The sequence below is a fragment of the Plantibacter sp. H53 genome (assembly GCF_001650455.1).
Taxonomy (GTDB): Bacteria; Actinomycetota; Actinomycetes; order Actinomycetales; family Microbacteriaceae; genus Plantibacter; species Plantibacter flavus_A.
The window spans coordinates 56,734-111,820 of the sequence record NZ_LWCT01000007.1 but is presented as its reverse complement, the minus strand read 5'-3'; the positions used below and the strand labels follow the sequence as shown (position 1 = coordinate 111,820).

The following is a 55,087-nucleotide window of genomic DNA, read 5'->3' as shown; positions in this document are numbered from 1 at the left end:
CGACGGCCGGAGGTCGTCGAACTCCGAGAGCAGGACCGACAGCGGCGGGCGGTCCGGGGTCACGGGGACGATTCCCGGCAGGGCGAGCTCGGGCACGTCGTCGAGTCGACCGACGTAGTTCTCGACCATCCAGTCGATCGACTCGGTCGGGAACCGCATGAAGTCCGGGAGGACCGCCATCTCGGCCAGGACGTCCGACGGCAAGGCGGGCACGACCGCGTGCAGGAACGGGTAGGCCAGCAGCACGGCGTCCGCACGACGATCGCTGCGGAGTGACGCGGCGAGCGCGAGGGCCGCTCCGGCGCTGGCCCCACCGATGGCCGTCCGCGAACCGGGAACGGTCGACCGCTCGTCGTCGAGCTGCTCCCAGACCGCGAGCACGTCGTCGAGCGGCACCGGGTATCGCGTCGTGCCGTCCGCCAGGCGGTAGTCGACGGAGACGACCTCGGCAGCCGATCGCGCCGCCAGTTCGGCGCTCACGACGTGCGCCTCCGGCCAGTCGAGCGTCCCCGCCGCGAAGCCGCCGCCGTGCACCCAGAGGAGCGCGACGCCACTGGGATCGGCCGGGACGTAGCGTCGGATCGGGACCGCACCGTGCGGACCGTCGACGACCTCGTCGGTGATCACCACATCAATCGGCGGGCTCCACGGCCCGTCGTCGCCGTACGCGATGAGTCGTTCTTGGAACGCCTCGTCGAGCGCTCCGCCGGCGGCGGCGCGATCGGCGTTGGAGAACCCGTCGAAGAGGCTCAGGCGGTCGCGGTAGTACGGATCGAGTGACATGCGCCGAGCCTACCCAGCCGACTCGGTCGACTCGGTCGGCTCAGACCGCGACGCCGCCGACGCGCTGGAGGTAGACGTCGATGGCGTCCCGGCTCTCCTGGATGCAGCCGAGCTTCGCATCCAGTCGCTCGCGATGCTCGAGCAACCGCTCCAGCACCTCCGCCGAGGGCGTCACCTGGTAGATCGTGTCGTCGTCCTCGAAGCAGGGCAGGACCTGGAGGATGAGCGCGGTCGGCATGCCGACGGCGATCAGCTCGCGGATGCGCTGCACCTTCGCGACGAGGTGGTCCCCGTACTCGCGGTACCCGTTCGGGCAGCGGGTCGGGCGCAGCAACCCCTGTTCCTCGTAGTACCGGAGCAGCCGCGGTGTGCTCCCGGTGGCCGCCGCCAGTTCGCCGATGCGCATGCAAGACCCCTTCGACCGAGTTGTGTCCTCTTGGAGCAGCCGTCGGTGCCGGGCGGATATTCCCGGGGCATCCTCGCCGGCTTGACCCTGCCACCAGTGGCAGGCCGGGAGACTCACCGACATGACCACCGACAGCGTGCGCACGACACGATCCACGACCCCTCCTGCCACCCGAACCCGCTCTCCCCTGCCGACCGCGCTGCTCCTCGCCGCCGTCGGATTCGTGACACTCCTCACCGAGGTGCTCCCGGCCGGGGTCCTCCCCGCGATGGCCGCCGACCTGGGCGTGTCGGAGTCGATCGCGGGCCAGAGCGTCGCCGTCTTCGCACTCGGCTGTATCGTCGCCGCGATCCCGATCAGCCGTGCGCTCGCGAGACTCGACCGCCGGACGGTCGTGCTGCTCGCCCTGGTCGTCTCGGCGCTCGCGAACGCCGGCACAGCTGTCGCGCCCGACCTGCTCACGCATCTCGCGACCCGGTTCGTCGCGGGGCTCGTGGCCGGCGTCGTCTGGGCGATGCTCCCGGGGTACACGCGCGGGTTCACCACCCCGGAGCGGTTCGGCTCCACACTCGGCATCGTGCTGTCCGGTGCCACGCTCGGCTTCGCGCTCGGCGTCCCGGCCGGCGCGGTCCTCGGTGAGGGGTTCGGTTGGCGCACGGTGTTCGGGATCGTCGCCGCCGCCACCGCGCTCCTCGGCGTCATCGCGGTCGTCGTCGCTCCCCGCGTGCCAGGCAGCGCCCCCGGGCGTTCGACACGCATGGGTGCGGCGCTCCGCATCCCCGCGGTCGTCACGATCGTCGTGGCCCTCGCCGTCTGCATCATCGGCCAGAACATCGCGTACACCTACCTCGCACCGGTCCTGTCCGCCCGCGGCACGCCCGTGCCGCTCGGGGTGCTCCTCGCCACCTTCGGTGTGGCGTCGGTCGTCGGGACCCTCGGCGCCGGACGGCTGGCGAACCTGCGCCTCGGGACGACCATCCTCACGGCCGCCCTCCTCGGGACCGTCGGCCTCGCCGTTGTGGCCTGGGATCCCCCGGTCGTCGTCCTCCTCATCGCAGCGGCAGGCTGGGGGCTCGCCTTCGGCGCCTACTCCGTGCTCTTCCAGGTGGCGATCGCGCGGGTCGCCGGGAACGCCGCGGACGCGGCCCAGTCGGCGCTCGTCACGGTGTGGAACTGCTCGATCGCCACCGGCGGGGCGGTCGGTGGGATCATCCTCGGAACCTGGGGTGCGTCCCTGCTCCTCCCGGCTGCGGCCGCGCTGACCATCGTCGCCATCCCCCTCTGCGCCGTGATCGCACGCGCCGTCCGCCGCGGGTGAACGACGGAGGACCCGGCACGCCGCAGCCGGGTCCTCCTAGACTCGACAGGATGCCCGTTCCGTTCCTGCACTCGCCGAACATCCTGTTCGACACGGTCGTGGACCGCACGGAACGGCTGTCCCCCGGCTTCGTCCGCCTCACCCTCGCCGGTGCCTCGCTCGTCGACTTCGCCCCGTACGAGCGGGACCAGCGGATCAAGATCCTGCTGCCGGGAGACGACGGTGCGTACCCGGACGGACTCCACGGCGGCCTGCCGGAGCACGCGTGGCGGCGCGCCTGGCGAGCGCTCCCACCGGCGGACCGCCCGGTGATGCGCAGCTACACCGCCCACCGCGTCAGGCCGGCGCAGCAGGAGGTCGACCTCGACGTGTTCATCCACGAGCCGGCCGGTCCGGCGAGTCGTTGGGCGCTCGGGGCGCGGCCGGGCGACCGGTTGCTCGTCTCGGGGCCGGACGTCCGTCGCGGCGACCCGACGCACGGTGTCCAGTGGGCGCCCGGTACCGCGACGACCGTGCTCATCGCCGCCGACGAGACGGCCTTCCCCGCCGTCCACGGGATCCTGCGCTCCCTCGACGAGGACGTCCGCGCCCACGTCCTCCTCGAGCTCGGCGATTCCGCCGACACCGCCCTGCTCGGGCCACTGCTCGAGCGTCACACGGTCGAGGTCCATGAACGGGCCGGGCGGCCTGGCGGTGACGCGCTCGTCGCCGGCATCGAGCAGTGGCTCCAACTGCACGGGTCGTCGGCGGCGACACTGGGCACGGACTTCGCCGCCTGGCTGGTGACCGAGAGCACCCGGATCCCTCTCCTGCGCGCTGCGACGACCGACCACGGGATCGATCCCGAGCGCGTGCACGGGCAGGGCTACTGGAACGCTCGCCCCAGAACCACGCCCGAATGAAGGTTATGCTTGCCTTACTTGGTCGCGTCCGTCGCGGCCCGTTCGAAAGGTGATCCGTGCCCCTCCCCCTCGCCCATCGTCGACGTCTCGTCGCCGTCGCCGCCCTCTCCATCGCCGCCCTCGGCCTCTCCGCCTGCAGCAGCTCGAGCGCCTCGACCCCCTCGGACACCGCGACGAGCGCGACCCACGTCATGGAGCACGCCCACGGCGAGACCAGCATCCCCGACGCACCCAAGCGGGTCGTCGTCCTCGAACCGGTGCAGCTCGACACGACCGTCGCGCTCGGCATCACCCCGGTGGGCGCAGCGGTGCTGAACGAGACCGCCGGCGTCCCCGCCTACCTCGGCGAGCAGGCCGCCGACATCCCCACCGTCGGGACCGTGGCGGAGCCGAACGTGCAGCTGATCGCCGCTGCGAAGCCTGACCTCATCATCGGCACCGAGTCGCGGCACTCCGCCCTGTACGACCAGTTGTCTGAGATCGCACCGACCGTGTTCATGGCGACGCAGACCGACCCCTGGCGCGACAACGTGCAGTTCGTCGCCGAGGCACTCGGTGACCCGGACGGCGCGGACGAACTCCTCGACGCCTACGACGCACGCTGCGCGGAGATCGCGAAGGAGCACGACACCGCCGGCAAGACGGCACAGCTGATCCGCCCGCGCGACGGCGTCCTCACGCTCTACGGCCCCACCTCCTTCGCCGGCAGCACCCTCGATTGCGCCGGGTTCACGACGCCCGAACACGCCTGGGAGGACATCTCCCTCGACCTCTCCCCCGAGCGCGTACTCGAGGCGAAGGCCGACCAGGTCTTCGTGACGAGCGTCGACCCCGACGACACCTCGACACTGCCGGCCTCCCTCACCGCGAACTCGGACGCCTTCCCCGAGCTGCACCTCGTCGACCAGTCCTTCTGGATCACCGGCGTCGGCCCCCTCGGCGGCATGGCCGTCCTCGACGACCTCGACCGGCTGCTCTCCGACGGGTCGTGACGAACCCGACCGCGATCCTGACCGCCCGCGACACCTCGGTGAGGAGGCGGGCGCCGCAGCGACACCGCCTGCTCGCAGTACTGCTCGCGGGCGTCGCGGCGCTCGCGGTCGCCGTCCTCCTGTCGCTGTTCGTCGGCGCGAACCCGATCGCACCGGATGACGTCCGTGCCGCGCTCCTCGGCACGGGCTCGGACGAGGCGGACTTCGTCGTGTGGGATCAGCGGGTGCCACGCACGGTCGCGGCGCTGGCCGTCGGCGCGGCCCTGGGCGTCGCTGGCGCGCTCATGCAGGCGTTCACCCGGAACCCGCTCGCCGACCCCGGCATCCTCGGGGTCAACGCCGGGGCAGGCTTCGCGGTCGCCGTCGGCCTGGCGTTCCTCGGCGTCCGGACGCCGGGCGACATCGCCTGGCTCGCGTGCGGCGGGGCGCTCGTCGTCACCCTCGTCGTGTACGCGATCGGTTCGGGCGGGCGCGAGCAGTCCTCCACCGCCCGCCTCACCGTCACGGGTGTCGCCTTCGGCGCCGTGCTCGCCGGACTGACGACGGGGATCGCGATCACGCACCCCGACGCGTTCGACCGGATGCGCGGCTGGAACGCCGGCAGCCTGCTCGAACGCGACCTCGGTGTCGTCGTGCCGGTCCTCCCCTTCCTCGCCGTGGGGCTCGTCCTGGCCGCGGCGAGCGCGCGGAGCCTCAACGCGATCGCCCTCGGCCCGGACGTCGCCAGAGCACAGGGCGTCAGCGTCACGCGCAGTCGCATCCTGGTGCTCGCCGCGGTGACGCTGCTCGCCGGCGGCGCCACCGCGATCGCCGGGCCGATCGCCTTCGTCGGCCTCGTCGTGCCCCACCTCGTGCGCTGGTCGGTCGGCAGTGATCAGCGACGCATCCTCGGGGGTTCGGTCCTCGTCGGCTGCGTCCTCGTGCTGTGCTCCGACGTCGTCGGACGGATCGCGGTGCTCCCGGGCGAGATGCCCGTCGGGCTCGTGACCGCGTTCGTCGGGGCGCCCGTCCTCATCGCGCTCGCCCGACGCAGAACGGCCTCGGGCCTGTGAGCACGACACGGGAACGGGAGACCGCACGTCCGATCACCGGGCGCCGACCGGCACGACGGACCCGTATCGTCTGCGCCACCGCACTCCTGGCGATCGTCGTCGCGGCGATCGCCGGTCTCGCGCTCGGCGACTACCCGCTGACCACCGAGGAGGTGATCAGCGTCCTCACCGGACGCGTCGACGGCCTGGCCCGCACGGTCGTGCTGGACTGGCGCCTGCCCCGGGTCCTCGCGGCGATCGGCTTCGGTGCAGCGCTCGGTGTCTCGGGAGCGATCTTCCAGACCCTCACCCGGAATCCACTCGCGAGCCCCGACATCATCGGCCTCGCGAACGGTTCGTTCACCGGGATGCTCGTCGCGCTCCTCCTCCTCGGCGGTAGCTGGCCGGCGTTGATGGCCGGGTCGTTGCTCGGCGGTCTGGCTGCCGCGGTCGCGATCTTCCTGCTGGCCCTCCGCCAGGGCTTGCCGGGGTTCCGGTTCATCGTCGTGGGCATCGGCGTCTCGGCCATGCTCGCCGCGTTCAACAGCTGGCTGCTCCTCCGGGCCGACCTCGACGTCGCGCTCTTCGCGGCGGCCTGGGGCGCGGGGACGCTCAACACCGCGACCGCGACCGTCGTCTGGCCGACACTCGCGTGCCTCGTGGTGCTCTTCGCGGTCCTGCCGTTGGCCGCCCGTCCGCTCCGCCAGCTCGAACTCGGTGACGATGTGGCTGCCGCGACCGGGGTGCGCCTCACCCGCGAACGCGCCATCCTCATCGGCCTCGCGGTCGCGCTGGTGAGCGCGGTGACCGCCGTCGCCGGCCCGATCGCCTTCATCGCCCTGGCCGCTCCGCAGATCGCACGCCGACTGACCCGCTCGCCGGGGATCCCGCTGGCCGCGACGGGGCTCGTCGGCGGCGTCCTGCTCCTCGCGTCCGACCTCGTGGCCCAGCATCTGATCCCGCTGACGGTCCCGGTCGGCGTCGTCACCGTGGTCGTCGGCGGGCTGTACCTCACGCAGTTGCTGCTCCGCGAGCGGCGGCACTGAAGGTCGGGTCCGAACCACTCAGCGGGCGTCGTCGAGCTCCAGCAGTTCGCCGACCGTGCAGTCGAGCGCCCGGCAGATCGCCGTCAGGGTCGAGAACCGGATCGCCTTCGCGCGGTCGTTCTTCAGCACCGAGAGGTTCACCACACTCACCCCGACGAGCTCGCTGAGCCGGGCGAGGGTGAGCCCACGGTCGGCGAGCAACCGGTCGAGGTTGCAGTGCACACCGGTCGCGACGTCCTCCTCGGGCGTCGGCACCATCAGACGAGTCCCTCGGTGTCGGCGCGCAGGCGCTCACCGGCGCGGAAGGCGATCGCGAGGCCACCGACCGCCATGGCGACGAAGAACGGGATCCAGGTGAGCGGATAGGGGGTCCCTTCGACGGCGCCGTCGGTCGCGACAGCGAGCGCCCCGTTCGAGGCCATCGTGCCGAACCAGGTGTCCGCGATCCACCCGCAGAGGATGGCGATCGAGGCGATCGAGAGCAGCCGTGCGTTCCCGGGTGCGAAGGCATCGCCACGCAGCAGACGGCGGAAGAAGCGGAACGCGCAGACGATGACCACGAGGTTCGCGATCGCCGGCAGGATCGCGGCGAGCAGCACACACACGAAGGTCGCCACCGGGAGGTCGGCGACGACGACCGAGCCCTGGTCGATCGTGAAGGCGCCGGTTCCTGCCGCACCCGGCAGGACCGTGTCGACGGCGTCGAAGAACACGGGCACCCGGGTCCCGTCGGTGCCGAAGACGTCGAGCAGCCGGAGGACGAGCATGACGACGACGGCCCCCGCCGCGACGACGGCGGCACCGAGCACGGACACGAGGTCGTTGCGGGTGGAGCGCTGGGTCTTCGCAGCCTGCCAGGCCGCGTGGTCGAAGCCGGACGGCGTCGGGCGATCGGTGGACTCGGTCATGATCATCACATCCATATCGATTGTCGTTGGTATCGATAAACGATATGCCGAGATCGATCAGAACGCAAGAGCGGGCGGAGCGCAGGTCCACCCGGCCGGATCACCCTGCTGATGCCTCGTCGAGCGCGTCGAGCTCCCGCAGCGCCGCCTCGGCGCGCCCGAGTCGATCGGCCTCCGGCTCCTCCCACCATTTCGGGCCGCGTTCACCGAGCCCGTGCTTGGCGAGGCCGACCCGGCGGCGGGCAGCAGCGACCGCGTCGTCATCGCCTGCCCGCTTCGCGACGCCGACGCCGGAGCGCCCGCGGCCGAGGTGGGACTGGAGGGACGCGACGAGTTCCGACGGCAGACTCGGATCCGTCCGGCGCCAGCGTCTACCGTTCACGACGAACCAGTGGTCGTCCTCCTCCGGCCCGTCGTCCGATCGTGGCGTCACGGGTGCCTCCTGGAGACGACACAGGGCCCGGCCCACCGCGAACGCGGACGAGACCGGACCCTCGAGGTCATGATGGCGCGATCAGCCGTTCTTGACGGCGTCGAGCACGCCCGCCCAGCCGAAGGCGGAGATGGCGTCGGCGAAGGTCGAGTCACCGCGCCCCTCGCCGATCTGCTTGCCCGAGGCGTCGCGGACGACGACCGTGTGGTCCTTCTCGGCCTCGGTGCCGTTGCCCTCCTCGATGAAGTCGATGTGGATCTCGCTGTCACCGAGGGTGCCGGTGACCGTGGTCGTGGCGTCCTGCTCGGTGGTCTTCGTCGTGAGGAACGGACCGCCGCCAAGTGCCGCGAGCGCCTCGTTGATCTGGTTCGTGAGCGATGAGGTGTTCATGTGTCTCTCCCTACGGTGATGAAGAGTCCAGGCTAGTGAGCGGACCCGGGAACGGCGGGAGCATGGCGCTCGTGCACGAGATGTGCGATGGGGCGACCGGAGACGGCGACAGGACACGTCGGCCGGACTCGCCACAGGAGCAGAAGATCCGCCTCACGTCAACGGTCGGCGCCATCCAGGTGCGGTCGGAGCCACGAGTCGTAGGCTGCGAGCCACGCAGACCGGCACCCCGACACCGACGGGCCGGTCGACGAGACGAAGGAGACCCCATGGCCGGAGACACCGACCCCTACACGACCCTCAACAAGCTGCTCGCGGACTTCCGCTTCGCGATGCTCACCACGGTGGACCTCGACGGCAAGCTCGTCGCCCACCCGCTCACCGTCCAGGAGCGCGAGTTCGACGGCGACCTGTGGTTCATCGTCGGCAAGGACGCCTCCGCCGTGCAGCAGCTCGACGTCAACCCGAACGCCGGCGTCACGCTGAGCTCGGACAGTTCGTGGGTGTCGCTCGCCGGCACCGCCGAACTCGTCGAGGACCACGCCAAGCTGGAAGAGTTGTGGAACAGCGTCGTCGAGGCATGGTTCCCGGACGGCCCCTCCGACCCGCGCGTCGGTCTGCTCAAGTTCTCGGCCGACAGCGCCGAGTACTGGGACAGCCCCGGCGGCAAGATCGCGACCGCCGTCGCGTTCGTGAAGTCCAAGGTCACCGGCGAGACCTACGACGGCGGCGACAACGCGAAGCTCGACCTGTAACGAGCGGTCGCCTGAACACCTTCAGGCACGTTCGTCCGCCAGGACACCGCCGAGGATGCGGGCCGCTTCATCGAAGCGGCCCGCGTCCTCGCCGGAGTAGTTGACTCTCACGTAGGGCCCCGCGGGTTCCGCAGGGAACCACTCGGTGCCGTCCGAGACAATGAGCCCACGGCTCTCGCATGCGCGGACCACGCGCGGCACATCGGTGCCCTCCGGGAGCCGCAGCCACAGGTTCAGTCCACCGAGCGGCAGCCGCTCGAGGTGCGCCGTCGGGGCGTGCTCGCGCAGACTCGCGACGAGCAGGTCCCGTCGGGCACGGAGGAGCGGTCGCAGACCGCGGAGGTGCGACCGCCACCCGGGCTGGGTGACGACGTCGAGGGCGGCGGCCTGCAGGACCCCGCTGATGTACATCGACTCGGCGGCCAGGTCGGCCAGGATCCGGTCGTGGGCCGGGCCCCGGGCGATGACGGCGGCGACGCGCAACGCGGGCGAGACGCTCTTGGTCAGCGACCGCAGGTAGATGACGTGGCCGTCGTCATCGAGCGCGGCGAGCGGCCGGGCATCGACGTCGATCGCGAGATCGTGGGCCCAGTCGTCCTCGACGAGGAACGCGCCGTGTCGCCGGACGATCTCGATGATCGCGACCCCCGTCTCCGGCGACCAACGACCTCCGGTCGGATTCGCGAAGGTCGGCTGTGCGTAGAACGCCCGCGCACCGGTGTCCTGGAACGCGCGCTCCACGACGTCCGGGTCCGGTCCGTCGGGACCGGTCGGCACCGGGACCAGCGTCACGCCCGCCTGCTCGGCCGCGAGGATCGCGCCCCAGTAGCTCGGCGACTCGATGAGCATCGGCTGCCCAGGGCCGACGAGTGCCCGGAAGATCGAGCTGAGTCCACTCTGACTGCCGGAGATCACGATGACGTCCCGGCCGGTCGGCGGCGCGACCCCGGGCGGTGCGGCTGCCGCGAGGTCGGCTGCGAACCACGCCTGGAGCTCCGGCGAGCCGGCCGCCGGCGATCGGGTCATCGCCACGTCGGTGCGGGCGGCGCGCGCGAGCGCGGCGCGGACCAGCCGTTCAGGCAACAGTTCTCGGGCGGGGTATCCGGAGTGCATCGCGATCGCGGCGGGTGCGACCGACCGTTGCGCCGAGGACAGCGCGCCAGAGCGCCACGGGAGCGCGCCGAGCGCAGCGGTCTGCCAGCCGTAGTCCACCGACCGCGCCGGACGAGCCGCCCGCACGAAGGTGCCGACGCCCGGCCGACTCTCGATGAGCCCTCGCCCGGCGAGCTGGCGCATCGCGTTCTGGACGGTGACGGGGCTCGCTGCGAACTCGGCGGTCAACGCCCGGTTGGAGGGCACGCGTGCACCCGGAGGAGCCGCTGCGATCCAAGCGGTCATGGCGGCGACGATCCGCCCGGTGCTATCGTTGTCCATGAGTCTACAGAGTAGCGTTATCGCGACACCGACGCGAGTGTTATCCCGCAGCGGGCTCGGCTGGGGCGCCCTCGGCGTCCTGGCGTTCTCCCTCACGGTCCCCGTCACGAAGGTCGCCCTCGTCGGCCTCTCGCCGCTCTTCATCGGTTCCGGGCGCGCGGTCGTCGCAGCCCTGCTCGCCGCGATCACCCTCGCCACCATGCGAGCGCGGCGACCGACCGGTGTGCAGTGGGCGCGCGTCGCGATCGTCGCCGGCGGCGTCGTCGTCGGGTTCCCGCTCCTGACCTCCTTCGCGCTGACCACCGCTCCCGCCGGTCACAGCGCCGTGGTGATCGGCCTCCTCCCGGCGGCGACGGCGGTCGCCGCCGTCCTCCGGGGCGGCGAGCGCCCGACGCGTCGCTTCTGGATCTTCGCCGGCTCGGGCGCGGTCGCGGCGATGGTCTTCGCCTCGGTGCAGCACGGCGGCCTGGCCCCGATGGCCTGGTCGGACCTCCTCCTGCTCGGCGCCGTCGTCGCAGCCGCGATCGGCTACGCGGAGGGCGGACTGCTCGCACGGGAGCTGGGCTCCTGGCAGACCATCTCCTGGGCGCTCGTCGTGGCATCACCGCTCATGGTCGCCCTCACGGCACTCGCGGTCGTCCAGCAGCCGCCGACCGCAGCCATCGGCAGCTGGCTGGCGTTCGGCTACCTCGGCGTCGTGAGCATGTTCCTCGGCTTCTTCGCCTGGTATCGCGGACTCGCGATCGGCCCGATCGCCCGGGTCAGCCAGATCCAACTCGTCCAGCCGGTGCTGAGCATCGTCTGGGCGGCCCTCATCCTCCGCGAGCGACTCGACTGGGCCACCGTGCTCGGCGGGCTCGTGGTCATCCTGTGCGCCGGCCTCGCCGTCCGCACCCGTCTCGACCGGAAGTGACCCCACCATGCGCCACACCCCCACCTACCTGATGACCGACGTTGACGAGGTCAAGCGCCTCATCCGCAACCACCCGTGGGCGACGTTCGTCTCGCCTGCGAGCACCGGTCTCGTCGCCTCCCACTACCCGGCGATCCTCGAGGAGGACCGGGACGAGCTGTCGATCGTCAGCCACTTCGGCCGACCGGACGAGCGCTCGCACGAGCTCGGCGAGCACGAGATCCTCGTCATCATCCAGGGACCGCACGACTACGTCTCGCCGAGCTGGTACCCGGAGGGCCAGCTGATCCCGACCTGGAACCACGTCACCGCGCACCTGTACGGCACGCCCGAGGTCCTGAGCGAGGACGAGAACTACGAGATGCTCTCGCGACTCACCGACCACTTCGAGGACCATCGACCGGACGGCCGCCACCTGTCCCAGGACGAGGCCGGCACCCGGCGGGCCGCGAAGGGCACGGTCGGCCTGCGCATGCGTGTCAGGCGGTTCGACGCCCGCGCGAAGCTCAGTCAGAACAAGGCGCCCGAGGCGGTCGACGACATCACCGCGCACCTTGCGGAGCGGAATCCGGCACTGGCCGAGGAGATGCGCCGTCAACAGGATCGGCCGCCGGCGGGGCACTGACCCGACGGGCACCGATGCGACCGCGGGCGTCGCTCACGAGCACGAGGGCGACGCCCGCCGCACTGAGCAGGAACCCGCCGGCCGTCAGGAGCGTGAACGGCTCCCGGAACAGGAGCGCACCCACGACGGCGGTCGTCGGCGCGACGAGGAACAGGAGCGCGTTGAGGACCGTGACCCCGATGCGACGCAGCAGCCACCAGTAGAGCCCGTAGGCCGAGAGCGTCGGGACGAGCGCGAGGAAGAGCGTCGTCAGCCAGAAGGTCGCGCCGCCTGGCGGCACCGCCTCACCCGTCGCGAGGGCGAGCACCGCGAGGAGCACCATGGTCGCCGTCGCGTGGACGGTCAGCGCGAGGAGGACCGGGGATCGGTGCGGCGAGCGCCGTTCGAGGATCGTCGCGGTGATGAGGCTGGCCATGGCGAGTGCGGGCAGGGCGTAGGCGATCGGCGGCGCGTCCGAGGCGCCGAACTGGGACTGCACGATGAGGAACACTCCGACCGCGCCGATCCCGAGTCCCAGCCACTGGGCACCCGGCACCCGCACGTGCAGCAGCGGTCCGGCGAGCGCCGCGATGACGAGCGGCTGGACGGCGTCGATGAGCGCGGTCGTCCCGGTCGAGATGCCCACGGCGACCGAGGCGTAGACGAACACGACGTAGCCGAACTGCGCGAACAGGCCGATGACGAGCTGCGAGCGCAGCTGAGCCCGGGTGGCGTTCCGCCACTGCCCGCTCAGCACCAGCACGATCGCGAGCCCCACGGCGAGCGGGACGAACCGCCAGAGGAGCACGGTGAGCACCGGCACGTCCTCGGTTCCGATCTTCGCGACGATGAACCCGGAGCTCCACGCGAGGACGAACCCGATCGCCGCGAGGGGGACGATGACGGCACGAATCATCCGCGCCACAGGTATACCGATCTGTCTACTCATCCCCGCAGTATACAGACTGGTATAGTTTTCGCATGACGGTCGACACTCCAGAGCTCGCACCCCTCACGCCGGGCGCCCGACGCGTGCTCGATGCCGCCTCCGTGCTCTTCTACGAGAACGGCATCCACGCGGTCGGCGTCGACACCATCGCGGAGGCGGCCGGGGTCACGAAGAAGACGCTCTACGACCGTTTCGGCAGCAAGGAGGCCCTCGTGCTCTCCTACCTGCAGCATCGCGACGCGCGCTGGCGTATCTGGGTCGACGAGTTCCTCGCCCGGCATCCGGAACCCGGGATCGACCGGGTCCTCGCGATCTTCGACGCGGCGATCGGCTGGTCGGACGACAACAGCCCCAAGGGGTGCAGTGCCGTCAACGCACGCGCGGAGATCCCCGACCACGCGACGAGCGGCCTCGTGCTCCCCGAGGTCACCCGGCAGAAACAGTGGCTGCTCGAACGCTTCGCCGAGCTCATCACCGAAGCCGGCCTGTCGGACGCCGGAGCGCGCGCCCGCGAACTCATGTTGCTCTACGAGGGCGCGATCGTGACGGTCGGGATGCGCACCTTCCGCGAACCGTTCGAGACCGCCCGCGCGATCGCCGGTCGACTCCTGGCCGCCTGACCGGAGCCGGGCGCGGCCTGTCGGCGACCACTCGACATCGCGTAGGGTCTCGGGATGGACTTCACCGACGACGCCACCGCCACCGACCGCATCGCCATCGTCACCGGGGTCGGGCGCCGCCGCTCGATCGGCGCGGGACTCGCCACCGGTCTCGCCGCGGACGGCTGGAACCTCGTCCTCAACGCCTGGCGACCCTACGACGACCGCGTGGGCTACGAGCGGACCCCCGACGACCCCGAGTCGATCGCCGACGAGTGCCGTGCGCTCGGTGTGACCGTCGAGCTCGTGCTCGGTGACCTCGCAGACCCGGCGTTCCCGGCCGAACTCGTCGAGCGCGCGGCGCAGCTGGGTCCCGTGTCGGGGCTCGTCATGTCGCACTGCGAGTCGGTCGACAGCTCGATCCTCACGACGGACCTCGACAGCTGGGACCGCCACTTCGCCGTGAACGCGCGGGCGACGTGGCTCCTCATCAAAGCCTTCGCCGAACAGCTCCCGGTGCAGGAGACGCCGCCCCGGGTGGCCGGTCGCATCGTCGCGCTCACGAGCGACCACACCGTGCACAACCTGCCCTACGGGGCCAGCAAGGGTGCGCTCGACCGCATCGTGACGGCCGCGGCGGTGGAGCTGGGCGACCGCGGGGTGCGGGCGAACGTCATCAACCCGGGTCCGATCGACACGGGCTGGATGACCGACGACATCCGCCGCTGGGGAGCCGAGGCGACGCCCGCCGGCCGACTCGGCACGCCGTCCGACACCGCCGACCTCGTGCGCTTCCTGTTGTCGCCTGCAGGCTCCTGGATCAACGGCCAGGTGCTCTCGAGCAACGGCGGATTCAACGTCGGTTAGGAACGCGTCCACCCGTCGACCTGCGCGCGGACACCGGCGATGTCGGCCGGCATGACGCGACAACAGCCGCCGACGACCGTCGCCCCGGCCTCCAGCCAGGCCTCCACCTCGCCGACCCCGGCGGCTCCACGCCAACAGCGGGCGTCGGCGTCCCAGCGCTCGCCCGAGTTCGGGTAGACCACCACCGCCTTGTCCGTCACGGACCGCGCAGCGGCGATGGCCGGGAGGACCTCGTCCGGGTGCGAGCAGTTGACACCCACCGCCTGGAACTCGTCGATCCCGTCGACCAGTCGGAAGCCCTCCGCCATCGGCTCGCCCGAGCGGAGACGACCACCCTCCACCGTGAACGACAACCACGCAGGCACTCCCGAACCCCGCACGAGCTCAGCGAGCGCCGTCGCCTCGTCGAGCGTCGGAATGGTCTCGAGGGCGAGGAGGTCGGGGGCCGCGTCGACCAGTACGGCCAGACGCCGCTCGTGCCACCGCCGGAGCTCGGTCCGGCTGAGACCAGAGGAACCCTCGTACTCCGAGCCGTCGCCGAGCGTCGCGCCGTACGGACCGACCGACGCGGCGACGAGGAGCGGGCCGTCGGGGTCCGATTCGGCCCGCGTGTCGCGCGCCCCACGCGCCAGCTCGACGCTCGACCGCAGGAGCCGTTCGGTCTCCGGAACCGAGATGCCGATCCGATCGAACGCCTCGAAGCCGACCTGGTACGACGCCGTGATCGCGATCTGCGCACCCGCGGCGAAGAACTCCTGATGAGCATCCTGAATCGCCCCAGGATCGTGCGCGAGCAGCGCGGCGCTCCAGAGCACGGTGGACACGTCTCGGCCGCGCGCTTCGAGCAGCGTCCCGAGACCGCCGTCGACCGTCCAGATGCCGCGCCTCAGGTCCATACGTCCCATTGTGCTCGCGTCGCAACCCGATGAGGCGCCACTGGACACCTGGTATCGTCTATACCCGTCCAGAGCCGAGAGGACGCGTTCTCCCCGAGAACGACCCGCCACCCGACGTGCAGCTCCCCCGAGCTCCGTGCCAGTGCAGCATGGCGATCCTCCGGCATTTCTCGGGCACTGAGCGACTACGCGAGTGCCGAACGATTCAACACGACTGTCAGGAAACGAGTACTGCTTGTGAACTCCAGCGACAACGCGGCATCATCGTCCCCCGCATCCCCCTCCCCCAGAACCGGCCGGAAGCCGGCCCGCAAGACCAGGCGCCTCCGCGTCGACGACGTCCTCGTCGTCAAGACGTCCAAGGTCCGCACCGCCATCTCGGGCACCGTCGTCGGCAACTTCATGGAGTGGTTCGACTTCGGTATCTACGGCTACCTCGCGGTCACGATGACCGTCGTCTTCACCGAGGGCCTCCCTCCTGAGGCCGGCATCCTCGTCACCCTGTTCGGTTTCGCCGTGTCGTTCCTCGTGCGTCCGCTCGGCGGGCTCGTGCTCGGACCGCTCGGCGACAAGATCGGCCGGAAGAAGATCCTCTTCCTCACGATGTCGATGATGGCCGCGGCGACCGCCCTCATCGGCGTGCTGCCGACCGCCGCCCAGATCGGGCTGTGGGCGATCGCCCCGCTGTACCTCCTCAAGATGATCCAGGGCTTCTCGACCGGCGGCGAGTACGCCGGCGCGTCCACCTATGTCGCCGAGTTCTCGCCCGACCGCCGACGCGGGTTCTGGGCGTCCTGGCTCGATGTCGGGTCCTACGTCGGTTTCGCGGCAGGCGCCGGGACCGTCGCCCTCACCACGCTGATCGCGGAGGGCCTCGCCGGCCCCGACGCCATGACCGAGTTCGGGTGGCGCATCCCGTTCCTCATCGCTCTGCCGCTCGGTGCGGTGGCGGTGTGGTTCCGCCTCAAGATCCCCGAGACCCCGGCCTACGAGGTCGCCGAGACCGCCGGCGGCATCGAGGCGGAGCACGAGGACCCCATGGCCCGCCAGGGGATCTTCGGGATCTTCCGTCACTTCTGGCGCCAGATCCTCATCGCGATGGCGATCGTCGCCGCGACGAACACCGCCGGCTACGCGCTCACGAGCTACATGCCGACCTACCTCGAGAAGGACGTCGGGGTCTCCAACCTGACGGCCGCGGTCGCGACCATCCCGGTCCTGCTGATCATGTCCGCCTGCCTGCCGCTCGTCGGCCGGATGTCCGACAAGCTCGGCCGCAAGCCCGTCTACCTCATGGCCGTCGGTGCGACCCTCGCCCTCATGGTGCCGGCGTTCGCGGTCATGCAGATCGGTGAGATCTGGGCCATCTTCATCGCCCTGTTCATGGTCGCCGCCCCGGTCGCCCTGTGGGCGGGACCGTCTGCGGCCTCGCTGCCGGCGTTCTTCCCGACGGCGTCCCGCTTCGGCGCGATGGCGATCGCCTACAACCTGTCGGTCTCGCTCTTCGGTGGCACGACGCCGCTGTTCAGCGAGTTCCTCATCCAGGTCACCGGGAACACCTTCATGCCCGCGTTCTACATCATGTTCTTCGCGGCGGTGGCGGGCGTCGGCGTGCTCACGATGCGGGAGACGGCTCGTCGTCCGCTCATCGGCTCGGTGCCGACGGTCGAGACGAAGGCCGAGGCGGTGGAACTCGTCAAGGGGCAGGATGACAACCCGCTCATCGACACCCACACGATGCCGCTCGACATCCTGCCGCCCGCGTCGACCACCGGCGCCGCGGCGGACGGCCGGGACGGACGCGTCACGACGCCCGCCGGCTAGCGGGTTCTTCGACGCGTTCGTCGAGGACGACGCGTTCGGTGATCACGATCGGGGCGGGTGCGCGGTGCGCATCCGCCCCGTCGCGTCCGACCCGTTCGAGCAGCGCGGCCTGCCAGCCACCGCTCGCGACCGGCTTCGCCGGGGCGGACGGCACGGTCGGGTCCACCTGCACCTCCGACGTCGTCGAGTGCTCGAGCTGCGCTACCGGCCCCCGCTCCTCGCCGAGCGCCTCCTGGATGATCCGCCGGGGATCGAACTGTCGAGGGTCGAGGCGTTTCCACTCGGTCGGGTCGAACTCCGGTCCGAGCTCCTCGGCTGCTCGCGCCTTGGTCGAGGCGACGAGGTCGCGGACGGTGCGGACGAGCACTCCGAGTCGCTTGGCGTACACCGGCAATTGTTTCGGACCGATGAGCACGGCCGCGAGGATGCCGATGACGATCAGCTTGTCCATGGTGAGTCCGAACACGATGCGCTCCGATGATCAGGGGGCAGGGGTGTCGGCGCGGGGGTCGGTGTCGGCCGACACCTCGTCCTTCAGGATGCGTGCCGACTGCCCGACGCTGCGCGCGAGGCTCGGGAGCTTCGCGGCGCCGAAGAACAGCAGGATGACGGCGAGGACGATGAGGGCGTGCCAGCCGGTGAGGTTCTGGAGGAATCCCATGAGGAGTCCTTTCGGGTCGATGCGGGTCGGGACGGGAGGGTGTGGTGGCGCCGCGGTCAGCGTCCGCTCGGCGGCGTTCCTCCGCCGCCGCCAGCCCCGCCACCGCCGGACGGGGCAGCACCGGCGGTCGGCGTGGTCGTGGTGTCCACCCGGACGGTGAGCGCCACCTGATACCCGGAGGTCGCGTCACCCGTCACCGTCGCGAGTTGCAGGGCACCGCCGTCGTCGCCGAAGACGTTGTCGTCGTCGAGACTCACCTGGGCGAGGTTCGCGCTCGAACCGTCGTAGCCCGACAGGGCGTAGACGGTGTCGCACGCCGCCTGCGGGAGGGCGACCTGCGAGGTCGCGATGGCGTTCGCGGAGTCGGAGATGTCCGCGACCGTGGGGTACACCTCGAAGTGGATGTGCGGCCACCGGCCCGAATAGCAGGCCGGGAAGATCGAGGTGTACGAGACGGTCCCCGAGCTGTCGGCGACCTGGACGCCGCGGAGGTAGGTCTCGTCCTCGATCCCGTCGGAGTACATCGAGTAGCCGCCCGACGCGTCGCAGTGCCAGACGTACACGGCGACGTCGGCGAACGGGGCGTCACCGTTCGCCATGTCGAGGATGGTGAGCGAGAGGGCCATGGGGACTCCGCTCGCGGTGGTGCCCGACCCGATGCTCGACCGGATGTCGCTGCGGACGATGCCGGACTCCTCGAGCACGTCGGCTCCGTTGGAGCCGTCGCCCGGGTAGGGGCCTGCGGTCTCGTCGGGGATCTCGCCCGATGGGAGGCCGCCGGTCGCGGTCGCGGTGCCCGTGTCGGTACTCGCGGCGCCGGAGCTCGTGCTGCTGCTGCCGGACGCCCCGGTGGAGCAGGCGGCGAGCGCGACGGCCCCGACCCCGGCACCCACGAGGCTCAGCACCGTGCGCCGGCTGACGAGGGTTCCGAGGTCGAACGCGACGCCCTGGTCGACGACCTCCTCGTCGGCCCGGTCGAGCAGACGGCCCTCGTAGGCCGGGCCGTCCGGGGTGGTCTCGGGTGCTGGGATCCTGCTCATGGTGCGCCTCGCCTTCGTCTGCGATCGGTGGTCTCGATCGGTCGTGAGACGAGCATCGGCGTGGCGGCTATGGGCTTCCTATGAGCCGTCCATACGTCGTCGATGGGTCTGCTGGGCGGTTGCCGAGTCCGCATCGTCCCACCAGGCGAGGACCCGGGAACCGATGAGCGTGAGCCACTTCGACGGCTCACCCTCCGGCACGTCGGTGTCGAACCAGACGCGTCCGGGGAGGACCCGTCCCTGCAGCCAGATCCCGTCCGACCGCCGTGCCGCGCGGACGAGCTCGACGGCGTCGGCGAGGCGCGGATCCGGGGGTGTGCCGCCGGCGAGAGACGCGTCCCGGAAATGGTCGAGGGCGGCGAGGGCGCTGTAGCGGTGGCGGTTCGGGTAGACGAAGTGGTCCACGAACGGGCCGACCCGCTCACCCGTCGTGGCCCGGTTGAGGAGTCGTCGCGTCAAGAGGTACTCCTCGCCACCTTGCCGGGCCTCACGAACACTCGAGTCCCCCGTGTACGACTCATACGCCAGGAGACCCCGCACCGCGTTGAGGGTCGAGTGGAAGGAGGACCGCACCGAGTCGCCCTCCTCCGCCTCGCAGTTCCAGCCGCCGTCGGCGAGGCGATGCGTGGAGAACCAGGCGGCGAGCAGGGTGACGTCGACGTCGAGCCAGGCGCCGTTGGCGAGCGTGAAGGAGTTGATGCAGACGTCGACCTCACCGCCCCAGTACGGCAGATCGTCGTACTCCCAGCGACTGTTGGCGGTCAGGCGCTCGGCAGTGTCGGTCAGGGCCCCGGCATCGACACCCCATTCGCGGAGGTCCTTGAGCGCCCAGGTGGTCCCGACCCAGGGCTGCCCGGGCTCCTCCTGCTCGGCACTGCCGAAGAACCCGGCCGGGAAGTAGGCGCCGCCCGCCCACTGTCCGTCAGGGTCCTGATGCGCGAGCAGCTCGGCACCGAACCCGGTCGTCGCCACGGTGCTCCGCGTCGCCTCCCAGACCTCGGGTGGCGCTCCCGCCAGGTCTCGTTCGACCTGCCACCGGATGGCCGGGTCGGCGTCGAGCAACCAGTCGAGCAGCTTCGGATCGATCGCCATGCGGGAACGCTACTCCCCGGTGGCGCGCTCCGACAGGGCGGATCAGCGCGGGGTGGCCTTGAGCCCGTTGGGCGGCCCGTCGCGGTCGGACGCGGTGCGCGGCACGTCGTACCGCACGAGGGCGTCGGCGCGTTCCAGGCTCGGTTGCACGCTCATCAACACCCGTTTGAGCGGATCGATGTCCCAGGCGATGACGAAGTACGCGTCGGCACCACCCCGATCACGGCGCCGTTCGATGACCGCCTTCGGGATCACCGGGTCGTTCCGCATCACGAGCCACGTGTCGTGGTCGAGCCGGATCGGACGCGGGCGGGTCATGGATCGAACATACGTTCGAATGTTGCGTGAAGCAAGTCGACAGTGGAGTTGCTTAACTTTGCTTAACCGCTTGACCATCTTCACGGTACCTCGCTACGGTAACTGCGTAACCGATTAACCACTCACTGCAGAGGACGTCATGAACCAACGAGGGTTCCACCAGCCGAACGGCGCATGGGTCGGAGACGTCATCCCCTGGCAGGAGGACGGTGTCTTCCACCTCTTCTACCTGCACGAATCGCGTCGCGTTCCCAAGATCGGCATGCCGTGGCATCGCGTGACCACCCGGAACCTCGTCGACTTCGACGAGCTCGGTGAGGCACTGCCGTCGGGCGGACCGTCCGCGCCGGACTTCAACGTCTACACGGGCAGCGTCATCCTGGACCCCGATGGGATCCACCACGTCTTCTACACGGGACAGCACCCGGAGCGCCGCGGTGCCGACGGTCTGGCGCTGCAACTCGTCATGCACGCCGTCAGCACCGACGGCATGCGCACCTGGGAGCGCCGGGAGGCCGACACCTTCGGCGCCACCGCAGGGTACGAGACCGCCGACTGGCGGGATCCCTTCGTCTTCTGGGACGAGGACGCGGCCGTCTGGCGGATGCTCATCACCGCCCGACACGCACACGGCCCGGAACGGCGTCGCGGCGTCATCGCCCAGTGCACCTCCACCGACCTCTCGACCTGGGAACCCGTCGAGCCGTTCTGGGACCCGCGCCGCTACATCGCCCACGAGTGCCCCGAGGTCTTCCAGTGGGGCGACTGGTGGTACCTCGTGTCCTCCGAGTTCAGCGAGTCGTTCACAACGCGCTACCGGATGTCGCGCACCCTGCACGGCCCCTGGCTCGTCCCCGAGCACGACACGCTCGACGGACGCGCCTACTACGCGGCGAAGTCCGCCTCCCGCGACGGACGCCGGTTCTTCTTCGGCTGGATCGCCTCGCGTGAGGGAGCCCACGACGCGGGCGCCTGGCAGTGGGCCGGCACCATGTCGGTCCTCGAAGCGGAGCAGCGTGCGGACGGCACCCTGGCCTTCCATCCGCCCACCGAACTCCGCGACACCTTCGCGCCCGCCGACGAGCCGACGGACACCGTCGTCACCTCGGGCACGGTCCTGAGCGCCCCCGACGGGTACGCCGACGCCCTGTCGGCCGTGGACGCACCGAGTTCCTTCCGGCTGGTCGCCCGGTTCGACATCGCCCCCGGCACGACCGAGTGCGGTGTCCTTCTCCGCGCGAGCGATGACGGCGACGAGGGCTACGTCCTGCGCCTGGAGCCGAAGCGCGACCGCCTCGTGTTCGACCGCTGGCCCCGCTCCAGCACCGGCACGGAGCAGTGGCAGATCTCGGGTGACGTCCCGTTCGTCGTCGAACTCGAACGCCCCTGCCACCTCGCCCCCGGCTTGCACGAGCTCGAGGTGATCGTCGACGGCGACCTCTGCGTCGCGACCGTCGACGACGCGGTCGTCCTCAGCACGCGCCTCTATGACCGACCGGCCGGTCGCGTCGGCGTCTTCGTCGGCGAGGGGACCGTCACCGTCGAGGCGTGCACGCTCCTCGAGCGCGACGGCGGCGGCTCCGACGACGACCCCACCTCACACCGACTGCTCACCAGCACCACGTCCTGATCCCGACACCACGCTCCGCCGCCTGCACCACCACCCGCACACCCGCACCCACCTGTGATCGATCAACGGAGATTCCGACCATGCCAACCACCGCACGCCCCCGCACCATGCGCCCCACCCGCAGCACCGCCTTCGTGGCCCTCGTCGCCGCTGCAGCACTCGCCCTCTCCGGTTGCGCCGGCGGATCGAGCGCCACGGACCCGACCGACGTCGACCCGAAGGGCGACATCGTCCCCCGCGAGATCTCGTGGCTGCTCTCCCGCCCGGCCGACGGCGGGGTGATCACCGCGATGGAGCAGATCGCCGACGAGTACGCGAAGGACCACCCCGGCTTCTCGCTGAACCTCATCACGACCCCCGACCGCCCGTCCTACGTCCAGAAGTACGAGACCCTGGCGGCCGCGAACAAGCTCCCCGAGCTCTTCGACACCGACGCGACCCCGTTCGCGCAGAAGCTCGCGAAACAGGGCCGCATGGTCGACGTCGACCTGCTCCTCGAGGACCTCGGTCTCGCCGACTCCTACCGCGAGGCTGCGCTCAACTACCAACGGTTCGACGACGGCTCGCTCTACATGGTGCCGTTCGAGTTCCAGCTGGAGTTCTTCTGGTACAACCGCTCCCTGCTCGAGGACGCCGGTGTCACCGTCCCGGCCACGCTCGACGACTTCCCCGCCATGTGCAAGGCGCTCCGCGCCAAGGGCGTCACCCCGATCGCGCTCGACGGCCAGGACCAGTGGCCGCTCGAACGCTACATGGCCTACTACCCGTTCCGGATGGCGGGTCCCGAGTACATCCAGGACCTGAAGGCCGGGAAGGCCTCCTTCTCCGACCCGGCCGGGAAGGCCGCGGCCGAGTGGCTGTACGACCTCGGGCAGGCCGGCTGCTTCCAGGAGGGCTTCTCCTCGACCGGTTACGCGGACGCGCAGGCGCTCTTCACCTCGGGCAAGGCCGCGGTCTACAACATCGGCACGTGGGAGCTCTCGAACCTCGCGACGGATGCGCTCGACCCCGGCGTCCGTGACGCGGTCGGCACCTTCACGCTGCCGACCATCGACGGCGCCGTCACCGCCGACAACGAGTACGTCACCCCGTCCGGCATCGGCATGGCGGTGAACGCGAAGACGTACGACCCGCTCGTCCGCGACTTCCTCGCGTTCGCCCTCGAGCGCTACCCGGAGCTCTACGCGGCGACTGGCGCGCTGTCGCCGACGACCTCCGCGCAGACCACCGTCCCCGCGAACGCGACCGAGCTGTACGCCAGCTCCGTGGCGCAGGCCGACGGCGTCGGACCGGCGATCGCGATGCCCTGGGACACCCAGCTCGACCCGGCCACGAACACCCGACTCCAGCAGGAGCTGACCCTGCTCGTGCAGGGTGACATCACGCCGGACGAGTTCATCGCGACGATGGACGCGGCCCTCACGGAGAACGTCGATGACTGAGCTCACCCAGACCGCGGTGGGCGCGGCACCGGCCCGCCCACCACGGCGGCGGAAGCCGATGTCCACCTCGATGCTGCCCCGCCGGTCGACCTTGTCGGTGCTCGTGTTCCTCGTGCCGCCGCTCCTCCTCTACGGTGTGGCGGTGCTCCTGCCGATCGTGCAGTCGCTGTTCCTCAGCCTCTTCTCATGGGACGGCATCACGGACATGGCGTTCGTCGGACTCGACAACTACGTCAAGATGCTCACGCGGGACGACGTCTTCTGGACCTCCTTCGGCAACGCCCTCGGCTACCTCGCGATCTGCCTGGTGCTCCAGCTCGGCGGCGCGCTCCTCGTCGCCGGGCTGCTCACCGCCCTCCCCCGGGCCCGCGAGCTCGTCAAGACGCTCTACCTCCTGCCCGCCGTCATCTCGACGGTCGCGATCGCCATCCTGTTCCAGCGGCTGTACGCCCTCGAACCGGTCGGGCTGATCAACCAGCTGCTCGCGTGGGTCGGACTCGGCGACCTCCAGACGGCCTGGCTGTCGAACGTGCAGACCGTCCTCGCCGCGGTGTCGATCCCGGAGGGCTGGCGGTTCACCGGCCTGTACATGCTCATCATCTACGCCGCCCTCATGGCCGTGCCCCGCGACCTCGAGGAGGCCGCCCGGCTGGACGGCGCCTCCTGGTGGCAGATCTTCTGGCGGATCCGCTTCCCGTACATCCGGCCGGTGTGGATCACGACGACGGTCATGGCGACCACCTTCGCCCTCCGCGGCTTCGACATCCCGTACCTGCTGACGAACGGCGGGCCCGGTCAGTCGTCCGAGCTGCTGACCACCTACATGTACAAGACGGCGTTCGTCCACACGGATTACGGCTACGCCAGCGCGATCTCCATGTTCATCGTCCTCGAGTGTCTCGTCGCCGTCGGCCTCATCTTCCTGCTGCTCCGACGGAAGGACAAGTCATGACCGCCACCCTCCCCGCCCGGCCGACCGAACACGTCGCGCCCCCGGCGGCGTCGACACCGAAGCGGAAGCCCCGGCACACCCCGCGCGTGCGGGTGCAGCGGACGATCCTCACCGTGACCGTCGTCGCGATCGTGCTCGTCCAGGTCTACCCGCTCGTCTGGTTGCTGGTCACGAGCTTCCGGACGGCGGCCGACTTCGCCGGTGGCAACCCCTTCGCGCTGCCGTCCGAGTGGACGCTCGACAACTACGCAAGGGCGTTCTCGACCGGCAACCTCGGGCTCAACATCGTCAACAGCCTGATCGTCACCCTCGGGTCGAGTGCCCTGATCGTCATCGCCGGCATGATGGCGGCGTACGCGCTCCAGGTCCTCGGGTTCCGGTTCAGCGGGCTCGTCCGCGGTCTGTTCCTCCTCGGCATCATCGTGCCCGTGCAGATCGCGCTCGTCCCCCTGTTCATCGACTACTCGCAGGTCGGCCTGCTCGACACCCACCTGTCGATGATCATCCCGCTGGCGGCGTTCGCCCTGCCGATGGCCGTGTACCTGTTCTCGTCGTTCTACGAGTACATCCCGAAGGAGATGTACGAGGCCGCGTCGCTCGACGGGGCGGGTCCGTACCGGATCTTCGGACAGATCACGTTCCCGCTCTCGGTCAACACGATCATCACCGTCGTGCTCGTCAACAGCATCTTCATCTGGAACGACTTCATCTTCGCGAACACCTTCGTGCTCTCCGACGGATTGAAGACCATCCCGCTCGGCCTGCAGAACTACATCGGGGCGATGGGGAACACTGATTGGACGGCGACGTTCGCCGCCGTCTGCGTCACGGTCACACCGCTGCTGTTGGTGTTCCTCGTGTTGAACAAAGCGATGATCAGCGGCCTCGAGAGCGGAGCGACCAAGGGATGAGCAGCACCGACCAGCCGAAGCCCGGCTCAGACCACCCGAAGAACACCTCGGGCATCACGATGCGCGACGTCGCGAAGGCCGCCGGTGTCTCCGTGGCGACCGTCTCGCACGTCGTCAACGACAAGCCGGGGTCGCGGATCGGCGAGGACGCCAAACGTCGGGTGCACGAGGCGGTGGCGGAGCTCGGCTACCGGCCGAACGCCCTCGCGAAGACGCTGTCCCAGGGGCACTCCCGGTTCATCGGCCTCGTCGCCGACGCGATCGCGACCACCCCGTTCGCCGGCCAGATCATCCACGGCGCCCAGGACGAGGCGTGGCGCCACGGCTACGTCCTGCTCGTCGCCAACACCGACGGCAACACGGCCGCCGAGGAGGAGGCGATCGCGATGATGCTCGAGCACCAGGTCCGCGGGATCCTCTACTCCACCTGGTTCCACCACGAGATCACCGTGCCCGAGGCACTCCTCCAGACCGACACCGTGCTCGTGTACTGCTACGCCGCCGGAAGCGGGCTCCCGGCCGTCGTGCCCGACGAGGAGCAGGGCGGGCGGACCGCGACCGAGGCGCTGCTCGCGGCCGGCCACCGACGGATCGCGTTCGTCAACACGACGACCCCCTCACCGGCGCAGACCGGCCGGCTCGCCGGATACCGCTCGGCGCTGCAGGCGGCGCAAGTGGCGTTCGACGACGCCCTCGTGATCCCGGCATCACCGGAGCAGGAGGGTGGGTACGCGGCGACCGCCGAGGTCGTCGACTCAGGCGCCACCGCGGTCTTCTGCCACAACGACCGCGTGGCGATGGGACTCTACGACGGGCTGCGCGAGCGCGGACTGCGGATCCCCGACGACATGGCGGTCATGGGGTTCGACAACCAGGACGTCATCGCCGCCCACCTCCGGCCGCCGCTGTCGACGGTCGCCCTCCCCCACTACGAGCTCGGAGCGGCCGGCGTCCGTCGGCTGCTCGGTCTCGACGCCGCGCTGCCCGCCGGGCCGCAGCTCATCGCCTGCCCGGCCGTCCCGCGGCACTCCGTCTGAGGGCGCGACCGTGCACGACGAGCAGCACGCCTTTCCACGGCCCGGCTTCCACCTGACGCCACAGCGGAACTGGATGAACGACCCGAACGGCTTGGTCTTCCATCGCGGGCGGTGGCACGCGTTCTTCCAGTACAACCCGGAGGGTGGCGACTGGGGCAACATGAGCTGGGGTCACGCCTCGAGCGTCGACCTGCAGCACTGGGACGAGCATCCGGTAGCCCTGCGGTACACCGCCGAGGAGCAGGTGTACTCGGGATCCGTGGTCGCCGCGGGTCCCGACGGGCGCCTCACGGCGTACTACACGAGCGTGTCCACCGACGGTCGGCAGGCGCAGTCCCGGGCGACCAGTGACGACGACGGGCTCACCTGGCAGCGCGACCCGGAGAACCCGATCCTCGACCGCGGCTCGCACGCCTTCCGCGACCCGAAGATCATCCGGTACGAGGACGCCACGGGTTTCCGCTGGATCATGCTCACGGTGGAGGCCGTGGAGCGTCAGGTCCTCGTGTACTCCTCCACCGACCTCCGCACCTGGGAGCACCTCAGCACCTTCGGTCCCGTCGGTCCCACCGGCGTCGTGTGGGAGTGCCCCGACCTCATCCCGCTCGCGGTCGACGGACGCCCGGACGAGGTCCGGTGGGTCCTGCTCCTCAGCACCAACCCGATCGGCGACGTGCAGGACCCGGACGGGTCGTCGATGAGCTATCTCGTCGGCGACTTCGACGGCTCGGTGTTCACGCCTGAGCGGGCCGAGCTGCAGCGGCTCGACCACGGTCGGGACTTCTACGCGGCGGTCGGGTTCGACCTCGCTCCGGACGGTGAAGCGGTGATCCTCGGTTGGATGGGCAACTGGCGCTACGCCGCCGACCTCCCCGCCTCGCCGTGGCGGGGCGCGATGTCGCTCCCGAGACGCCTGTCCTTGACCACGGTCGACGGCGAGCAGCGACTCGTGCAGGAGCCACCGGCCTTCGTCAGGGAACGACTGGCCGCGATCGACCCGACGACCGTCGCCGTGTCCTCGGACGCCGTCGACCTGATGCTCGAGGGTGACGGCGTGGTCGAGTTGCGCTGGGATCCGTCGGTCACGGGTGAGTTGCGGCTCCGGCTGACGGCCGACACCGACGGTGCGGTCCTCATCGTCCACGACCCGGCGACGGCGTCACTCTCCGTCACCCGGTCGGGCGGTGCCATGGACACGGTGCACCCCGACTTCGCCTCCACGGGCACCGTCCCGCTCGCCGGCGACCGGCCGGCGCTGCTGCTCCTCAGCCTCGACGGCCCGCTGCTCGAGCTGTTCGTCGACGGCGGTCTCGCCACCGTCTCCGACCTCGTCATCCTCGGGAGCGGACGACCGACGCTGACCCTCGCGAGCGAACGCGCCAGTCCCGTCTCGGTGGCCGTCGCCGTCCTCGACCGGGCGACCGCCACCGACCAGGTGCACGCGCTCGCCTGAGCAGTCCTCCACCGCACGATCCAGCACCATCCCGCCACGGGTGCCTTCGGCGCGCCCGCGGCACCGACGAAAGGAACAGCAATGACGCACGACCTCTCCCGCCGGACCGTCCTCCAGGGCGCCGGCCTCGGGGCGCTCGCCCTGTTCGCGAGTACCGGCACGCCCCTCGCCGCCCAGGCGGCGACCACCGCCCAGGCGCAGGCCTCCCTCAGATCGGTGTTCCACATGACGCCGCCGTCGGGGTGGCTCTGCGACCCGCAACGACCGGTGTTCACGAACGGCGCGTACCAGCTGTACTACCTGCACTCCGGCCAGAACAACGGTCCGGGCGGTTGGGATCACGCGACGACGACCGACGGCGTCGCCTTCACCCACCACGGGACCGTCATGCCGCTGCAGCCGGACTTCCCGGTGTGGTCGGGTTCCGCCGTCGTCGACACCGCGAACACCGCCGGTTTCGGTGCGGGTGCGGTCATCGCCCTCGCGACGCAGCCCACCGACGGCGTCCGGAAGTACCAGGAGCAGTACCTGTACTGGTCGACGGACGGCGGCTTCACGTTCACGATGCTCCCCGACCCGGTGATCGTGAACACCGACGGACGTGCAGCCCAGACCCCGGCGGAGATCGAGAACGCCGAGTGGTTCCGGGACCCGAAGGTCCATTGGGACGCGGCCAGGAACGAATGGGTGTGCGTCATCGGCCGGGCGCGCTACGCGGCCTTCTACACCTCGCCCGACCTCACGACGTGGCAGTTGCAGCACAACTTCGACTTCCCGAACCACGACCTCGGTGGCATCGAGTGCCCGGACCTGTTCCAGATGCGAGCGGGCGACGGCAGCTGGCACTGGGTCTTGGGCGCCAGCATGGACGCCTACTCGATCGGCCTGCCGATGACCTACGCCTACTGGACGGGCACGTGGGACGGGACGCGGTTCACCGCCGACGACCTCACCCCGCAGTGGCTGGACTGGGGCTGGGATTGGTATGCCGCCGTCACCTGGCCGAAGGCGGAGTCGCCCGACGACCGCCGGCTCGCGATCGCGTGGATGAACAACTGGAAGTACGCGGCCCGCGACGTCCCCACCGACGCCTCGGACGGCTACAACGGCCAGAACTCCGTCGTCCGGGAGCTGCGACTCGAGGCGCAGTCCGGTGGTCGGTACAGCCTGCTCAGTTCACCCGTGGACGCTTTGGCCGGGTATGCGACCTCCACCGTCTCCCTCCCGGACCAGACGGTCACCGGGAGCGCCGTCCTGCCCTGGAGCGGCCGGGCGTACGAGATCGAACTCGACCTCACCTGGGACACCGCGAACAGTGTCGGTCTCTCCGTCGGTCGTTCGGCGGACGGCTCCCGCCACACCAACATCGGGAAGGCCGGGGGCGAGCTCTACGTCGACCGCGCACCGTCCGACCTGGCCGGCTTCTCGCTGCAGCCGTACACCCGGGCCGCGGCACCGATCGACGCGGCTGCACGCTCGGTCCATCTGCGGGTCTTCGTCGACACGCAGAGCGTCGAGGTCTTCGTCAACGCCGGTCACACCGTCGTCTCGCAGCAGGTGCACTTCGCCGAGGGCGACACGGGGATCTCGCTCTACACCGATGGCGGGCCACTGATCGCCTCGGCGATCACGATCCGCGAGTTCGGCACGGCGATCTGAGGCGAGCGCGCGCATCCATACGTCAGGATGGACGGATGGATCTGCAGAACCTGGTCGAACACGGACATTGGACGACGGCCCCTGCGGCGGTGACGACGGAGCCGGACGGTTCCCTGCACGTCACCGCCGTCGAGAGCAGTGACGCCTGGCGGCACACCTCGTACGGTTTCGTCCACGACACGGAGCACGCGCTGATCGCGCCGATGCAGCGACGGGCGGCAATCGAGGTGTCGTTCGTCCTCGACGGCTCCGAGCAGTTCGATCAAGCCGGCGTGTTCCTCCGCGCCTCCGAGTCGACGTGGATCAAGGCCGGGGTCGAGGTGTCCGACGGGGTCGCCCAGCTCGGTGCGGTCGTGACGCACGGGACCTCCGACTGGTCGGTGGCGCCGGTCCCCGACTGGCTCGGACGAACGGTCACCGTGCGCGCGAGCCGCGACGGTGACGCCGTGATCGTACGCGCACGGGTGGACGACGAGGACTGGCGACTGGTCCGCGTCGCCCACCTCGACCCGGAGACCGACGTCGAGGCGGGGCTGTTCTGTGCAGCCCCGACGCGCGCCGGCCTCACGGTCCGGTTCACCGCGGTGCGTCTCGGTCAGCCGGACGACGCGCTCCACGGCTGACCGTCTGTGCGGTCGCGGCATTGCGCTCCGCGAGCTGCGCGAACGCGGCGACGAGCTCGGGCGGCTCGACGACGTCGATGTCGGTGTCGAAGCGGTTCAGGGAGGCGGCGAGCGCCACCCACGACCATGCGCCGGCGGTGTAGCGCGTGCGGTCCGGGCCGAGGGGCTCGGCGATGCCGTCGCCGACGAACGGTCGGACCGCCTCGAACGGCAGGTGGAGCACGACGGTGCCGACACAGGGCCAGGCGTCGGTCTGCTCGGATCCCTTGAACCTCGCCGCCACGAACGCCTGCACGTCTCCACCCGGCACCTCACGCGGACGGAACCGCGGTCCGGTCGGCGTCCTCGGCACGATGCGGTCGGCGCGGAAGATCCGCCAGTCGTCGCGGTCGAGGTCCCAGGCCACGAGGTACCAGTGCCCCTGGGAGGTGACCAGGTGGTGCGGCTCGACGCGCCGAGGCGGTTCCGGGTCGTCGTCGGATCGCCCGAACCGGAGCACCTCCCGCGCGCGGATGGCCGCGGACAGCGCGAGGAGGATCGGCACGGCCACCTGCGGGGTCGGTCCGTCGCCTGAGCGGGGCACCGAGGTGACCTCGAGGGCGTCGAGTCGATGCCGCAGCCGTGACGGCAGGACCTGTCTCACGGTCGTCAGTGCTCGGAGCGCCGGCTCCTCGAACCCGGATCCCGCGACGGCTGCGGTCTGGAGGGCGATGGTGAGCGCGACGATCTGCTCGTCGTCGAAGAGCAGTGGCGGGAGTTCGCTCCCGGCGTCGAGGTGGTACCCGCCGTCCGGCCCCATCGTGGCCTCGATGCGATACCCCATCTCGCGGAGCCGGTCGACGTCGCGGCGGATCGTGCGGTGACTGACGTCCAGCCGGTCGGCGAGCAGGGCACCCGGCCAGTCGCGCCGTGCCTGCAGGAGCGAGAGCAACTGCAGGAGTCTGGAGGTCGGTGAGGCCATGGTGCGAGCGTAGTCCGAGTGCAGGACATGATCTGTCCTAGACGCCTGAGACAGTGGTGCTCGACCGGGAGGAGCCCGGCACGACTCGAGGAGCACACATGAGCATCACGACCACGACCCACCTCAACTTCCAGGGCGACGCCCGCGCTGCGCTGGAGTTCTACCAGTCCGTCTTCGGCGGGCGGACGACGATCGCGAGCTACAGCGACGTCGGGATGCCGAAGGACGCTCCGGGCGCCGACCTGGTCGTCTTCGGTCAGGTCGAATCCGAGGACGGCTTCCGGGTGATGGCGTACGACAGCCCCGGAGCTCCGGCGGCGTCCCTGATCGGCACCGGAACGACCCGCCGCGAGCACGGGACGACGGTCACCGAGCAGCCCTGCTTCGTCGCGGTGCGTGGCGAGACGCTCGCGGAGGTCGAGGTGTTCTGGAACCGACTCGTCGTGGGAGGTTCGGTCGTCGAAGAGCTCGCCGCGTCCGCCTGGAGCCCCGGCTTCGGCATGGTGACCGACCGGTTCGGCGTCACGTGGGTGCTTGACGTGGCAGCGGCCGATTGAGGCGTCCACGTCCGTCCTGCGAGACAGGGAACGGGCCGGTGCGGACGATCGTGTCCACACCGGCCCGTTCCGGTCGTCGGGTTGCGACTCAGCGCACGGTGTCGAACCGCTGACCCTCGGGCTTCGAGGGCAGGAGGAAGAGGACGAGCAGGATGATGCCGCCGACCGATGGGATGAGCGAGAAGAAGTAGAACGGGCCGGGGAAGTTGGCGTCGTGGAGACGGCGCCAAGCGAGGGCCAGGTTCGGGACGATGGTCGCCAACCAGATGAGGCCGAGGAGGACGACACCCGTCAGGATCAGCGGAGCAGCCCCGGGGATCTCGAGGATGCCGGGCTGGGTGTAGTAGGTCCGAGAGCCGGTGCTGCTGTCGAACACGACGGCCTCGCGCTGCGCGGCAGCGGACGTCGCGCCGATCAGGACGCCGGTGAAGAACAGGATGTTCGGGATGAGCGTGACGAGGAAGACGAACAGCGTGACCCACCAGTACTCGCTCCGAGAAGCACGGCCGGTGAAGGTCGCGTACTTGCGGAGGTAGCGCTTGACCGCCTGCGGGAACGTCGCTCCGTAGAGCGGGAGCGTCAGGTCATCCGGGGAGGCGGCGCCGTGGATCGGAGCGGGCGCGTACGGCTGCTTGTACGTCGGCGTCGCGGGGTAGTCAGGGGTGGCGTTGGAACTCATGGTGTCTTTCGATCGAGGTACTCGGTAATGAGACCCTGGCATAACACATGTGCACCTCAGAACAACTTGCGCGACCGACCGATTTCGGGCATGCTCCGCGGCATTTCGGTGATCCTGATCCAGTCCCCGAGTACCCGCTCCGGCCTCACGTCCCTGAGCCTGTCGAAGGGCACACGAGGACCCTTCCACATCCGACCCGACTCGACATCTGGAATGTCAGTGGTCCATGGTGGACTCGTCCCATGACCGAGACCACGCTCAGCGCGATCCGCGCAAGCGACGAATACGCCGCGCGTCTCGCGGAGTTCTCGGACGAGTGGGCGGACCTCCACCGCCAGCAGGCCGTCCTGGACGCACGGAAAGCGCGCCTCCTCGCCCGCTCAGCTGCCTACGCGGACGCCTTCGCCGACGCCACCGTCCCGGCGATCTTCCCGCCGGCCGAGCGCCAGGCCTTGTCCCGCCGCTCTACCTGTGCAGCCCTCGCGATGGCGACCCGGATGCCGGAGCGGACGATCCAGCGTGCGACGAACGACGCCGAACGACTTATCAACGAAGCACCGGCGGTGCTCGAGTCGCTCGAGGCAGGCCGCATCTCGGCGCGGCATGCACAGGTGATCACGGACCAGCTCTGCGACGTCCCTGCCGCCGGTCGGGCGGTGTTCGTCGAGCAGGTGCTGCCGGTCGCCGAAGGCGCGACCGTCTCGTACCTCCGGCAACGCGCCCGCGTCCTGCGCGAGCGCCTCCATCCGGAATCGATCACCGCCCGAGCCGTCCGCTCCGAGGCGGATCGCCGGGTGGAATTCGAGCCCGCAGCGGATGGCATGGCCTGGGTGCATCTCTTCACCACCGCGCCCATCGCCCAGGGCATCATCGAACGGGTTGAAACGGCCGCCGCCGAGTCACGCGCAGCGGGCGACACCCGCACCTGCGCACAACTGCAAGCGGACGCCCTCGCGGCGCTCGCCCTCACCGGTGTCACGCCGGAAGATGTCATGTCGAGCCCGGTGCTCCCGCATCCGATCGAAGTGCAGGAGCACATCACGCCCACGGTGCAGATCACGGTCCCGGCGGTCAGCATGGCCGGTGTCTCCGAGGCGCCGGCAACGCTCGACGGGTACGGCCCCATCGACCCGGAGACCGCCGCACGCATCGCGGTGAATGCCCCGAGCTTCACCCGGATCCTGGTTCAGCCTGAAACAGGTGCGGTCCTCTCGGTCGGGCGGAATCAGTACCGCGTTCCGGCCGACCTGCAACGCGCGGTCCGGCTTCGGGACAGCACCTGTCGGGCACCGGGCTGCGGCAGACGGGCCAGAGCGTGCGATCTCGATCATTCGGTCGCGTGGGAGGACGGAGGGGCGACAGATGTCGGGAACCTCGCCTGCCTGTGTCGGCATCACCATCGCATGAAACATCTCCCCGGCTGGAGCCTCGACCACAAACCGGGCGGCGTCCTCGAGTGGACGACACCTGACGGCAAACACCACCGGACGGAACCAGACCCCGCCCCGTTCTGACCCCGCCGACGAAGGCTCCTTCGTGGTCACTTCGACAAGCTCAGTGACCGGAAGAAGTGTGCTCGGATCCGTTTCGGTCCCTGAGCCTGTCGAGGGGCAGTCGGGTAGGGACACCTCGGCGAGCGGAAGCGGTCCACGCGGGGCACTTCCGGTCCCGCCGCCGGCCAGAGCGCACGCCGAACCGTGTCCCGGAAAGCGCTTGCCGGATGCACGCTCGCACCGGTAACCTCGTCCGGAACCCCACTCGGAAGGTCGCGATGCTGCGCCGAAACGACACCTCCACCACGCCGATCGTCGTCAACGACAACGCCGCCTGGTGTTGGTTCCAGGACGAGCGCGCACTCGTCGATCCAACGTCGAACCTGCTCGTCGTCGGCTCGATCGCGTCAACGGGCGGCGTCGACGGCGAGCAGCGCGGCGGCAACGTCGAGGTCACCGTCGTCGACCTCAGCACCGGCACCGCCGACATCGTCGTCCTGCACGCACGCCTCGAGTCCGACGACCACGATGTCCCGGCTCTCTGGCGGCGGCGCGACGGGCGCTGGCTCGCGATGTACACCCGCCACAAGACCGAAGACCTCACCCGCTGGCGCATCAGTGAACCGGATGACCCACGCCACTGGGGGCCCGAGCAGACGTTCGACTGGAGCGCACACACCGGTGGACTCGGCGTGACGTACTCGAACCTCCACGAACTCGACGGCCGCCTGTACTGCTTCGCCCGCGCCGTCAACGACGACCAGTGCGCGCTCGTGTCGGACGACGACGGCGACACCTGGAACTACGCCGGCAAGCTCTTCACACGGCCGAAGGTCGGTTACGTCAACGGCTACACGCGCTACGTCTCCTCCCCCGGTCGCATCGACCTCATCACCACCGACCACCACCCGCGCGACTACGACAACAGCGTCTACCACGGCTTCCTCGACGCCGACGGGCTCCACCGGACCGACGGCGCGGTCGTCGACCCGCATCCGTTGCGTGGCGACGCACCCTCGCAGGTCGAGCTCACCACCCTCGTCGCCGCCGGCTCACGAATGCCCGACGGCGCCAGCTGGGCCGGCGACCGACTCTCCCACTGCTGGACCGTCGACGTGCGACGAGCCGCCGACGGCACCGTGGCCGCCGTCGTCTCCGCCCGCGCCGACGACGGACCAGCGCATCCGGACGAGGCGACCGAACGCCTCCGGCCCGTCCTGGACCACCGGTTCCTGTTCGCCCGCCTCACGCCCGGCGGCTCCTGGCAGGTGCACCCGCTCGCCCTCGCCGGCCCCGGCCTCCTCCCGCACGAGCAGGACTACACCGGACTCGCCGCCATCGACCCGGACGACCTCGATTCGCTCTACGTCTCGACGCCGATCGATCCCCGGGACGATCAGCCGCTCGCCCACCACGAGATCTTCCACGGTCGCACCGGCGACGGCGGAGCGACCTGGACGTGGACGCCGCTCACGGAGGACTCGGACGTCGACAACCTGCGTCCGATCGTCGCACCCGGTGGCCCCTCGACGGTCTCGCTCCTGTGGTTCCGCGGGGACATGGCGAGCTCGCAGGACCACCGGTGCGAGGCCGTCCTGCTCAGGCTGCCACGCACCGAGTGACGACCGGTCGCTCGGGCCAGGACACCCCGCCACTGAAGTCCGGATGCTTCCGGAGCTCGGTCCGGATGAACGGCCAGCTCACGCCGTATGACGACCGGTCACTCCGGCCAGGACACCTCGCCCCTGAAGTCGGGATGCTTCCGAAGATACGCCTGGATGAAGGGGCAGTACGGGACGATCGTCAGTCCTCGCTCGACCGCATCGTCGAGTGCCGCAGCGGCGAGGACGCTGCCGAGCCCCTGTCCGCCGAAGTCCGGATCGATCTCGGTGTGCGTGAAGAGGATGCGACCGGGCTCCTCCCGGTACCCGGCGATCCCGGCGACGCGCTCCCCCACCCGGATCTCGTACTCGTGGCTGTCATCGTTGCGGACGACCTGCGGGCCGTCCTCGGGTGTGCTCGATGTCGACATCAGGGCTCCCTTCCGTTCGTTCCCCACTGTACGTCGAGCGATCCGTCATGTGCTGTTTACGCAGCGGCCGATTCCGCAACGTGCCGGAAACACGCGCACAGGCCATCGGAAACACGCCGGTGTCACGCTGGGCGCACCCGACGCGCTCCAGCCGCGTCCCTGCGGAGAGGCACCTCGAATGGATCAAGGAAACACAGCGTTCATCCTGATATCGGCGGCACTCGTGCTGCTCATGACACCAGGGCTCGCGTTCTTCTACGGCGGCCTGGTCAAGGCGAAGAGCGTCATCAGCATGATGATGATGAGCTTCGGCGCACTCGGCCTCATCGGCGTCCTCTGGGTGCTCTACGGGTACGCGATCGCGTTCCCCGGCTCCGAAGGCACCGTCGCCCCCTGGGCGATCGACACGGGGAACATCGGTCTGACCGCCGCCCTCGAGACGCCTGAGGGAGCGGCCTACCCGCCACTCGCCTTCGTCGCCTTCCAGGCCACCTTCGCGATCATCACCGTCGCCCTCGTCTCCGGCGCCATCGCCGACCGCGCGAAGTTCGGCTCCTGGATGATCTTCGCCGGCATCTGGGCGACCGTCGTCTACTTCCCCGTCGCGAGCTGGGTGTTCAACTTCGGCCTCGCCGACGACGGCAGCTTCGCCTACGGCGGTTGGATCACGCACGGCCTGCAGGACGTCTTCGGCGTCGGCGTCATTGACTTCGCCGGTGGCACCGCGGTCCACATCAACGCCGGTGCTGCAGCCCTCGCCCTCGCGCTCGTCCTCGGCCGCCGCGTCGGGTTCAAGAAGGGCGTCCACGTCCCCCACAACCCGCCGTTCGTGCTCCTCGGCGCCGGTCTGCTCTGGTTCGGCTGGTTCGGCTTCAACGCCGGTTCGGAACTGGCGGCCGACGGCACCGCTGCACTCGTGTTCGTCAACACCATCGCGGCGCCGGCCGCAGCCCTGCTCGCCTGGCTCATCGTCGAGAAGATCAAGGACGGCAAGCCGACCTCGGTCGGTGCCGCATCGGGTGCCGTCGCCGGTCTCGTCGCGATCACCCCGGCGTGTGGTTCGCTGCACCCGATCTGGGCCATCGTCCTCGGCCTCGTGGCCGGTGTCGTGTGCGCCCTCGCCATCGAACTGAAGTTCAAGCTCGGCTTCGACGACTCGCTCGACGTCGTGGGTATCCACCTCGTCGGTGGCCTCATCGGAACCCTGTACCTCGGCTTCTTCGCCAACGGCACCGGCCTCTTCATGGGTGGTGACGCTTCGCAGCTGCTCGTCCAGGCGATCGCCGCGTTCGCCGTCCTCATCTACTCCTTCGTGCTCGCCTTCATCATCGGCTTCGCGATCGAGAAGACGATCGGCTTCCGCGTGAAGAACGAGGACGAGATCGCCGGCATCGACACCGTGGTCCACGGTGAAGAGGGGTATGTCCTGGTCGACACCAAGGCCTGATCCACCGGCCTGAACGACCTGCCCGACCCGACCCGACGAGGACGAGATGCGCGGAGCAGCTGGACCCGAACCGGCTGCCACCCCCGCTCATCTCGTCCTCGTCGACGTCGCGTCACGACCACCGGCCGACCCGGGCCCGCCCCGGCTCGTCCGGTTCGCCGACCTCGTGCGGCAACCACTCGACCGTGGCCGTGGCAGCGTGCGAGACGTCTGGACGAGCACCGACGTCGACCGCCTCATCCGCTGGCGACTGCAGGTCGTCGAGCTCCGTGACGCCGCCGGACTCATCGCCGCTCCCGACGACATGAACCACGCGATCGTCGGCTTCGCCGGCCCACAGGTCGCGGTCCGCGCGGGCGGGAACGAGCTGAACGGCCCCGGGCGCATCCTGCACCGCGACGAGGTCCTGACGGTCCGCGAAGCCTCGGTGCGCCTCTCGAGACCACGGCTCCGGGCCTCGGGGTCGAGTTCGATGATCCTGCTGAGCTACAGCACCTCGGAGGACCCGCCGACGCTGAGCTTCGAGCAGCCGGACGCCGCGCACGACCCCGCCGACGGCCTGCGGATCACCCTCGCCCTGCGCGGTCCGATCCGGCGCGGCGAGGGCGAGGTCCCGCAGGGTGCCGCACTCGTCTCCGCGCCGTTCGCCGTTCCGCCGCGCTACCGCTGAGCGGCGGAAGCCTGCATCGCAGCACGGCGCGCCTGCGCACGCTCCGACCTCCCACGGCCCGTCATCACCAGCATCAGGACACCTGTCCCCCCGAGGATGACGGTGAAGACCGCTCCGAGCCCCGTCATCCACTCGCCCTCGCCCCCATAGCCTTCGACGACCGCCACCCCCGGGTCCGTCGCGCGGTACACGATCACGACCTCGTCGCCGACGGACGGCCGGTCGCTGATGTCCCATGATTCCCACACCGAGTGCACGACGTCGTCGGTGGACCGGTAGTCGACCCGGAAGTCCAGGTCGGAGGCCTCGACACCGTCCTGCACCTCGGCGACCGTGCCGGTGGTGCGCGTCCCCGTCTCCAGCAACTCGTCGTCCGCCAGCCGGAGGCCGACGCCGATCGCGATCATCACCGGACCGATGAGGAGCATGCCCAGGATCAACGCGACGATGCCGAGGCGCCTGCGAGTGGGATGCGACGCCGCGGGGGCAGGTTGCTTCTGGAGGTCCACCCGCCCATCTCAACACACGCGCGGTCAGGCCGACGCCTCCGACGCACCGGTCCGGCCGTCGGCGAACCGCTGGCGCGCGTGCTGCTGCCGCGACCCGACGGGCACCGCCTCGGTCGCCGCCGGGAGCCCCATGGACGGGGTCGACACGTAGATGCTCTCGGCGCGATCGACGAGGAACGTCTCGTGCCAGACGCCGACGGCCTTCGGCGCGGACCGGGCACGCTTGTTGAAGCGCGACCAGGCGGGCCGATGGGCGGAGGCCGGAGCCGACGCGTAGGCGTAGAGCTTGTCGATCGACGACCAGTACTGGACGAGGTACGGGCCACTGGAACCGAGCAGGAAGTGCGAGCCGAGGAGCCCGGACTCCGGATCGGACATGAGCTCCTGCAGCATGCGCGGCATGTCACCGAAGATCGGGAGCCACTTGTCCACCCGCCACCACTGGTTGATGGTCATCCCGATGTGGAACACGACGAGCTCACCCTCGTGACGATGGGTGATTCGGCCGACGACGACGCGTGACATACACTGCTCCTGTTCGATAGTGACGCTATCCAAGTTGGATAGTAGCACTATCCAGACGAGGAGGACAGGATGAGGATCTCGGAACTCGCGGCAGTGTCCGAGGTGCCGGTGGCGACCATCAAGTACTACCTCCGCGAGCAACTCCTCCCGGAGGGCGAGCGCACCTCGGCGACCCAGGCGAGCTACGGCGACGCCCACGTGTCCCGGCTCCGCGTGATCCGCGCGCTCCTCACCGCCGGCGTGACCATCGCGGAGACCCGCAACGTCGTCGTCGCACTGGACTCGCCGCCGACGGGCCCCTACGACCTCCTCGGCGTTGCCCACACCGCCGTCACCCCGCGCCCGAGCGGTCCGGTCGACACCACCCGCGCACTGGGGCTCTACGAACGACTCGGCGGGATCGAGGCGCGGTGTGACCCCGGACTCCTCGCCGGCCTGGCCGGGGCCCTGGACACCCTGGAACGAGCGGGCTTCACCGTGCCACCCACGGTCCTCGACCGCTACGTCGACGCAGCCCGCAGTATCGCCGAAGCCGAGATCGACGGCATCCCGGCGGACTCCCCCGAGCTCGCGGTGCAGTACATCGTGCTCGGCACCGTGCTCACCGAACCGCTGCTCCTCGCCCTCCGTCGGGCGGCCCAGCAGGTGGTGTCGTCTGAGCGTTTCGCCGGGACGGAAGCCCCGGTGTCCCAGCCGTCCTGAGGCTCAGGCGCCCAGCGCCTCAGGCGTCGAGTTCCGCCGAGGTGGGCGGGTTCGCCCCAGGCCGTGACACCGTGATGCTCGCGGCCCGTGCGGCGCGGTCGAGCAGCCGCCGCAGCACCTCGTCGGACACCTCGCGGAGTCGCTCCTCGGCCCCGGGCCCTGCGATACCGGCGGTCAGCAGTCCGTCGATCAGCGCACCCATGAACGTGTCGCCGGCACCGACGGTGTCGGCCACCTGCACCCGTGGCGTCTCGATCTCGAGCACGGAACCGTCTCGCACCGCGACAGCCCCGTCACCACCCATCGTCACGACCACGAGTCCCGGCCCGGCCGCGACCCACTCCCGAGCGGCGTCGACCGGCGCCACACCGGGCAACAGGAACGCGACGTCCTCGTCACTCGCCTTCACGACGTGTGCGCGCGCGATGCAGTCGAGCGCCGCCTGACGGACGCGGGCCGCGTCGTCGATGAGCGACGGCCGGATGTTCGGGTCGTAGGTGATGAGCGCCGAGGGACGACGCGCCTCGACCAACTCGCGGAGGCGGTCGGCACTCGGCTCGAGGACCGAGGCGATCGAGCCGGTGTGGACGACGGCGGCGTCCGGCGCACCCGAGGCCTCCAGATCGAGCGAGAGGTCGAACTCGTAGGTGGCCGCGCCTTCGGCGTCGAGGGTCGCCTGCGCCGTGGACGTCCGGCCGGTCGGAGCCGACACGAGGGTCACCGCGGACGCGTCGAGCCAGGAGCGGATCGCCGCGCCTCGCTCGTCGTCGCCCACATGGGTCACCAGGGCCGGGACGCGGCCCAGCCGACCGAGGGTGATCCCGACGTTCGCCGGGCTGCCGCCGGGACTCTCCGCCTGCGTCCCGTCGAGCCGCCGGACGATGTCGATGAGGGTCTCGCCGGCGATGAGGACGTCGGTCGTGGGGGCTGCGTGCATGGCATCTCTCTCTGCTGGGTCCTGGGTTCGGGTGGCGTCAACCGGCGTCGGTCGACACCGCGGCGATGAGCGAGTCGCGCTCGATGATCGGCATGGTGACCAGCTCGTGTCCGAGGGCGTGCTGACCGAGGAGCATCGAGGCTCCGAGCGCGCCGATCTCCTGGTAGGGCAGCCGTGCGGTGGTGAGGCCCGGGCGCAGGTAGCCGGCGAGGATCTCGTCGTCGAAGGAGACGACGGAGACGTCCTGCGGAATCCGACGTCCCTGTTCGAGCAGCACCTGGTAGGCACCGAAGGCGACGCCGTCGTTCGCCGCGAGGATGGCCGTGACGTCCGGGTGGCGCTCGAGGAGCGTGGCCGTCGCCTCGTAACCGGGTTCCGGCTGCCACTCGACGATGTCGACCCGAGCAGGTTCGATCCCGGCCTCCGCGAACGCCGCGGCGATGCCTGCGAAGCGGAGTGCCACCGTGGCCGTCTGTCGCGGATCGTTGATGACGTCCTGCGGCAGGTCGCCGACCACGCCGATCCGTCTGTGGCCCGCGTCGACGAGCCGTTTCGCGACCGCGTACCCGGCCGCACGTTCGTCGGGCAGGACGTTCGCGTGTCCCGAGGAGGACGCTCCGTTGAGCACGACGACGGGGACACCGGTCGAGGTGGCGGGGAGGTCGATGAGGCGGGCGCCGAGGAGGCCGATGAGGATGCCGTCGACCCGGTGGTCGATCATCGTCTCGAAGGCGCGGGCGAGACCACCTTCGATCCCCTCGGTCTCCGCGATGAGCATCGTGTGGTCGTGGGCCTTCGACACCTCGAGCGCACCGCCGATGAGCCCCGAGGCGTGCCGGGTGAGCGTGACCTCGTCGGAGATGAACCCGATCGTCCTGGTCTTCCCGCGGCGCAGCACCTGGGCCGCGGGGTTCGGGCGGTAGTCGAGCTCCGCTGCGGCGGCGCGTACCCGTTCGACGGCGTCCGCGGACAGCCGGGAACCGGGGCGGTCGTTCATGATCATGCTCACCGCGGCCTTGGACATGCCCGCGCGCTCCGCGACGTCCGCGAGGGTCGTGCGGCGGCGTTGCGTGGACATGACACTCCCTCGTGCGGTTTGCTGAATCAGTTCAGCATATCGCGCGGAGCTGTGTTATGTTTCGTCTGCTGAATCCGTTCAGCACCTCCATTCACGGCTCATCGTCCGCGCCCTGCGAACGGTCGGCCCCGATTTCGCAGGAGCAACAACGTGGTTGATCTGAGTCGCAGGGCGGCACTCGCCCTGCTCGGTCTCGGTCTGGCGGGCACGGCCATCTCCTGGCCGCGCCTCACCGGCGGAGACATCCCCGGCCGAGGTGACGACGCCCTCACCGTCGCCCTCTTCGGCACCGCCCAGGACGCCGCTGCCCGGCAGTCGCTCGTGGACGGCTTCCAGAAGCTGCACCCCGACATCCCCGTCCGGATCATCGCGATCCAGGGCCAGGACTGGGGCAACTTCTTCGCCAAGATCCTCACGATGGTCGCGGCCGGCACCCCGCCGGACATCGTGTCGGTCGCCACGGAGGGCACGCAGCTGTTCGCCGAGCGACTCGCCCACCCGATCGACGAGTACGTGCAGCGCGACGCCGCCGAGCTGCAGGAGTACTTCGACGACGTGAACCCCTCGCTCATCGAGTCGTTCATGTACAAGGGCAACCTGTTCCAACTGCCCGACAACTTCAACGCGGCGAACATGTACTACAACACCTCCGCGTTCGAGCGGGCCGGCCTCGAGCGCCCGCGCGACGACTGGTCGGTCGAGGACTTCTTCACCGTCGGCCGCACCATGCAGGCCAGTGCCCCGGCTCGTTCCTGCCGTACTTCTGGAACAACCGTCTCTGGGGCGGCGTCGTGCCCTGGTTGTACATCAACGACACGAGCTTCCTCACTGAGGAGAAGGCACCCGGCGGCGACTGGATGTGGTCGAAGTTCTACCCGGACGAGACCCCGCGTGGTGGCGGATACCTGTGGGAGAACGCCGACGCACTCAGCGACCGCACCGTCGAGAGCTTCGAGGTCCTGCAGCGCATGGTCTCCGAGGGCATCGCCGCGAACCCCGCCCAAGGCGGCGGCAACGAGCTCGTCTCGCTCTTCTCCCGCGGCTCGGTCGGCATGACGCCGGCCGGCGGGTTCTGGGTCAAGGGCCTCAACGACGCCGGCCTGGGCGACGACGAGTACGACGTCACCTACTTCCCGAAGATGCGCGGCCAGCGCCACCAGTTCGGAGCCGGCGGCTACGCGATGATGCAGACCTCCGAACGGAAGGACGAGGCGTGGGAGTGGATGAAGTACTGCATCTCCGTCGAGGGCATGTCGATCGCACACAGCCAGCCCGACTCGTCACTGCCCCGGAGGTCGCTCAACGCCGAGCTGTACGGCGGTGACATCGGCCCGAAGCACTGGGAGGTCTTCTACGACACCCTCGACCGGTTCCCGACGACCGGCCCGATGCCCGCGCCACCCCAGCAGGCTGCCGTGGAGTCGGCTCTCATCAAGAACGTGGTCGGCACGATCACGAACGGCCCGAACGGCGTCCGCCGCGGCCTCGAGACGATGCAGCGGGACCTCGAGCTCGCGCTGAAGGGACGATGATGGCACTGCAGTCACCGACGGCGACCCGGGCACTGGTCGTCCCGCCCGAGGCCAAGACCGGACGGCGCAAGCGTGCCCCTCGCGGCAGCCGACTGCTCGTCTGGGTGTTCCTCGCCCCGACGCTCATCGGCCTCGGACTCTTCAGCTTCGTCCCGATCATCGGGTCGTTCGTCCTCGCCTTCTTCCGGTGGGACATCATCTCGGCACCCGAGTTCGTCGGCGTCGGCAACTTCGTCGACCTCGCGGCCAACCCCACGGTGCGCGTGTCCTTCCTGAACACGGTCGGCTTCGTCGTGGTGGCGGTGACGCTGCAGCTCGCCGTCGCCCTCCTGCTCGCGATACTCGTGCAGTCGCGGATGCCGGAATGGCTTCGCACCTTCTTCCGCTCCGCGCTGTTCTTCCCGTTGGTGCTGTCGGCCGCGTCCGTCTCGCTCGTGATGTCGTACCTGTTCAACCAGGAGTTCGGTCTCGTCAACGAGTTCCTCGGACTCTTCGGCGTCGGGAACATCGGCTGGCTGACGACCGGGTTCGGCGCGAAGATCGTCGTCCTCCTCGTGTACGTGTGGCAGAACTTCGGCTTCACCTTCCTGCTCTTCATCGGAGGACTCGCCGCGATCCCGCGCGAGGTCTACGAGGCGTCGTCGCTCGACGGCGCGTACGGCTGGAGCCAGTTCCGGAACGTCACCCTGCCCCTCGTGAGCCCGACCATGCTCGTCGCCTCCGTCATGGCCATCATCAGCGCCCTGCAGATCTTCGACCAGCCGTACGTCCTCACGCGAGGTGGGCCGGGAGACGACACCCGTACCGCGGTGATGGTGATCTACGAGTCCGCGTTCCAGCAGCTCGACTTCGGTCTCGCCGCAGCGATCGGCATCGTGCTGACGCTCCTGATCATGCTCGTCACCGCCGCACAGTTCCGGCTGAGCAAGCGTTTCGTCTTCTACGGATGAGGTCCCAGATGTCCATCGCAGCAGTCACCCCCGACTCATCACGCCGCCGACTCGCCACGGCCGGGAAGTTCCTCGTCCTCGTCATCGCCGCGTTCCTCACGCTCGCTCCGGTGGTGTGGACGCTCATCACGGCCCTCACCCCGGCGAACGTCGCCACCGGGCAGACCGAGTTCGGCCCGGGCGCGTTCATCGACGTCTTCCAGAAGATCCCGATCCTGCTCTACACGTGGAACAGCGCGCTCGTGACGCTCCTCATCGCAGCCGGGCAGATGCTGAGTGCTGCCATGGCCGGCTACGTGTTCGCGCGCTTCGACTTCGGCGGCAAGCGCATCCTGTTCGGCCTCATCCTCGCCACGATGATGGTGCCGATGCAGGTGACGATCGTCCCCGTGTTCATGCTCATCCGCGGCATGGGACTTTCGGACACGCTTCTCGCGCTCATCATCCCGATGATCCCGACGGCGTTCGGCACCTTCCTCATGCGGCAGTACTTCATGGGGTTGCCGCCGGAGCTCGCCGAGGCGGCGCAGATCGACGGGGCGGGACCGTGGAAGATCTTCTTCCGCATCTACCTGCCGCTCGCCGCCCCGGGCCTCGCGATCGTCGGCATCCTCGCGTTCAACTACCACTGGAACGAGTTCTTCCGACCATTGATCCTCACGATCAGCGAGCAGAACTTCACCCTCCCGCTCGGGCTCGTGACCCTGCAGGGCAACCTCGGCACCGGGTCGGTCGCGACCGTCCTCGCCGGTGTCGTCCTGTCCATGATCCCGGCTGCGCTGGTCTTCGTCTTCGGCCAGAAGCCGCTGCGCGAAGGACTCACCGCCGGCGTCAGCAAGTGACCGGCACCACCGCCCTCCCCTCGATCCGACTGATCTCGAACCGAAAGGAAGCCATGACCGGCCTCCACGCAACGCACGTCCTCGACCGCGGCTTCCCGCTGCTGCACCCTCGACCCGAGACCGGGTGGTTGAACGACCCCAACGGCATCATGTTCGTCGACGGTCGCTGGCACGTCTTCTTCCAGTACAACCCGGGGTCGGCCAGGCATGAGGACATCCACTGGGGTCACGTGAGCTCACCGGACCTACTCGCCTGGGAGGAGCACCCGGTGGCCCTGGCTCCACGCCCTGGCACCACCGACGGCTTCGGCTGCTGGAGCGGTGTCGGGGTCGTCGATCGGGGCCGGCCGGCCGTCGTGTACTCGGGCGCGCGTGATCGACACGGGTTCTCGGAGGTCGTCGTCGTCCACGGTTCGGCGGATGCGCAGGACTGGAGCGGCGAACGTGTCGTCGCGGCCTCGCTCCCCGCCGATGAGCGCGTGACGATGGTGCGCGACCCGTTCCTCTTCGAGTCGGGTGGGCGCCGCTGGGCGATCCAGGGCGCGGGTCGCTCCGACGTCGGTGGCGCACTGCTCCTCTACGGCGTCGACGACCTCGACGCCTGGACCGAGGAGGGGTACCTGCTGACGGCCGAGGCACCGGTCGTCTCGGAGCTCGCTCCGTGCGAAGGGTGGGAATGCCCACAGCTCGTGCGGGTCGGCGACGACTGGGTGCTGCTGGTGTCGCTGTGGCTGGATGGACAGCCGCACCGCGGGGTGGCCTGGGTCCTCGGATCGATGGAGCTCGACGACGCCACCGGGCGACCCGTGTTCAACGCCCGGCGGACCGGCATCATCGACGAGGGGTCGAGCTTCTACGCCCCGCAGGCCGTGCAGTCCGACGGTTCGGACGGCCAGCCTGAGCGGGTGCTCCTCTGGGGCTGGGCCCAGGAGATCGCACCCGATGGCGTGCGCGGCCGGACGCAGGCGGACACCGACGAGCAGGGATGGTCGGGCATGCTGACGTTCCCGCGCGAGCTCGTGGTCCGCGGCGACGAGGTCGAGCTGATCCCGGCGCGGGAGCTGACGAGGCTCCGGGCCGAGGTCGTCGACGCGGCGGAACTCCCTGATCAGGCGGAGGTGCGACTCACAGGCGCAGGCACGGTCTCCCTCGAGCTGGAGGGCTCGGACACGCAGCTGATCTGGCGGGGCGAGCTGGCCGAAGGCGACGAGGTCCGGATCCTCATCGACGCGTCCATCGTCGAGATCCACCACACCGGGCACCCCGCTCGGACCTTCCGCTCGTATCCGGCCGATGGCGAGCGGTACGCCGTGCGGCACGACGCGGCCGTGCGGAGCGAAACGTGGTCGCTGGCCCTCCCCACGGCAGGCGGCGTGTCGGCGTCCCACTGACCCGGAGACGCGGTGACGCGCAGCGCTGGGTGCGCCGCGCGTCACCGCATGCGGTTGCCGGACCTACTTCGCGAGGAACTCGAGGACGGCCCGGTTCCATTCCTCCGCGTGGCTGACGTTGACGCCGTGCGGCGCACCCTCGACGACGTACAGCGTCGACGACGGGATCGCCGCGTGCGTCCGTGCACCGGAGCCCTCGAAGGGGACGGTCGCATCGCTGTCGCCGTGGATGACGAGGGTCGGGACGGTGACGTTCGGCAGGTCGTCGCGGAAGTCGGTGTTCGCGAACGACGCCATGGCCTCGAGCGCGGCGGGCTTGAACGCCTGGTGCGCGAGCGCGAGAGCCTCCTGACGCTGCTCCTCCGTGACCTTCAGCTCGCCGTCCACCGAGAAGAAGTCGGTCGTGAACTGGTCGTAGAACGCGTCCTGATCCGCCGTGAGCCCGGCCGTCATCTTCGCGGCCTCGGAGACCGGGAGGGGCCCGTCAGGGTTTCCGGCCGTCTGCAGCAGGTACGGCGGAACCGCGGAGGCGAAGACCGCGCTGTGGATGCGCTCCGAACCGTGGCGGCTGAAGTACCGGGCGACCTCACCGCCACCCATCGAGAACCCGACGAGCGTCACGTCGCGCAGGTCGAGCGCTTCGAGCACCGCCTGCAGGTCGTCGGTGAGCCGGTCGTAGCCGTAACCGGTGAGCGGCTTGTCGCTGCGACCGAAGCCGCGGCGGTCGTAGGTGATGACGCGGTAGCCTGCGGCCTCGAAAGCCGGGACCTGTTCCTTCCACGACGCACCGGACAGCGGCCAACCGTGGATGAGGACGACCGGGCGTCCCGTGCCACCGGTGTCGTCGACGTGCAGGTTCGTGTCCTTCAGCAGGCCGTGGTGTGCGGTGATCTCCGTCATGGTGCTCCTCTCACGGGCCGCGGGTCGCGGCCACTCAGACCAGCTTCGGCGGAGGCGGTGCGAGCGGATGGGGGCTTGCGAACCGCGAGGCGATGTCCTATCCGCTGAAGACTCCGGCGACGTGGCGACCAGAGACGTTCACCGCTCGGTCGGAAGCAGCCCCAACCGCCGCGCGGTGGCCAGCGCGTCCTCGCGGGAGTCGACGCCGAGCTTCCGGTAGACGTTCCGGAAGTGGAACTTCACCGTGTTCGCGGACACGTACAGCGCCTGCGCGATGTCCTGCCTGGTCCGGCCCTCCGCGGACAGCTGCAGGATCCGGCGCTCGGTGGCGGTGAGCTCCACGAGCTGCACGGTCTCCGGCGTCGGCTCGGGACTCGAGGCGAGCGTCCGCTCGATCCACGCGTGGGTCGCACTGGGCGACATCGTGCCGAGGAGGTGTCGGAGCGGCCTGCGCGGCGCGACCACGAAGGGCGTGAGCATCCCGGTCCGCGCCGTCGTGGCGATCGCCTGGAGGAGGTGCCGCCGACCGTCCTCGTCCGAGTCGTCGGCGAGCGCCGAGGTGATGAGCAGCTCCGTCTGCGCACCGGCGTCGATGTGCTCCTCCGCGAGCCCGGCGGTGGCGAGTTCCCGCGCGAGGGGTTTACGGTCGGTCAGGAGCGCGAGCCGCGAGGCGACCGCCGCGGTGTGGGCGTTCCGGTCACGACCGTCGAGGAGGACGCTGGCCTCCGTCGGGCGGTCGAGGGCGAGGAGGAGTGACGCTTCCACGGCGTCGAGGAGTCGCTCCGATCCGGCATGACGCAGGCTGCGACCGGCGAACACGCGGGTGCGCTCGATGAGCTGGAGCGCCGCCCGTCGATCGCCCCACAGGAGTGCGTGCTGCGCCTGCGCGTAGGTGATGAACGGGGCCCAGGACCGCTCACGGTTGACCTGGAGCTCCAGCGTCGCGAGCGCAGCCTCCGCCGCCGCACGGTCGACGCGGGCGATGGCGATCAGCGCCCGGGCGATGGACCCGGACAGTTGGACCAGGGGCACCATCCACCCATGGGCGCCGCCCCCGTCGTCGTGGCGCTCGAGCCAGCGGTCCGCCTCCACGATCTCGCCGCGCACCGCATAGAGCAGGGCGAGCTTGCCGGAGGCGTCCCCGCCGTTCCGGCCGTCCCAGGACTCGTGCCGGAGCTCGTACGCCTCGCGGAGGACGAGGCTCGCCTCGTGGAGGTCTCCCACGAGCAGTTTCGTGATCCCCACCTGCAGCAGGGCGGTGGGGACGCGGGGCGCGAACTCGGTCGGGCGGTGCACGCGGGCTCGTCGCGCGAGCTCCTCGGTGATCCGCGCGTAGTGCAACGCCCGCTGGTGCCGGCCGTGCACGCGGTAGGCGATCATGAACGCCGTCGATGCGCTCAGGCTGATGCGCGCGAGCTCGGAGCGGGCGCGGTCACGGATGTCGTCGGGATCAGTCGGGAGCTGGAACCGCCCCACCGACTGGTCGAGTGCGTCGGTCTCCCCGCGGATGTTGAGCCGGATCTCGCGGACGGCGAAGACGATGGGGTGGTTCGAGAGCACGCGCGCCGGGAGCGCCAGCAGCGCGCGGTCGAGCGTCGCGAGGTCCAGCGCCATGAGGATCCCCCACTCGTACTCGATCACTGAGACGACCGTGTCCCAGTCCTCCTCCTGGATGGCCGTGGTGAGGAGACGGGTGACCGGGGCGACGTCCGTGGGATGGAGGAACCCCGCCCCGAGGGAGGGAAAGTACCTCTTCCAACCGGTGTGCACGGGTCAACCCTAAGTGACCGTCACCTGTCGGGGAACACCCGGGGCAGGATGCGGGGTGGTCTTTGGCCGATCCGCCCGGACCGCGTCGGGGTTGCCGCTCTACTGATCCTCGGCCCCACAGCTGGGGCCAGGTTTTCGGCGGGCGCACCGCCGCTTCACGGGGAGGCAACACACATGCAGCAGCACACGGGTCGAAGGGGTCACCGCGCACGGTGGCGGAACCGGTGGGGGGCACCGTCCGCCGGTCGCGCGACCATGGGGATCATCGGGGTGACCGTCCTGTCGGCGCTGTCGCTCGTCGGGGTCGGCTCGAGCGCGCAGGCGCTGCCGGGGACGCCGGGAACGCCGCAGACGGGCTCGGTCGTCTACACCGAGGACTTCGAGAACGGCGTGACGTCGCCGACGTACCTCGAGGACTACGTCGGAGCCGACGGCACGCGGTACACCGCCGACGCCTCCTGGCGCGACCACACCCAGTGCAACGGCAACATCACGAGCTTCGCCTCGTCCGCGGAGCCGCAGTGCCTCGCGGCATCGGCGTCCGGTGAAGGGCGCACGCGGCAGCTCGCCTGGGCCCTCGGCGCCGGCGACACGGCCAACCACTCCGTGAGTGCCTGGACCTCGCAGCAGAACCTCACGATGAACCCGCCGAACGCGGTCGAGTTCGCGACCGTCGACCCGATCGCGCTCACGAGCGCCGGCCGGTACCTCACGACCTCGGTGGATCTCGCTGCGGTGTCCTGCAACGCGGCGCAGCAGCCCGTCCTCGAGTTCTTCCTCACCGACGACCAGGGCGGCGCGCACTCCGTCGGGGCCGTCAACGGCTGTACCGCAGCCGGCTCCCGGTCCGTCACCGCACCGGCGACCGGTGCCGCAGGGGCGGAGAACGTCCGCGTCGGCACCTACGTCTCGCCGGGAGCGGTCCTGCTCCCCGGGGCCACCGTCGGCATCGTCGCCCGCAACCTGACCGGTGGCGGCACGGCCGGCAACGACCACGCCTTCGACAACATCCAGGTGCTCGACGTCTCCCCGCAGTTGGACAAGTCGTTCAGCCCGGCGAGCGTCGTCGCCGGTGAGACGTCCACGCTGACCCTCACGATCACCAACACCGACGAGCTCGCGGCGAAGAACGGGTGGTCGTTCACGGACGCGCTGCCCGCCGGCCTGACGATCGCCGACGGCGACGCGTCGACCACCTGCCCGTCGGGTGTCGTCACCGCGCCCGAGGGCGGCTCGTCGATCGACGTCACCGGGAACCTCAGCCAGGGCATGACCTCCTGCGCCGTGACCGTCGAGGTCACGTCGCCCGTCGCCGGGACGTTCACGAACGGGCCCGACAACATCACGAGCGTGGGCCTCAACCCGCCGGCTGACGCCACGGTCGAGTTCGTGCCGCAGGCTCCCGCGATCACCGTCGTGAAGTCCGCGTCCCCCGCAGCGGCGGAGTACGCCGTCGGCGACGAGATCACCTACTCGTTCCTCGTCACCAACACCGGCAACGTCCCGCTCACCGACGTCCAGGTCGACGAAGGCGCGTTCACCGGGACCGGTGACCTCTCCGACGTCGTCTGCCCGCCGGGAGCGGCGACGCTCGCACCCGCGGCGGCCGTGACCTGCGAAGCCACCTACACGATGACGCAGGCCGACATCGATGCCGGTACCGTCTCGAACTCGGCCACCGCGACCGGGACACCGCCGCAGGGCCAGCCGCCGGTCTCACCGCCGTCCGAGGTCACCATCCCGGGCGTGGCCCAGGCCCCGGCGCTCACCGTCGCGAAGTCGGCGACGCCGACCACGGTCGCGAACGCCGGCGAGGACGTCACCTACTCGTTCCTCGTCACCAACACCGGCAACGTCACCCTGACCGACGTCTCGATCATCGAGGGCGAGTTCACCGGCACCGGCGAGCTGTCCGACGTGGTCTGCCCGGCCGCGGCGGGCTCGCTCGCTCCGGCGGCGACCGTCACCTGCGAAGCGAGCTACACGGTCACGCAGGGCGACGTCGACGCCGGCTCCGTGACCAACTCGGCGACCGCGACCGGCACCCCGCCGACAGGCGGCACTCCCCCGGTCTCACCGCCGTCGGAGACCACGGTCGAGTTCCCGGCAGCGCCCGCCATCACGGTGGCGAAGTCCGCGACGCCGACCACGGTCGCGAACGCCGGCGAGGACGTCACGTACTCGTTCCTGGTCACCAACACCGGCAACGTCACCCTCGCCGACGTCCAGATCGTCGAGGGCGATTTCACCGGAACCGGTGAGCTGTCCCAGGTCGTCTGCCCGCCCGCGGCAGGCTCGCTCGCTCCAGCTGCGACCGTCACCTGCGAGGCCACCTACACGGTGACCCAGGCCGACGTCGACGCGGGATCGGTCACGAACAGCGCGACCGCGACCGGCACCCCGCCGAACGGTGGCACTCCCCCGGTCTCGCCGCCGTCGGAGACCACCGTCGCGTTCCCGGCGACACCTGCCATCACGGTCGTGAAGTCGGCCGATGCGGTGGCTCAGGACGGCCTCGCGGTCGGCCAGGTCGTCACCTACTCCTTCCTCCTCACCAACACCGGGAACGTCACGCTGACGAACCCGACGGTGGTGGAAGGGGAGTTCTCCGGCGCCGGCGAGCTGTCCGACGTCGTCTGCCCGGCCGAAGCCGCTTCGTTGGCACCGGGCGCGACGATCACCTGCGAGGCCACCTACACGGTCGTGCAGGCCGACGTCGACGCGGGGCTGATCACGAACTCGGCGACCGCGACGGCGACACCGCCGAACAGCGTGAACGGTGTGCCGCCGGTCTCGCCGCCGTCCGAGGTCACGATCCCGTCGCCGCCCGTCCCCGGTCTCTCGGTGGTCAAGACGGCAGACGTCGAGCGGGCCACGACCGCAGGACAGGTCATCATCTACTCGTTCCAGGTGACGAACACCGGCAACGTCACGCTGCGTGACGTCGCGGTCCAGGAAGGTGACTTCACCGGCACGGGCACGCTCTCCGCGATCACCTGCCCGACCGGCACGGCGCTCCTCGCCCCCGGGCTCCAGGTCGTCTGCACCGCGACCTACACGGTCACCCAGGCTGACCTGAACGCGGGCTCGATCCGCAACACCGCCTTCGGGACCGGCGTGACGCCGGGCGGCGAGTCGTTCGCCTCCGGTCCGTCCACGGCCATCGTGAGCACGCCGGGTCCGGTGCTCGCCTCGACCGGAACGACCGTGGCACCGCTGGTGGTCGGGGCGGCGGTCCTGCTGCTGCTCGGTACCGGGCTCGTCATCCGACGCCGCCTCGTCACCGGGCGCTGACCCGGACCTGACCGATCGGGCGGGTCGGGCCTTCGGGCTCGGCCCGCCCGTCGTCCTGCCACCACCACTACCCTGTTGAGGCCATGAGATCCGCGACCACCACGACCCTGCTGCGCTGTGCGGCCTTCGGCGCCGTCGGTGCCGTCATCCTCGTCCTCGTCAGCCCGCTGACGTCGACCGCCGCGGTGCTCAACCCGGTGCTCTACGCCGCGATCGCCGCCGTCACGATGGTGATGCCGATGCTCGCCAGGCGCTGGACGGGCGTCCCCGGTGCGACGGTGCTCACCGCAGCCGTCACCGGGCTCCTCGCACTGCCCGTCACGGCCCTCGGCCCGGCGATCATCGTCGCGCTCGTCGTTCCGGCGGCGGCGATCGACCTGGTGCTCGCCCGCCGCCGTCACCCCGCCCGCGTGACGACCTGGCTTGCGGCGGCGGCCGGCGGCGTCGCGATCTGGGCGCTGTCCTTCGCGGTGATCTCGCCCGACCTCATCTCGCCGGTGCTCGTCATCGTGCTGCTCGCGGTCCGTGTCGTGAGCTACGTCCTCGCCATGGAGCTGGCCGGTCTCGTCGCCGGTCGCCTCCGCCGATCCGGCGTGCGATCCGTGCGTCGCGGCGATGCCCGCCCAGGATCCTCCGACGGCTGATCCGGATCAGGCTTCGGGGGCCGCGTTCCACCGGGGGCGGTCGGGGTCGGCGTCCCACTCCTCCAGCACCGCTGCTTCGGAGGCGACCGGGAAGGTCGTGATCAGGCGCTCGTCGATGCCGTACACGAGCGCGACGGCGTCGGTGTCCGTCGGGTCGCCGAGCCCCAGAACCATCCGACCGGACGGGCCGTCGGCCGTCCGTACCGGTCGTGCGAGCAGGTCCTGCGCGGCCGCCGCCACCCGCGACAGCAGGGACGACGCACGGGCCCACGGGACGAACTCGTCGTCGGGGAGTCCGAACGCGCGCGCGAGCGTTCCGTCCAGCCAGCGGTCGCGCTTCAACCCGTACGGCGTCGGGACCGACGAGAGCAGGTAGCCGTAGACGTGGAGGAGCCCGGCGTTCCCGACCGGCCAGGCCGCGGCGAGGCCGGCGCGCGCATGGAGTGCCTCGAACAGCACACGAGGGATCACGGGCCCGCCCGTGTGCTCGTCGATGACGGTCGACGCACCCCACGAGGCGAACCGGCGGGCCGCCGCGTCGTCGTCGATCGCCGCACCCAACCAGGAGTACTCCTCGAGCACGGTCGAGGAGTCGGTCTCTGCTCGTCGTGCGAGCTCCGTCATCATCACAGCACCACAGCATAGGCGGCTCGTGCGTCGGTGAATTCACCCGCCGTTCACCCGCCATGGTGATTACGTCCACACTCGCCGTCCATGATGGACGGAGCGTCCGCAGGAGCGGCCGTGTGAACGACCCGCTCAGAAGGAGCGCCTGTGGCCCCCACCATCCTCTTCGATTTCGACGGCACCCTCGCCCTCGGCGACGGGCCGATCACGGCCTTCGCCCGCGCCATCGCCGAGCGCACCGGCGACTCCGAGTTCGCGATGCGCGCCGAGGCCGCCCTCGCCGCGTTCGCGAACGGCGAGACCGACGCCCGCGACGGGTACGACGCCGTGACCCGGATCGCCCGCGAAGCCGGCGTCGGCGCCGACGTCATCGGCGCGTCCTACGACGACTCCCGCGCGCTGCTCGGCTCGAGCGAAGCGGCGGTCACCTCCCCCGAGGGCCTGCCCGCATTCCTCGAGACACTGGGCACCCACGCCCGACTCGTCCTGGCCACGAACGCCCCCGGCGACGGCATCACGGCGCTCCTCCAGTCCTGGGGCGTCGCCGAGGCGTTCGACGCCGTGCACTTCACCGTCGGGAAGCCGGCAGGCCTCGTCCCGCTCATCCGCGACGCGCTCGCCGCCGGCCCCGTCCTCGCCGTCGGCGACATCGTCGAGAACGACCTCGCTCCCGCCGCCGAGCTGGGCGCCGACACCGCCCTCGTCGGCGCGACCTTCGAGCGCTCGACGGCCACCGCCACGATGCGTGGGCGATCGCTCGCCGATCTGTACGAGCAGATCATCGCCTGGGCCGCAGCAGCATCGCGCCTCCCCGACGCCTCCCAGACCTCCATTCCCGCTCCGTCCGCCTCCTGATCACCCTCCACCCTCGAAAGGCATCCCGAACATGCGCAAGACCCTGCTCCTCACCGGCGTCGCGGCCGTCGCCGCCCTCGCCCTCGCCGGCTGCAGCCCCGCCGCCTCGTCGCCGTCGGCCACGGGCACGGCGTCCTGGCCCGACTCCATCACCATCTCGCTCGTGCCATCGGTGGAGGGCGAAGACCTCGCCGAAGCACTCGACCCGCTCACCAGCTACCTGTCGGAGAACCTCGGCATCGAGGTCAACGGGGTCGTCGCGACCGACTACGCCGCGACCGTCGAGGCCCTCGGCAGCGACCAGGCGCAGGTCATCATCACCGACGCCGGCTCGCTCTACAACGCGACCGAGCGCTACGACGCGAACCTCGTCCTGCGCGACGTCCGCTTCGGCGCGACCTCGTACGCGTCGGTCGCCTACACGAACAACCCCGATAAGTACTGCGCCGAGGCTCCGGTCATGGTCACCTACGCGGCGAGCGACACCCCGCTCTCGTACTGCAACGGCATCGAGCCCGGCGCCGACGCTGCGACCGGCTCCGGGCCGGCCGCGCTGAAGGCCCTCGACAAGATCTCGAAGGGCACTAAGATCGCCCTGCAGGCCGCGACCTCACCCGCCGGATACCAGTACCCCGTGGTCGCCATGCGTGACGCCGGCATCGACACGGACGCCGACATCACCCAGGTGCCGGTCGAGGGCAACAACAACGCGGTCCTCTCCGTCTACAACGGCGACGCCGAGGTCTCGTTCGGCTACTGGGACGCGCGCACGACCGTCCTCAAGGAGGCGCCCGACGTCGCCGACAAGGTCGTCGCGTTCGCCT

At 70.2% G+C, this 55,087-nt stretch carries 56 protein-coding genes and 1 pseudogene (2 of these 57 running past the window's edge); 33 read left to right on the top strand and 24 right to left on the bottom strand.

Features of this window, described 5'->3' with window-relative positions:
* Both A4X17_RS05930 and A4X17_RS05925 read right to left on the bottom strand, forming a co-directional pair.
* Positions 1–783 carry the 5' portion of an alpha/beta hydrolase fold domain-containing protein gene (locus A4X17_RS05930; RefSeq protein ID WP_064294736.1) on the bottom strand. Its footprint begins 171 nt before the window's first position, so 783 of the gene's 954 nt are visible here — the first part of the coding sequence; its start codon is at positions 781–783; its stop codon lies beyond the left edge, outside the window.
* 40 nt (positions 784–823) lie between these two features.
* The gene (locus A4X17_RS05925) at positions 824–1,189 is read right to left on the bottom strand and encodes a MerR family transcriptional regulator (protein ID WP_064294735.1); all 366 of its coding nucleotides are present in this window, start codon (positions 1,187–1,189) and stop codon (positions 824–826) included.
* A gap of 121 nt (positions 1,190–1,310) precedes the next feature.
* Here A4X17_RS05925 and A4X17_RS05920 point away from each other — a divergent pair, with 121 nt between their 5' ends.
* From A4X17_RS05920 to A4X17_RS05900, 5 genes are read left to right on the top strand one after another with little or no spacing between them, the layout of a single operon-like run.
* Complete coding sequence (locus tag A4X17_RS05920) at positions 1,311–2,507, top strand: MFS transporter (RefSeq protein ID WP_064294734.1); 1,197 nt, start codon at positions 1,311–1,313, stop codon at positions 2,505–2,507.
* A gap of 50 nt (positions 2,508–2,557) precedes the next feature.
* Complete coding sequence (locus tag A4X17_RS05915; protein WP_064294733.1) at positions 2,558–3,409, top strand: siderophore-interacting protein; 852 nt, start codon at positions 2,558–2,560, stop codon at positions 3,407–3,409.
* Between the two features lie 56 nt (positions 3,410–3,465).
* A complete protein-coding gene (locus A4X17_RS05910) occupies positions 3,466–4,401 on the top strand; it encodes an iron-siderophore ABC transporter substrate-binding protein (RefSeq protein ID WP_064294732.1) in 936 nt (311 codons plus the stop codon).
* Positions 4,398–5,453: an iron ABC transporter permease gene (locus A4X17_RS05905; RefSeq protein ID WP_231884302.1), complete on the top strand. Its 1,056-nt coding sequence runs from the start codon at positions 4,398–4,400 to the stop codon at positions 5,451–5,453. The genes A4X17_RS05910 and A4X17_RS05905 overlap by 4 nt, the downstream gene beginning before the upstream one ends.
* Positions 5,450–6,478 (top strand): iron chelate uptake ABC transporter family permease subunit, encoded by a 1,029-nt coding sequence (locus A4X17_RS05900; protein ID WP_064294731.1) that lies wholly within the window; start codon positions 5,450–5,452, stop codon positions 6,476–6,478. The genes A4X17_RS05905 and A4X17_RS05900 overlap by 4 nt, the downstream gene beginning before the upstream one ends.
* A gap of 18 nt (positions 6,479–6,496) precedes the next feature.
* Here A4X17_RS05900 and A4X17_RS05895 read toward each other — a convergent pair whose 3' ends face one another.
* From A4X17_RS05895 to A4X17_RS05880, 4 genes are all read right to left on the bottom strand, one after another.
* Complete coding sequence (locus A4X17_RS05895) at positions 6,497–6,736, bottom strand: helix-turn-helix transcriptional regulator (RefSeq protein ID WP_064294730.1); 240 nt, start codon at positions 6,734–6,736, stop codon at positions 6,497–6,499.
* The gene (locus A4X17_RS05890; RefSeq protein WP_139205314.1) at positions 6,736–7,386 is read right to left on the bottom strand and encodes a DUF2975 domain-containing protein; all 651 of its coding nucleotides are present in this window, start codon (positions 7,384–7,386) and stop codon (positions 6,736–6,738) included. The genes A4X17_RS05895 and A4X17_RS05890 overlap by 1 nt, the downstream gene beginning before the upstream one ends.
* A gap of 100 nt (positions 7,387–7,486) precedes the next feature.
* Positions 7,487–7,819 carry a hypothetical protein gene (locus A4X17_RS05885; RefSeq protein ID WP_064294728.1) on the bottom strand — a complete coding sequence of 111 codons (333 nt, stop codon included), beginning with the start codon at positions 7,817–7,819 and terminating at the stop codon, positions 7,487–7,489.
* A gap of 81 nt (positions 7,820–7,900) precedes the next feature.
* The gene (locus A4X17_RS05880) at positions 7,901–8,209 is read right to left on the bottom strand and encodes a hypothetical protein (protein WP_064294727.1); all 309 of its coding nucleotides are present in this window, start codon (positions 8,207–8,209) and stop codon (positions 7,901–7,903) included.
* A 269-nt stretch (positions 8,210–8,478) separates the two neighbouring features.
* Here A4X17_RS05880 and A4X17_RS05875 point away from each other — a divergent pair, with 269 nt between their 5' ends.
* The gene (locus A4X17_RS05875; RefSeq protein ID WP_064294726.1) at positions 8,479–8,964 is read left to right on the top strand and encodes a pyridoxamine 5'-phosphate oxidase family protein; all 486 of its coding nucleotides are present in this window, start codon (positions 8,479–8,481) and stop codon (positions 8,962–8,964) included.
* Between the two features lie 21 nt (positions 8,965–8,985).
* Here A4X17_RS05875 and A4X17_RS05870 read toward each other — a convergent pair whose 3' ends face one another.
* On the bottom strand, positions 8,986–10,398 hold the full coding sequence (locus A4X17_RS05870; protein ID WP_064294725.1) for a PLP-dependent aminotransferase family protein: 1,413 nt from the start codon (positions 10,396–10,398) through the stop codon (positions 8,986–8,988).
* Between A4X17_RS05870 and A4X17_RS05865 the strand changes: the two genes are divergently transcribed.
* Positions 10,397–11,311 (top strand): DMT family transporter, encoded by a 915-nt coding sequence (locus A4X17_RS05865; protein WP_064294724.1) that lies wholly within the window; start codon positions 10,397–10,399, stop codon positions 11,309–11,311. The genes A4X17_RS05870 and A4X17_RS05865 overlap by 2 nt on opposite strands.
* Positions 11,312–11,318: 7 nt before the next feature.
* Positions 11,319–11,936 (top strand): FMN-binding negative transcriptional regulator, encoded by a 618-nt coding sequence (locus A4X17_RS05860; protein ID WP_064294723.1) that lies wholly within the window; start codon positions 11,319–11,321, stop codon positions 11,934–11,936.
* Here A4X17_RS05860 and A4X17_RS05855 read toward each other — a convergent pair.
* Positions 11,854–12,864, bottom strand: a complete 1,011-nt coding sequence (locus A4X17_RS05855; RefSeq protein ID WP_064294722.1) for a DMT family transporter — start codon at positions 12,862–12,864, stop codon at positions 11,854–11,856. The two genes, A4X17_RS05860 and A4X17_RS05855, sit on opposite strands and share 83 nt — an antisense overlap.
* A gap of 32 nt (positions 12,865–12,896) precedes the next feature.
* On the opposite strand from A4X17_RS05855, the gene A4X17_RS05850 reads away from it, so the two are divergent.
* Positions 12,897–13,484, top strand: a complete 588-nt coding sequence (locus A4X17_RS05850) for a TetR/AcrR family transcriptional regulator (RefSeq protein WP_064294721.1) — start codon at positions 12,897–12,899, stop codon at positions 13,482–13,484.
* Between the two features lie 54 nt (positions 13,485–13,538).
* Positions 13,539–14,330, top strand: coding sequence for an SDR family oxidoreductase (locus tag A4X17_RS05845; protein WP_064294720.1), 792 nt, complete (start codon positions 13,539–13,541; stop codon positions 14,328–14,330).
* On the opposite strand, the gene mmuM is transcribed toward A4X17_RS05845, so the two are convergent.
* Complete coding sequence (gene mmuM / locus A4X17_RS05840) at positions 14,327–15,226, bottom strand: homocysteine S-methyltransferase (RefSeq protein ID WP_231884300.1); 900 nt, start codon at positions 15,224–15,226, stop codon at positions 14,327–14,329. The genes A4X17_RS05845 and mmuM overlap by 4 nt on opposite strands.
* A 237-nt stretch (positions 15,227–15,463) precedes the next feature.
* Here mmuM and A4X17_RS05835 point away from each other — a divergent pair, with 237 nt between their 5' ends.
* Positions 15,464–17,050 (top strand): MFS transporter, encoded by a 1,587-nt coding sequence (locus A4X17_RS05835; RefSeq protein WP_231884299.1) that lies wholly within the window; start codon positions 15,464–15,466, stop codon positions 17,048–17,050.
* Here the strand turns inward: A4X17_RS05835 and A4X17_RS05830 are convergent.
* The 5 genes from A4X17_RS05830 to A4X17_RS05810 form a co-directional block, all read right to left on the bottom strand.
* Positions 17,031–17,516, bottom strand: coding sequence for a hypothetical protein (locus A4X17_RS05830; protein ID WP_064294718.1), 486 nt, complete (start codon positions 17,514–17,516; stop codon positions 17,031–17,033). The genes A4X17_RS05835 and A4X17_RS05830 overlap by 20 nt on opposite strands.
* 15 nt (positions 17,517–17,531) lie before the next feature.
* A complete protein-coding gene (locus tag A4X17_RS05825) occupies positions 17,532–17,711 on the bottom strand; it encodes a twin-arginine translocase TatA/TatE family subunit (protein WP_064294717.1) in 180 nt (59 codons plus the stop codon).
* 56 nt (positions 17,712–17,767) lie between these two features.
* A complete protein-coding gene (locus A4X17_RS05820) occupies positions 17,768–18,751 on the bottom strand; it encodes an intradiol ring-cleavage dioxygenase (protein ID WP_064294716.1) in 984 nt (327 codons plus the stop codon).
* 78 nt (positions 18,752–18,829) lie between these two features.
* The gene (locus A4X17_RS05815; protein WP_064294715.1) at positions 18,830–19,843 is read right to left on the bottom strand and encodes a hypothetical protein; all 1,014 of its coding nucleotides are present in this window, start codon (positions 19,841–19,843) and stop codon (positions 18,830–18,832) included.
* A 42-nt stretch (positions 19,844–19,885) separates the two neighbouring features.
* Positions 19,886–20,161, bottom strand: coding sequence for a hypothetical protein (locus A4X17_RS05810; RefSeq protein ID WP_064294714.1), 276 nt, complete (start codon positions 20,159–20,161; stop codon positions 19,886–19,888).
* Positions 20,162–20,300: 139 nt separating this feature from the next.
* On the opposite strand from A4X17_RS05810, the gene A4X17_RS05805 reads away from it, so the two are divergent.
* The 8 genes from A4X17_RS05805 (at position 20,301) to A4X17_RS05770 (ending at position 29,868) form a co-directional block, all read left to right on the top strand.
* Positions 20,301–21,791, top strand: coding sequence for a glycoside hydrolase family 32 protein (locus A4X17_RS05805; protein WP_082915955.1), 1,491 nt, complete (start codon positions 20,301–20,303; stop codon positions 21,789–21,791).
* Positions 21,792–21,871: 80 nt separating this feature from the next.
* Positions 21,872–23,233, top strand: coding sequence for an ABC transporter substrate-binding protein (locus A4X17_RS05800; RefSeq protein WP_231884298.1), 1,362 nt, complete (start codon positions 21,872–21,874; stop codon positions 23,231–23,233).
* A 70-nt stretch (positions 23,234–23,303) separates the two neighbouring features.
* Positions 23,304–24,185 (top strand): carbohydrate ABC transporter permease, encoded by an 882-nt coding sequence (locus A4X17_RS05795; RefSeq protein WP_064294757.1) that lies wholly within the window; start codon positions 23,304–23,306, stop codon positions 24,183–24,185.
* The gene (locus A4X17_RS05790; protein ID WP_064294712.1) at positions 24,182–25,096 is read left to right on the top strand and encodes a carbohydrate ABC transporter permease; all 915 of its coding nucleotides are present in this window, start codon (positions 24,182–24,184) and stop codon (positions 25,094–25,096) included. Before A4X17_RS05795 ends, A4X17_RS05790 begins: the two co-directional genes overlap by 4 nt.
* On the top strand, positions 25,093–26,133 hold the full coding sequence (locus A4X17_RS05785; protein WP_064294711.1) for a LacI family DNA-binding transcriptional regulator: 1,041 nt from the start codon (positions 25,093–25,095) through the stop codon (positions 26,131–26,133). The genes A4X17_RS05790 and A4X17_RS05785 overlap by 4 nt, the downstream gene beginning before the upstream one ends.
* Positions 26,134–26,143: 10 nt before the next feature.
* Complete coding sequence (locus tag A4X17_RS05780; RefSeq protein ID WP_064294710.1) at positions 26,144–27,586, top strand: glycoside hydrolase family 32 protein; 1,443 nt, start codon at positions 26,144–26,146, stop codon at positions 27,584–27,586.
* 81 nt (positions 27,587–27,667) lie between these two features.
* Positions 27,668–29,245, top strand: coding sequence for a glycoside hydrolase family 32 protein (locus A4X17_RS05775; RefSeq protein WP_064294709.1), 1,578 nt, complete (start codon positions 27,668–27,670; stop codon positions 29,243–29,245).
* A 35-nt stretch (positions 29,246–29,280) separates the two neighbouring features.
* Positions 29,281–29,868, top strand: a complete 588-nt coding sequence (locus tag A4X17_RS05770; protein WP_064294708.1) for a DUF1349 domain-containing protein — start codon at positions 29,281–29,283, stop codon at positions 29,866–29,868.
* Here the strand turns inward: A4X17_RS05770 and A4X17_RS05765 are convergent.
* Positions 29,822–30,829 (bottom strand): YafY family protein, encoded by a 1,008-nt coding sequence (locus tag A4X17_RS05765; protein WP_064294707.1) that lies wholly within the window; start codon positions 30,827–30,829, stop codon positions 29,822–29,824. The two genes, A4X17_RS05770 and A4X17_RS05765, sit on opposite strands and share 47 nt — an antisense overlap.
* Before the next feature lie 98 nt (positions 30,830–30,927).
* Here A4X17_RS05765 and A4X17_RS05760 point away from each other — a divergent pair, with 98 nt between their 5' ends.
* The gene (locus A4X17_RS05760; protein ID WP_064294706.1) at positions 30,928–31,386 is read left to right on the top strand and encodes a VOC family protein; all 459 of its coding nucleotides are present in this window, start codon (positions 30,928–30,930) and stop codon (positions 31,384–31,386) included.
* 88 nt (positions 31,387–31,474) lie between these two features.
* Here the strand turns inward: A4X17_RS05760 and A4X17_RS05755 are convergent, their stop codons facing one another.
* Complete coding sequence (locus A4X17_RS05755; protein ID WP_064294705.1) at positions 31,475–32,065, bottom strand: DUF805 domain-containing protein; 591 nt, start codon at positions 32,063–32,065, stop codon at positions 31,475–31,477.
* A gap of 242 nt (positions 32,066–32,307) precedes the next feature.
* Here A4X17_RS05755 and A4X17_RS05750 point away from each other — a divergent pair, with 242 nt between their 5' ends.
* Entirely contained in the window at positions 32,308–33,579 is a 1,272-nt protein-coding gene (locus tag A4X17_RS05750; RefSeq protein WP_064294704.1) for an HNH endonuclease signature motif containing protein, read from the top strand.
* 206 nt (positions 33,580–33,785) lie between these two features.
* The gene (locus A4X17_RS05745; protein WP_231884297.1) at positions 33,786–35,180 is read left to right on the top strand and encodes a BNR-4 repeat-containing protein; all 1,395 of its coding nucleotides are present in this window, start codon (positions 33,786–33,788) and stop codon (positions 35,178–35,180) included.
* A 98-nt stretch (positions 35,181–35,278) separates the two neighbouring features.
* Here the strand turns inward: A4X17_RS05745 and A4X17_RS05740 are convergent, their stop codons facing one another.
* Positions 35,279–35,590: a GNAT family N-acetyltransferase gene (locus A4X17_RS05740; protein ID WP_064294703.1), complete on the bottom strand. Its 312-nt coding sequence runs from the start codon at positions 35,588–35,590 to the stop codon at positions 35,279–35,281.
* A 178-nt stretch (positions 35,591–35,768) separates the two neighbouring features.
* Between A4X17_RS05740 and A4X17_RS05735 the strand changes: the two genes are divergently transcribed.
* Together A4X17_RS05735 and A4X17_RS05730 are read left to right on the top strand one after the other, a co-directional pair.
* Positions 35,769–37,037: an ammonium transporter gene (locus tag A4X17_RS05735; RefSeq protein ID WP_064294702.1), complete on the top strand. Its 1,269-nt coding sequence runs from the start codon at positions 35,769–35,771 to the stop codon at positions 37,035–37,037.
* A 46-nt stretch (positions 37,038–37,083) separates the two neighbouring features.
* A complete protein-coding gene (locus tag A4X17_RS05730; RefSeq protein ID WP_064294701.1) occupies positions 37,084–37,707 on the top strand; it encodes a hypothetical protein in 624 nt (207 codons plus the stop codon).
* On the opposite strand, the gene A4X17_RS05725 is transcribed toward A4X17_RS05730, so the two are convergent.
* Positions 37,698–38,216, bottom strand: coding sequence for a DUF3592 domain-containing protein (locus A4X17_RS05725; protein WP_064294700.1), 519 nt, complete (start codon positions 38,214–38,216; stop codon positions 37,698–37,700). The genes A4X17_RS05730 and A4X17_RS05725 overlap by 10 nt on opposite strands.
* Before the next feature lie 24 nt (positions 38,217–38,240).
* Positions 38,241–38,741, bottom strand: a complete 501-nt coding sequence (locus A4X17_RS05720) for a DUF4188 domain-containing protein (RefSeq protein WP_064294699.1) — start codon at positions 38,739–38,741, stop codon at positions 38,241–38,243.
* A 69-nt stretch (positions 38,742–38,810) separates the two neighbouring features.
* On the opposite strand from A4X17_RS05720, the gene A4X17_RS05715 reads away from it, so the two are divergent.
* Entirely contained in the window at positions 38,811–39,443 is a 633-nt protein-coding gene (locus tag A4X17_RS05715) for a MerR family transcriptional regulator (protein ID WP_064294698.1), read from the top strand.
* A gap of 19 nt (positions 39,444–39,462) precedes the next feature.
* Here A4X17_RS05715 and A4X17_RS05710 read toward each other — a convergent pair whose 3' ends face one another.
* Both A4X17_RS05710 and A4X17_RS05705 read right to left on the bottom strand, forming a co-directional pair.
* Positions 39,463–40,380 carry a carbohydrate kinase gene (locus A4X17_RS05710; protein ID WP_064294697.1) on the bottom strand — a complete coding sequence of 306 codons (918 nt, stop codon included), beginning with the start codon at positions 40,378–40,380 and terminating at the stop codon, positions 39,463–39,465.
* Between the two features lie 37 nt (positions 40,381–40,417).
* Positions 40,418–41,458, bottom strand: coding sequence for a LacI family DNA-binding transcriptional regulator (locus tag A4X17_RS05705; protein WP_064294696.1), 1,041 nt, complete (start codon positions 41,456–41,458; stop codon positions 40,418–40,420).
* A 150-nt stretch (positions 41,459–41,608) separates the two neighbouring features.
* On the opposite strand from A4X17_RS05705, the pseudogene A4X17_RS05700 reads away from it, so the two are divergent.
* The 4 genes and pseudogenes from A4X17_RS05700 (at position 41,609) to A4X17_RS05685 (ending at position 46,173) form a co-directional block, all read left to right on the top strand.
* A pseudogene (locus A4X17_RS05700) lies at positions 41,609–42,990 on the top strand (extracellular solute-binding protein).
* The gene (locus A4X17_RS05695) at positions 42,990–43,940 is read left to right on the top strand and encodes a carbohydrate ABC transporter permease (protein WP_082915952.1); all 951 of its coding nucleotides are present in this window, start codon (positions 42,990–42,992) and stop codon (positions 43,938–43,940) included. The pseudogene A4X17_RS05700 and the gene A4X17_RS05695 overlap by 1 nt, the downstream one beginning before the upstream one ends.
* Before the next feature lie 8 nt (positions 43,941–43,948).
* Positions 43,949–44,782: a carbohydrate ABC transporter permease gene (locus A4X17_RS05690; protein WP_064294695.1), complete on the top strand. Its 834-nt coding sequence runs from the start codon at positions 43,949–43,951 to the stop codon at positions 44,780–44,782.
* 53 nt (positions 44,783–44,835) lie between these two features.
* On the top strand, positions 44,836–46,173 hold the full coding sequence (locus tag A4X17_RS05685) for a glycoside hydrolase family 32 protein (protein WP_064294754.1): 1,338 nt from the start codon (positions 44,836–44,838) through the stop codon (positions 46,171–46,173).
* 63 nt (positions 46,174–46,236) lie between these two features.
* Here the strand turns inward: A4X17_RS05685 and A4X17_RS05680 are convergent, their stop codons facing one another.
* Complete coding sequence (locus A4X17_RS05680; protein WP_064294694.1) at positions 46,237–47,073, bottom strand: alpha/beta fold hydrolase; 837 nt, start codon at positions 47,071–47,073, stop codon at positions 46,237–46,239.
* Positions 47,074–47,211: 138 nt separating this feature from the next.
* Positions 47,212–48,843, bottom strand: a complete 1,632-nt coding sequence (locus A4X17_RS05675; RefSeq protein WP_064294693.1) for a LuxR C-terminal-related transcriptional regulator — start codon at positions 48,841–48,843, stop codon at positions 47,212–47,214.
* Between the two features lie 174 nt (positions 48,844–49,017).
* On the opposite strand from A4X17_RS05675, the gene A4X17_RS05670 reads away from it, so the two are divergent.
* Both A4X17_RS05670 and A4X17_RS05665 read left to right on the top strand, forming a co-directional pair.
* A complete protein-coding gene (locus tag A4X17_RS05670) occupies positions 49,018–52,137 on the top strand; it encodes a DUF11 domain-containing protein (protein WP_197479024.1) in 3,120 nt (1,039 codons plus the stop codon).
* Positions 52,138–52,220: 83 nt separating this feature from the next.
* Complete coding sequence (locus A4X17_RS05665) at positions 52,221–52,781, top strand: hypothetical protein (RefSeq protein WP_064294691.1); 561 nt, start codon at positions 52,221–52,223, stop codon at positions 52,779–52,781.
* 6 nt (positions 52,782–52,787) lie between these two features.
* Here A4X17_RS05665 and A4X17_RS05660 read toward each other — a convergent pair whose 3' ends face one another.
* Positions 52,788–53,405 (bottom strand): amino acid deaminase, encoded by a 618-nt coding sequence (locus tag A4X17_RS05660; protein ID WP_157583350.1) that lies wholly within the window; start codon positions 53,403–53,405, stop codon positions 52,788–52,790.
* 150 nt (positions 53,406–53,555) lie between these two features.
* Between A4X17_RS05660 and A4X17_RS05655 the strand changes: the two genes are divergently transcribed.
* On the top strand, positions 53,556–54,263 hold the full coding sequence (locus A4X17_RS05655) for an HAD family hydrolase (protein ID WP_064294689.1): 708 nt from the start codon (positions 53,556–53,558) through the stop codon (positions 54,261–54,263).
* Positions 54,264–54,294: 31 nt separating this feature from the next.
* Positions 54,295–55,087, top strand: the 5' portion of a protein-coding gene (phnD, locus tag A4X17_RS05650) for a phosphate/phosphite/phosphonate ABC transporter substrate-binding protein (RefSeq protein WP_064294688.1). 218 nt of this gene lie beyond the right edge of the window; only the first 793 of its 1,011 coding nucleotides appear in the window; the start codon lies at positions 54,295–54,297; its stop codon lies off the right edge, out of view.

Excerpts from the sequence above, each read along its gene's own strand:
- A4X17_RS05845 (WP_064294720.1), top strand. The coding sequence starts at position 13,539 with ATGGACTTCACCGACGACGCCACCGCCACCGACCGCATCGCCATCGTC.
- A4X17_RS05890 (WP_139205314.1), bottom strand. The coding sequence starts at position 7,386 with ATGACCGAGTCCACCGATCGCCCGACGCCGTCCGGCTTCGACCACGCG.
- A4X17_RS05825 (WP_064294717.1), bottom strand. The coding sequence starts at position 17,711 with ATGGGATTCCTCCAGAACCTCACCGGCTGGCACGCCCTCATCGTCCTC.
- A4X17_RS05805 (WP_082915955.1), top strand. The coding sequence starts at position 20,301 with ATGAACCAACGAGGGTTCCACCAGCCGAACGGCGCATGGGTCGGAGAC.
- A4X17_RS05740 (WP_064294703.1), bottom strand. The coding sequence starts at position 35,590 with ATGTCGACATCGAGCACACCCGAGGACGGCCCGCAGGTCGTCCGCAAC.
- A4X17_RS05720 (WP_064294699.1), bottom strand. The coding sequence starts at position 38,741 with ATGTCACGCGTCGTCGTCGGCCGAATCACCCATCGTCACGAGGGTGAG.
- A4X17_RS05860 (WP_064294723.1), top strand. The coding sequence starts at position 11,319 with ATGCGCCACACCCCCACCTACCTGATGACCGACGTTGACGAGGTCAAG.
- A4X17_RS05690 (WP_064294695.1), top strand. The coding sequence starts at position 43,949 with ATGTCCATCGCAGCAGTCACCCCCGACTCATCACGCCGCCGACTCGCC.
- A4X17_RS05800 (WP_231884298.1), top strand. The coding sequence starts at position 21,872 with ATGCCAACCACCGCACGCCCCCGCACCATGCGCCCCACCCGCAGCACC.
- A4X17_RS05705 (WP_064294696.1), bottom strand. The coding sequence starts at position 41,458 with ATGTCCACGCAACGCCGCCGCACGACCCTCGCGGACGTCGCGGAGCGC.
- A4X17_RS05855 (WP_064294722.1), bottom strand. The coding sequence starts at position 12,864 with ATGAGTAGACAGATCGGTATACCTGTGGCGCGGATGATTCGTGCCGTC.
- A4X17_RS05750 (WP_064294704.1), top strand. The coding sequence starts at position 32,308 with ATGACCGAGACCACGCTCAGCGCGATCCGCGCAAGCGACGAATACGCC.
- A4X17_RS05810 (WP_064294714.1), bottom strand. The coding sequence starts at position 20,161 with ATGACCCGCCCGCGTCCGATCCGGCTCGACCACGACACGTGGCTCGTG.
- A4X17_RS05925 (WP_064294735.1), bottom strand. The coding sequence starts at position 1,189 with ATGCGCATCGGCGAACTGGCGGCGGCCACCGGGAGCACACCGCGGCTG.
- mmuM (WP_231884300.1), bottom strand. The coding sequence starts at position 15,226 with ATGGACCTGAGGCGCGGCATCTGGACGGTCGACGGCGGTCTCGGGACG.
- A4X17_RS05920 (WP_064294734.1), top strand. The coding sequence starts at position 1,311 with ATGACCACCGACAGCGTGCGCACGACACGATCCACGACCCCTCCTGCC.
- A4X17_RS05685 (WP_064294754.1), top strand. The coding sequence starts at position 44,836 with ATGACCGGCCTCCACGCAACGCACGTCCTCGACCGCGGCTTCCCGCTG.
- A4X17_RS05695 (WP_082915952.1), top strand. The coding sequence starts at position 42,990 with ATGGCACTGCAGTCACCGACGGCGACCCGGGCACTGGTCGTCCCGCCC.
- A4X17_RS05665 (WP_064294691.1), top strand. The coding sequence starts at position 52,221 with ATGAGATCCGCGACCACCACGACCCTGCTGCGCTGTGCGGCCTTCGGC.
- A4X17_RS05785 (WP_064294711.1), top strand. The coding sequence starts at position 25,093 with ATGAGCAGCACCGACCAGCCGAAGCCCGGCTCAGACCACCCGAAGAAC.
- A4X17_RS05790 (WP_064294712.1), top strand. The coding sequence starts at position 24,182 with ATGACCGCCACCCTCCCCGCCCGGCCGACCGAACACGTCGCGCCCCCG.
- A4X17_RS05915 (WP_064294733.1), top strand. The coding sequence starts at position 2,558 with ATGCCCGTTCCGTTCCTGCACTCGCCGAACATCCTGTTCGACACGGTC.
- A4X17_RS05775 (WP_064294709.1), top strand. The coding sequence starts at position 27,668 with ATGACGCACGACCTCTCCCGCCGGACCGTCCTCCAGGGCGCCGGCCTC.
- A4X17_RS05710 (WP_064294697.1), bottom strand. The coding sequence starts at position 40,380 with ATGCACGCAGCCCCCACGACCGACGTCCTCATCGCCGGCGAGACCCTC.
- A4X17_RS05815 (WP_064294715.1), bottom strand. The coding sequence starts at position 19,843 with ATGGCGATCGATCCGAAGCTGCTCGACTGGTTGCTCGACGCCGACCCG.
- A4X17_RS05660 (WP_157583350.1), bottom strand. The coding sequence starts at position 53,405 with ATGACGGAGCTCGCACGACGAGCAGAGACCGACTCCTCGACCGTGCTC.
- A4X17_RS05870 (WP_064294725.1), bottom strand. The coding sequence starts at position 10,398 with ATGGACAACGATAGCACCGGGCGGATCGTCGCCGCCATGACCGCTTGG.
- A4X17_RS05715 (WP_064294698.1), top strand. The coding sequence starts at position 38,811 with ATGAGGATCTCGGAACTCGCGGCAGTGTCCGAGGTGCCGGTGGCGACC.
- A4X17_RS05735 (WP_064294702.1), top strand. The coding sequence starts at position 35,769 with ATGGATCAAGGAAACACAGCGTTCATCCTGATATCGGCGGCACTCGTG.
- A4X17_RS05865 (WP_064294724.1), top strand. The coding sequence starts at position 10,397 with ATGAGTCTACAGAGTAGCGTTATCGCGACACCGACGCGAGTGTTATCC.
- A4X17_RS05820 (WP_064294716.1), bottom strand. The coding sequence starts at position 18,751 with ATGAGCAGGATCCCAGCACCCGAGACCACCCCGGACGGCCCGGCCTAC.
- A4X17_RS05880 (WP_064294727.1), bottom strand. The coding sequence starts at position 8,209 with ATGAACACCTCATCGCTCACGAACCAGATCAACGAGGCGCTCGCGGCA.
- A4X17_RS05765 (WP_064294707.1), bottom strand. The coding sequence starts at position 30,829 with ATGGCCTCACCGACCTCCAGACTCCTGCAGTTGCTCTCGCTCCTGCAG.
- A4X17_RS05895 (WP_064294730.1), bottom strand. The coding sequence starts at position 6,736 with ATGGTGCCGACGCCCGAGGAGGACGTCGCGACCGGTGTGCACTGCAAC.
- A4X17_RS05745 (WP_231884297.1), top strand. The coding sequence starts at position 33,786 with ATGCACGCTCGCACCGGTAACCTCGTCCGGAACCCCACTCGGAAGGTC.
- A4X17_RS05760 (WP_064294706.1), top strand. The coding sequence starts at position 30,928 with ATGAGCATCACGACCACGACCCACCTCAACTTCCAGGGCGACGCCCGC.
- A4X17_RS05875 (WP_064294726.1), top strand. The coding sequence starts at position 8,479 with ATGGCCGGAGACACCGACCCCTACACGACCCTCAACAAGCTGCTCGCG.
- A4X17_RS05680 (WP_064294694.1), bottom strand. The coding sequence starts at position 47,073 with ATGACGGAGATCACCGCACACCACGGCCTGCTGAAGGACACGAACCTG.
- A4X17_RS05730 (WP_064294701.1), top strand. The coding sequence starts at position 37,084 with ATGCGCGGAGCAGCTGGACCCGAACCGGCTGCCACCCCCGCTCATCTC.
- A4X17_RS05795 (WP_064294757.1), top strand. The coding sequence starts at position 23,304 with ATGCTGCCCCGCCGGTCGACCTTGTCGGTGCTCGTGTTCCTCGTGCCG.
- A4X17_RS05850 (WP_064294721.1), top strand. The coding sequence starts at position 12,897 with ATGACGGTCGACACTCCAGAGCTCGCACCCCTCACGCCGGGCGCCCGA.
- A4X17_RS05770 (WP_064294708.1), top strand. The coding sequence starts at position 29,281 with ATGGATCTGCAGAACCTGGTCGAACACGGACATTGGACGACGGCCCCT.
- A4X17_RS05755 (WP_064294705.1), bottom strand. The coding sequence starts at position 32,065 with ATGAGTTCCAACGCCACCCCTGACTACCCCGCGACGCCGACGTACAAG.
- A4X17_RS05670 (WP_197479024.1), top strand. The coding sequence starts at position 49,018 with ATGCAGCAGCACACGGGTCGAAGGGGTCACCGCGCACGGTGGCGGAAC.